The sequence below is a fragment of the Runella zeae DSM 19591 genome, from assembly GCF_000423565.1.
Taxonomy (GTDB): Bacteria; Bacteroidota; Bacteroidia; order Cytophagales; family Spirosomataceae; genus Runella; species Runella zeae.
On sequence record NZ_AUIF01000032.1, the window covers coordinates 57,672 to 115,342 of the forward strand.

Genomic DNA, 57,671 nt, shown 5'->3' on the forward strand with positions numbered 1-57,671 from the left:
CCGTGGTGACGAAGTAATCCGCGTTACTGCCCGCAAAAACGAATGGGGAGAAGTAAAAGAATTTATTTGCAATACTTGTCGTTTTGAACGTAAAAAAACCAGTGATTGGGTCATTGAAGGGCCTACTACGGTATCTCGTCATTCGGTAATTATGGCCAACAAATACCGCGCTGACCTTAAAAAGCCCGATTTTGGATTGAAAGTAGCGGCAGCTCAGTACAAACAAATTGACGACTCTCGTCCTTTTGTGACGGACAACAACACCATTCGGGAATTAAGCAAAGAAAATAACGCAAAAGCTAACCAACGTTCGTTGGCTGAGAACAACTGATATATCATTGAAGCCTGTGCTTGAGTCCTTACTCAAACACAGGTTTCTTACGACCTCACATCTATGACATTTACAATCGACGTAGCTTTTATTATCAAATCCATCATCATTTTGGTGATATTTGGTATTACGCTTTTGGTGGCGATGTACTCTACTTATGGTGAGCGCAAAGTCGCGGCTTTTATGCAAGACCGCATTGGACCTAATCGTGCCGGACCGTTTGGTTTGCTCCAACCATTGGCCGACGCTGTCAAAATGTTTTTCAAAGAAGATTTTATTCCGGCTCAGTCTAGCAAGTGGCTGTTTATCTTAGGGCCTTGTCTTTCGATGCTTACCGCTTTGATGACTAGTGCCGTGATTCCATTTGGCGACAGCATCAAATACGAAGCTGCCCCCGGCAAAATATGGGATGTGCCTGTACAGGCGATTGATGTCAACATCGGTATTTTGTATGTTTTTGGAGTAGTGTCGTTGGGAGTGTATGGTATCATGGTGGGAGGTTGGGCTTCCAACAATAAGTTTTCGTTGTTGGGTGCTATTCGTGCGGCGTCCCAAAACATCAGTTATGAAATATCCATGGGCTTGGCAATTATTGCCATTTTGATGATGACAGGCTCTCTCTCAATTCGTCATATTGTCGAACAACAACACGGCGGTAACTGGAATATCTTCTATCAGCCACTCGGTTTTATTATTTTTATTACCTGTGCCTTTGCCGAATGTAACCGTACTCCTTTCGATTTGCCTGAGTGCGAAACTGAGCTTATTGGTGGCTACCATACCGAGTATAGCTCTATGAAGTTAGGTTTTTACCTTTTTGCCGAATACATCAACATGTTTGTATCTTCTGCCATGATTTCTAGCCTTTATTTTGGGGGTTATAACTATCCGGGCATGGATTGGGTACAAGCCCAGTTAATTGGCTCATTGGGCGAAATTGCGGGTCACAATGTGGCTACTTTGATTGGATTCTTGGTATTTTTTGGTAAGTCACTGTTCTTCGTGTTCTTCTATATGTGGGTACGTTGGACACTCCCCCGTTTCCGTTATGACCAGTTGATGAATTTAGGTTGGAAAGGATTGATTCCTCTCGCTATTGTCAATATCATCCTAACAGGAGGAGCCATCTTGTTTTTAAAACCTTTGGTTATGTCTTTTCTGAAATAGATTAGGTTCTTGTTGTGATGCCTGTGAAGGCTCACAAGTCCCGGTCTAAAACTATAAAAATATGCAACTTACAAATCGTTCGAAGCAAGTTAGTAATAAACAAATGACCTTTGCGGAGCGGATTTATCTACCAGCAATCGCGACAGGTTTGGGTATTACCATCAAACATTTCTTCCAAAAGAAAGTAACGATTCAGTATCCTGAAGTTAAAAAGAACCTAGGGCCTGTATTTAGAGGTCGGCACGTTCTTAAGCGCGACGACCAAGGCCGCGAACGCTGCACGGCTTGTGGTCTGTGTGCGGTAGCTTGTCCGGCCGAAGCAATTTCGATGGTAGCAGCCGAACGCCAAAAAGGAGAAGAGAATCTTTATCGCGAAGAAAAATACGCCGCAGTGTACGAAATCAATATGCTCCGCTGTATTTTTTGTGGACTATGCGAAGAAGCGTGTCCTAAACAAGCGATTTACCTTCGCCACGATGAGTTTGTTCCGGTATTTACGGAGCGCGACCAAGTCGTTTGGGGAAAAGACCTTTTGGCCGAAAACATGAACAACCGCTACCTACGCAAAGCTTGGACCAAAGAAGAAGCCCGTGAGCAAGATATTAAGGGTATCGATGCCAAGCCCAGAACTCAATTGTAAATGGAGGGCTTGGAAACAAGTGCAGGTGATGCAAAATCTTATGTTTACCACCCGGTCAACAGATAACATTTAACAGATAACAGTAGCTCGCTACTTACTACCTCTATGAATTTTTCAAATTTATTTGCCAATCTTACTCCTTCTACGAGTATCTTTTATGCCCTATCATTTTTGACCATCTTATGTGGTTTAATGGTAGTACTTGCCAAAAACCCTATTCATAGTGTGTTGTATCTAATTGCAACATTTTTTTGTCTATCAGGTCATTATATATTGCTCAATGCCCAGTTTTTAGCGGCGGTCAATATCATCGTTTATGCTGGTGCTATCATGGTATTGTTCCTGTTTGTAATCATGTTTTTGAATCTTAAAAAAGAAGACGAGGAATCAAAAACCAACCTGGTCAAAATTGCGGCAATGATAGTAGGTGGTACTTTGTTCTTGATTTTTGTGGCTGTTTTGCGCAAAGCTCAGCTAGGTACATACAACCCCTATTCATTTGATTCTCAAATAGGAATGGTTGAAAGTCTCGGAGAGATTTTATATAGTGATTATCTGCTTCCATTCGAATTGGTCTCCATATTATTTTTGGTTGCAATGATAGGAGCTGTCATGCTTGGCCGTCGCGAGGCAGGAGATAGACACTTCTAAGCACTCATTTTCATACCTTTACAAAATCCCGTTATCCTGTTTGATTTTCAGGATAACGGGATTTGTTTTGGTAGCTATTTCTAAATTAGTATTCCTCAAAACCTAGATGTGTTCCCTTTTGGAATTAATAGGGGGCTTTTGTATTTTGGAAAAAGAAACAACCCCTTCTACCTTTTTCTAAAAATGCACAAAGAAAATACAATCTCGGAAGACCAAGGAGACATTAACTCCTCCCAACAACGCCTCCTCTATCATCAATCTCTTGATAAAGAAACGCGGTATTGGCTCGAAGAAGATGCCAAATACTTCTTTCATCAAGCTCTTTCTACGCCCGTGATGAATGTTCTTTCTAAAACAGAAGGACCTTACATATATGACCTGAACGGGAAAAAGTACCTCGATATGCATGGCAACGGGGTACATAATGCGGGTTTTAATAACCCCAAAGTAGTAGAAGCGATGATGCGTCAAATGAACGAATCATTGGCTTTTACGCCACGGCGTTATACCAATATTCCTGCTATCCAACTTGCCAAAAAATTGGCTGAGATTACTCCCGCAGGGCTTGATAGGGTGCTTTTCTGTCCCGGCGGCTCCGAAGCCATTGAAATGGCCGTAATGCTTGCCAAACAAATCACTGGCAAGTGGAAAACAATTTCGTTTTGGGATGCTTACCACGGCACAGGCTACCAAGCCTCCGCCGTGAGCGGCCAAGCTCATTTTTTAAAAGGCAACGGCCCGATGGTTCCTGGTGCCTTACACGTAGAGTTTCCTAACTACTACCGCAATCCTTGGAATTGGACGGATCAAAGGGCAATTGACGATGAATATCTGCGCCAAATCAAACTTTTACTTCGTAATGAGCCTGATATTGCGGCGATTGTGGCCGAGCCTATTTCTTCTACGCCCGTGGTGCCTTCGGCTTATTATTGGCAACAAATCCGTGAAATCTGCGACCGTGAAGGTATTTTTTTGATTTTTGATGAAATCATCGAAGGCTTTGGGCGTACTGGAAAAATGTTTGCGAGTGAGCATTATGTCACTCCTGATGTGCTCGTTTTGGGAAAATCACTGGGAGGGGGTATGCTTCCCTTTGCCGGAATTGTCTCTAAATCAAAGTATAATATCTTACAAGATAGTTCGATTGGGCATTTTACCCACGAAAAAAATCCACTCTGCTGTGCCGCAGGATTGGCCGAAATCGAATACATCGAAGAAAACAACCTCGTAGAAAACGCCGCCCAAAAAGGGGAATATTTGATGAATACCTTTCGGGAAATGCAAGAAAAATACCCCATCATTGGCAATGTAGCTGGACGAGGTTTTCATATCGGAATAGATCTCGTAAAAGACCCCCATACCAAACAACGCGCCTACGAAGAAGCCGAACGCATCATGTATCGCTGCATGGAGCGAGGATTGGCGTTCAAAATCATTGAGGGTAATGTAATTACGCTTCGTCCGTCTTTGGTGTTGAGTCAAGACCAATGCGAGTTTATCGTAAACACGATTGAAGAGGCAATCAAGGCAGAAATGAAATGACGCCTTTAGGCTGGGGAAAAGAAAGAAGCAGAATTTTTTGGGCTTTAGCCCTGACTTTTAACATCCTACTCAACTACGCCAAATTAAAGGAGACTTTCCAAGTTTTACAAACTTGGAAAGTCTAAGCCTAAACACCAGTATAACTAAAAGGTGAAATCGCTCTCAGTTCTTCTTTGATGCTATCTGATACGTCAAGGCCATCAATAAACTCCGCAATGGTATTAGAAGTAATCTTTTCATTTTTACGGGTCAATGCCTTGAGGGCTTCATAAGGCTGAGGATAAGCCTCACGGCGCAAAATCGTCTGAATCGCTTCTGCTACCACAGCCCAATTATTGTCTAAATCTGCGTAAAATGCCTGCTCATTCAGTTCAAGTTTGCCCAAACCGCGAAGCAGTGCTTTGAGCCCAATGACCGTATGCCCCAAAGGAACACCCAAATTGCGCAACACGGTAGAATCGGTAAGGTCTCTTTGAAGACGTGAAATAGGAAGCTTGGCAGCCAAATGCTCAAATACAGCGTTGGCAATTCCCAAATTCCCCTCTGAATTTTCAAAGTCAATGGGATTTACTTTATGGGGCATTGCCGAAGAGCCTACTTCTCCCGCTTTGATTTTTTGTTTGAAATATTCCATAGATACGTAAGTCCATACGTCTCTATCAAGGTCTATCAGGATAGTATTGAGCCTTTTGAAGGTATCCATCAATGCCGCCAACATATCATAATGCTCAATCTGCGTGGTGAGTTGGCTACGCGACAAACCGAGCGTTTCATTAACAAATTGGTTGCCAAAAGCCACCCAATCTATATCGGGATAAGCCACGTGGTGAGCATTGAAATTTCCAGTAGCTCCCCCAAACTTAGCCGCAAAAGGCACTACTTTCAGCATCGAAAGTTGTTTTTCGAGTCTTTCTACAAACACCCCTAGCTCTTTTCCCAAACGGGTAGGCGAAGCGGGTTGTCCATGCGTACGAGCTAGCATCGGAATATGCTTCCACTCTTCGGCAAGCGCCTTTAGTTTTGTAATCACTTCTTCAAACAAAGGAATCATCTCGGCTTGAAGCGCATCCTTCAAAGACAGCGGAATTGAAGTATTGTTGACATCTTGAGAGGTAAGGCCAAAGTGAATAAACTCCAAAAAAGGCTCTAATTGCTTGTTTTTGAGCTTTTCTTTGATAAAATATTCAACTGCTTTTACGTCATGATTAGTCACCGATTCTATTTCTTTAATCATGCGAGCATCTACTTCCGAAAACTCTCCGTAAAGGGCTCTTAAATCTGTATAGAGCGTTTTGTCAAAATCCTTGAGCTGAGCCAAAGGCAGCTCACACAAGGCAATGAAATATTCGACTTCAATCAAAATGCGGTAACGAATCAGCCCAAATTCAGAAAAATAAGGAGCTAGTTTTTCAACCTGACGACGGTAGCGGCCGTCAATGGGAGATATGGCAGTGAGCGTATTTAGTTGCATAGTATGGGTTCTAAAACACAAAGATACGCCATCCTTGGCAAAGATTTGGTAGAAAACCCGCGAAAATGCTTTTATAGATAAGAATCTCTCTTCCTTCATTTAGGAATGATTTTCGCAACTTTTATCATTCTCTATTCCAAACCTGCTATCATCCTTTAAGTCTTTATCAATGAAAAAATACGCCTTATTTCTCTGCCTTTTCTTGTACCAAATGGTGGGGGCTCAAGTCCCAGGCAGCGTAGTAGCTTATAGTCCTGCTTCATCGGGCTTGTATATTGGTTCGCCAAGTGTGTGTATTCTTCCCAATGGCGACTATCTCGCATCTCACGATTTGTTTGGCCCTAAGTCCAACGAATTTGAAAAACCTATTTCGAAAATCTACCGCTCCCAAGACAAAGGCAAAACTTGGACACACATAGCCGACATCAACGGACAGTTTTGGTCTAAACTCTTTGTGCACGAAAAAGGGCTGTATTTTATGGGAACCAGCAAACATCACGGCAATACTATCATCCGTAAATCGACCGACAACGGCAACACTTGGTCTGAACCCACCGACGCCGAAAATGGCTTACTACTTGCCGGTGAATATCACTGCGCCCCTATGCCGCTGATTGAGCATGATGGCAAACTTTGGCGCGCTATGGAAGATGCAATGGGACCTATCAAAAAATGGGGAAAACGCTACGGAGCCTTTATGATGTCGATTCCGCTGGGTGCCGACCCTATGAAAGCCACCAACTGGACAAGCAGCAATGTATTGAGACATGATTCGACGCTACTGGGTGGCAATTTTGGAGGGTGGATTGAAGGCAATGCAGTGGTAGACCCCAACGGTCAACTTTGGGACGTACTACGCGTGGATGATAAATCTACTTTAGAAGAAAAAGCCGCTTTTGTCAAGATTAGTGCAGATGGCAAAACCGCGACTTTTGACCGTGATGCTGATTTTGTAAAATTCCCGGGAGGTAGCAAAAAATTCAGTATTCGTTATGATTCCAAATCCAAACTCTATTGGACTATCACCAACTATATTCCAGACGAAATCAAAGCGGCTAACAAAGGACGAAATCCAGCGAGCATTCGCAACACACAAGCCTTGTTTAGTTCTAAAGACTTGCGCAATTGGGATTTACGTAAAATATTACTCCAGCATCCCGACATCATCAAGCATGGTTTTCAGTACGTAGATTGGCTTTTTGAAGGAAAAAACAATATCATTTTTCTTTCGCGTACGGCTTATGAAGACGGCCAAGGTGGTGCTCACAACAACCACGACGCCAATTATATGACTTTCCACCGAATCAAAAAATTTCGGAAGAGTAAACCCTGACCCTTTTACTACAGTTGGTAAAGTTTGGTCTCTCAATTTACCAACTGCTCAATCCTTTAATTTCTAAAAAAACAAATGACATCCCACTGATTGCCAACAAACATCTATTTTTCAGCCACTTAGCTTTAAGCATTTTTTGCGATATTTTTAAGCAATCGCAGTGGGGACTCGTTAAGGATGCAAAACCATTTTTAATAAAAAGCTTATAGCTTAGGGCCTAAAGCGTATTGCTAAGTAGTCACCTAGATTTTAAAATTTCATACATATCCTCTCGCTTGCAATTGAAACAACTCAGCATAGCGTCCTTGTTTTGCCATCAATGTTTCATGGCTCCCTGATTCTATCAATTGTCCATTTTCGATTACGACGATGCGGTCAGCCATGCGAACAGTCGAAAAGCGATGCGAAATCAATAAAGCCATTTTGCCTCTTGTCAGCTCCGCAAATCGCTGAAATACCTCATATTCAGCACGCGCATCTAGTGCTGCCGTAGGTTCATCCAAAATGAGCAATTCCGAATCGCGCATGTATGCCCGTGCCAAGGCGATTTTTTGCCATTCTCCACCCGATAGCTCCGTGCCACCGTTGAAATGCCGCCCCAAGACTTGTTGGAAACCATTGGGCAAACGCCCAATCAAAGCCGCCGCCAAACTCCGTTCTGATGCCGTAGCGATGCGGTCGAGGTTATTGATTTGATTGATATCTCCTACGGCGATATTGCTCTGCACGGTCATCATCAGACGAATATAATCTTGAAAAATCACCCCAATATGCCGTTGAAGTTCGGTTAAATCATATTCTCTTAAGTCTCGCCCGTCGAGCAAGATACGCCCTTCCGTAGGGTCATAAAGGCGCGTGAGAAGCTTGACAAGCGTCGTTTTTCCTGCACCATTTTCACCCACTATCGCTAGTTTTTCACCCGCATTCAGTTTAAAATTAAGATGTTGAAATACCCATTTTTGACTACTTGGATAACGAAATCCGACGTTTTCAAACACAAACCCTTCTCGAATAGGATTAGGGAAAGGCAAAGGAGCGACAGGAGAAGCTACTTCAGGTTTCAAGTCAAAAAATTGGAAGAAATCTTTGAGGTACAATGCCCCTTGCGAAATACTCGTAAAACGATTTAGAATCCCTTCCAATGAAGATTTAAGCTGCCTAAACGACCCCACTAAGAAGGTTAGACTTCCGATAGTAATCGCCCCTTTGACGGTTTCGACCCCAATGAAAGCATAAGCTCCATAGTAGCCCGCCGTCCCGACAGCCGTCAACATAGTTCCCCAAAAAGCCCGCCGTATCGCCAATTTTTTGTTTTGCTCATAATAAGCCGACGACACTTCCCGAAAACGCTCCGTCAGAAACCCAGACAAATTGAAGAGTTTTACTTCTTTGGCATTGACATTGCTCGCCCCTACATATCGCAGATAATCAAGTTCGCGGCGTTGAGGCGTCCATTGATACGATAGGGCATAGCTTTGTGAATTGAAGTAAAACTCCCCCAAAAACGCTGGAATAATACTCAATACCAAAATCAAAATGAGCCACGGGCTGAATATCGCCAAACCCGCCCCCAAAAAACCAATAGTGATAATATCTTGTACTTGCGTCAACGACTGCGACAGTAGCGCCGTTCGGCCTACGGTTTGTTGGCGGGCGCGTTCGAGTTTGTCATAAAAAACTGGTTCTTCAAACTGTGCCAAATCAAGTGTAGCGGCGTGCTGCATGATTTGGATGGAGGAACGATTGGCGTGCAAATCTCCCAAAAGCGAATCAAGCAAAGCCGTGGCTCGATTGAGCATATCGGCACTCAAGGCCAACGCCAACTCTGTACCAATGAGCAAAACCAAATGAGCCGTATCCTGAGAATGTGCATTGAGCAGCATTACCACTTCGTCGATGATGAGTTTGCCCACGTAGAGCGTCAGAAATGGAATCGCCGACCGCAGCAAACGCAAAAAAACATTGGCGGCAGTCATCCAAGGTTGGGTGTGCCAAATTTCCTTGAAAAAAGGTGGCAAATATTGAAGTGCCTGAAAACGGTCTTTGAGGGAAGGCTGAGGTTGTTTATTAGTAGGAGGCATAGAAATATTAACAGCTGATAATTAGCTAAATACCATTAGAATGGTAGAAAAACAGCGTCTATCCTAAAAAAGTGCCGAATAATAAACCCACCGCTCGCCAAATACTCTTTTACCGTAATTTTGTTCTTAAAAAGCCATGAACTCCCCCTACGAATTATTTTTCTTAAAAAATGTAGCTCATTTTCCCGACGGAACGCTGTTTGAGCTTGAAAATCAACTTTATAGTCATGCCCAAATCAGCGGAGCTAGTAATGAAAAAAGACAAGAAATCGCCGATTGGGAATATACCACTCAAGGCTACCTCCTACCCGACCGAGGCGATGGAGTACGCGATCTTGTCCCCAAAGAAAAAGTAGTGCTTTGCCCAGCCTTTTCGGAAAATATCTCTCCCCTCAAAGGAGAAATTGAAATCACCAAAGCCCGCACAAAAAGTATCCGATTTCCAGAGTACCCTACTCCCTCTCATACGCCTGTGGGGATTTTTGGCAAAAACCACATTCAGATTATCCACAATCTTCATTATCAGCGCATTGTAGCTGACGTGCTTCACAAAAATCTGGCAGTCGCCCAAATCATTGTCTTCAACAAAACCAAATTAATAGAAGTCGAAAATTACCTATCTCCTCATTTCAATCGGCACGAATATCGCTGGACAGTGAGCTGCGAATTTGGACATCTGACTTTTGGGTTTTATGAAGTTCAAATTCAGTTTACCAATGGCTGGTGTTATAGCATCGACCTCATCAAACATTACCCTGATTATCTCAAAGAGCGATTTTATCAACTTACCGCTCAACCCATGCCCTCTCGAAAGCCTGCTTCATTTACTCCTCTTCAAGAAATTGGATTTGACCTCATCAAAATGGGCATCCAAGTTCTTACCTCTACCAATATGGGCGTCGATGACGAAATCCTAAACGAAGCATTGGCTTTGACTACCGAATGGGGACCTAATTTTCAAAAACCTATCTTCGAAAGATTACATGCAAAGTATCCTTGGATTGACGAAATACTGGCTGAAAAGCTACAAAAATATTGTAAAGAAGCTGAATACTATATTTATGAATTAGGGTATAAAGAACTCAATGGCGAAATTTCGGAGGCTGAGCTAGTCCCTTTAGCCCAAGCTAAATATCCTTGGGTTGCCGCAAAACATTGGCATCGATTAAAAAACATTGCCATGTATTATGCGCGACGTTAACCAATTTTTTAGCCCTCCTTCAAGGCATTATAAATGTTAAACATTTTGCTTTAACATTTAATTGTCCTGAGACTTGTACTAAACCACTTATACAAATGAAAAAATACCTCTGGGGGCTAGGCGGCATCGCTCTTACCTGCGGATTGGCGGCTTCTTATCAAAACGACAACCCAAGTCGCGCCACCTCCAATACCCTCGACAGCGTGTATGCTACGCTTACACAAGAACAAAAACATGACCTCAAATATGCCGTTGGGGCATTGGAAGTAGCCGAAGGACTGGAAGCTAATTTGTTTGCTTCTGAGCCGATGATTACCAATCCTACCAATATCGACATCGATCACAAAGGGCGAGTATGGGTGCTTGAAGCTTACAACTATCGTCCTCACATTACTGGCAACCCTACCCACAGCGAGGGGGATCGCATCTTGATTTTGGAAGATACCAACGGCGACGGCAAAGCAGATGCAAGTAAAGTATTTTATCAAGGTCCAGAGGTCAATGCGCCCTTGGGAATCTTGGTCATGGGCAATCGCGTACTGGTTTCGCAAAGCCCTTATGTATGGTTGTTTACGGATGAAAACGGCGACGATAAAGCCGACAAAAAAGAGATTATTTTTCAAGGTATCAAAGGGGAGCAGCACGACCACGGAATGCACGCCTTTACTTTTGGCCCTGACGGAAAACTGTATTTTAATTTTGGCAACGAAGGCAATCAACTCCTCGACGGCAAAGGACAACCCGTACTTGACCAAGATGGCGCACCTATCGACCGCAAAAAATACAAACAAGGCATGGTTTTCAGGTGTGACCCTGATTTCAAAAACGTAGAAGTATTAGGGCACAATTTCCGCAACAACTACGAAGTGGCAGTGGATAGCTACGGTAGCATGTGGCAATCCGACAACGACGACGATGGCAACAAAGGCGTCCGCATCAACTATGTCATGGAATACGGCAACTATGGCTATACCGACGAAATGACCGGCGCAAGCTGGTCAGCCAATCGTACTAATATTGAGCCCGAAATTCCCCTGCGGCATTGGCATCTCAATGATCCCGGGGTAGTTCCCAACCTACTCCAAACAGGCGCAGGCTCTCCTACAGGCATGGTGATTTATGAAGGCGATATGTTGCCCAAAGTGTTTCAAAATCAAATGATTCACTGCGACGCAGGCCCCAATGTAGTAAGGGCATACCCTGTAGAAAAAAATGGCGCAGGTTATAAAGCAACTATCGTCAACGTCCTCCACGGCAAGCGCAATCAATGGTTTCGCCCGTCGGATGTGTGTGTAGCTCCTGACGGCTCTTTGTTTGCTGCTGATTGGTACGACCCCGGCGTGGGTGGCCACCAAGCGGGCGATTTGAATCGCGGCCGTATTTATAGAGTGACACCGCCCAATACGCCTTACAAAGTTCCTAATCATGATTTCAATACCCTTTCAGGGGCTTTAGAAGCCATCCAAAGTCCCAATGTATCAGTAAGATATATGGCTTGGAATAAAATCAGAAGCCTAGGCCAAAGTGCAGAAAGCGAACTCGTGAAAATGTACCAATCGGCCCCCAATCCACGTATGAAAGCACGGGCATTGTGGCTTTTGAGCAAATTACCTAATGGCAGTACTTATGTAGAAACTGCCCTTACCGACGCCAACCCTGATATTCGAATTACGGGTATCAGAGCCGCCCGTCAAATCACCGCCAAAGGGATTTTGCCACTTTCCATTCATCATCTGAATACTTTAGCCAACGACCCCGACCCGCAGGTACGCCGCGAAATAGCCCTTGCCATACGCCACATCAACGATGATTTGGCGGCGGATATTTGGGTACAATTGGCCAACCGTTACGATGGACAAGACCGCTGGTACCTCGAAGCTTTGGGAGTATCGGCCGATGGACAGTGGGATAAGTTTTTTGGTACTTGGCTCAAAATGGGAGGCACAAACGCCGCAGCTACCGCCAAAGGGCGCGATATCATTTGGCGCGCTCGTACTGCTACCTCAGTGCCTCTGTTAGCCTCGCTCGCCGCCGATTCAAAAGTGCCTTTGCAGGAGCGTTTGCGGTATTTTAGAGCGTTTGATTTCAACCCAGGCGCGGTCGAAAAATCCAACGCCCTACTCACTATTATGAAGGGCAATACCGACAACGAAATTACGAAGCTTTGCCTGCGCCACCTCGACCCTGGTTTTGTCAAAACCTCTCCTGCGGCACAGCAAGGTCTTCAAAAACTGTTAGATGCGAGTTTTGGTACAAGCGAATATCTGGAGTTGGTCCAACGATTTGAGCCTGCCACCGAAAGCAAACGCCTTCTCCAAATCGCTCTCGAAAAGCCAATGCAACGCGACGGTAGAGATGCAGTGCGTCAATTATTCAAACAAAATGAGTCTGCGTTGCTCGTGGCAGCCATCAATGGCAAGGATGCCGCTAAAGCCCAAAACGCGGTCATTTCTCTACGCGGCGTGGGAAGCAAGCAGTCGCTTGATATTTTGAAAGGAATAGCTCTAGACCCCAAACGTCCCAAAGCACTTCGCATGGAAGCTTCTCGGGCTTTGGGCGGTAGCATGGATGGCGAAGATTTGGTATTGGCTTTGTTGAAAGAAGGAAAACTCACGGGCGATTTTAAAGCCGCTGCCGTACAGGGAGTGAGCAGTGCATGGCGCAAAAATGTACGTATCGAAGCCGCCAAATATATTGATGCCGCTCCTAGCAAAACAGGTAAGAAATTGCCTCCTGTAAGCGAGCTTATTGCACTTAGCGGCAATGCTGCCAACGGTCAAAAAGTATTTGCCAACTATTGCGCTATTTGCCACCAAGTCAACGGTGAAGGGGCAGATTTTGGACCCAAACTTTCCGAAATTGGAAGCAAATTAGGAAAAGACGGTCAATACATGGCGATATTTTATCCAAGTGCAGGGGTTAGTTTTGGGTATGAAGGCTACGAAGTAAAATTCAAAGATGGAAGCACTACTATTGGGATTGTGGCTAGCAAAACAGAAACTGATTTGCTAATGAAGTTTCCAGGAGGCACTACCCAAAGTTATAAAATGAGCCAAGTAGTGTCCATGAAAAAACTTGACGAGTCGCTCATGACTGCGGGCTTACACGAAACTATGGGTCAACAAGACCTTGTCGATTTGGTGGAGTATATGTCAAGTTTAAAAAGGAAATAGTGCGTCGGAGACGCAATACCAGCTTTGACCCAAATCACAGTTTGGGGCAAGCTATTGCTCGGCCTAATGTCTCTGACTTTAGCTGACATAGGTAATTATAGAAAAAATAAAAACAATAAGGATGTCGACCAATCGAAGAAAGTTTTTAGAAAAGTTTACACAGCTCAGTGCCTTAACTACCCTGCCAGTATTAGCAAGTGAAGCGGCTCCACAAGCTGTTTTGGAAGAGAAAAATCGTTTTGTCGCAGGCCCATATCTCCAAAATTTATTGTCGGATGAAATAACAATCATGTGGATTACCCACAAAAATAGCCTTAGTTGGGTCGAATATGGCGAAGGAGCTTATCTTAGCAAAAAAGCCTTCGCGTATCAAGACGGCCTTGTCGAAGCCAACAATCGTATTAATAAAATTACGATTTCGGGACTTACGGCAGGAGCAAATCACAAATACCGGATTGTATCGACCGAAATCTTGGGTTATACTGGCTCTAAGGTGCAGTTTGGCGAAACGATCATGAGCGGAATTTACTCTTTCAAAACACCTGCTGCCAACGAGGAGGAGTTTAAAATGGTGGTTTTTAACGACATCCACGACCGCCCCCAAACCATTCCTCAACTCCTCTATCGTCATGGTTTTTCGGGAAATACCCGAGATTTTGATTTTGTCGTCTTCAACGGCGATACTTTCGAAACCACCAATAACGAAACCCAAATCATTGAGCACCTCCTCAAACCTTGCGGTGACGTATTTTCTACGGAGCGTCCTTTTGTTTTTGTACAAGGCAACCACGAAGTAAGAGGGGCTTTTTCAAGGCAATTGCCTCAGTATTTTGCCTCTCCCAACCATAAATTCTACTACGCTTTTACCCGAGGCCCTGTGAGATTTGTGGTACTAGATGCGGGCGAAGACAAAACCGACGACAATTGGGAGTATGGAGGGCTGTCGGCTTTTGACCGTTATCGCGAAATTCAAAAAAAATGGCTTGAACAAGAAGTCGAAACGCCCGAATTCAAAAAAGCTCCTTTCCGTATTGTGTTGATTCATATTTCGCCTTTTCACTCCGGCGATTGGCATGGGCCGATGCATTGCCAAAAAGTGTTTGGCCCCGTACTCAATAAAGCCAAAATAGATTTACAAATTTCAGGGCATACGCACCGCTACGCTACTCATGAGCCTGATAGCTCTCACAACTACCCTATCGTGATTGGGGGCGGCCCAGTAGAAGGCAACCGTACCCTTATCAAACTTCACGCTACTTCCAAAGAACTGAATCTGCAAATGATTAGGGATGATGGCGAAGTAGTTGGGAAGTTTAATCTCAAACGCAAAACCTAAACAGGCTCCAGCCTAAAGGATAGGGTTAGAATATAACACTTGTTGTATCACTTAATCTAACTCAATTACTTATTCTATTTTTTAAGTAAACTTTAAGCCCTATTTAATCACTTTTTAAGGATAAATTATAACATTTGTAACATTCAGACGAAAATTATTACTCAAACGAATACTTTTCGTTTTTTGTGGTGTTATCAATCTATCAAATACCCGACGTGCCGTCTTTATTGAGCGCGTCGGGTATTTTTTTGAATAATTTTTGAAAAAAATCAAAGTAAAAGGGCCTGTTTGTATGCCTTCCCAATCGGAATAGCTTGACCTTGAATCATGACTTCTTCTTTCGTAAAAACATCAATCTTATCTACCGCCACGATAAACGAACGGTGAATTCTTACAAATTGCGCTTTGGGTAGTAAGGCTTCCATTTCGTGTGTACTGATTTTGGCGCGAAACTCCCCTTGTGTTGTTACGATGCGAATGTACTCACGGGCACTTTCTACGTATAGCAGCGTATCCAGCACGATTTTGACTTTCTTACGTTCAATACTTACAAACAAAGCCGTTTCTTTGGCAAAAGATTCATTATCTAGGAGCAAAGTCGATTGGAGGTATTTTGGTACTTTGTTGACTGCCGCTACAAACCGTTCAAACGAAAAAGGCTTTAACAAATAATCTACCACATTCAATTCAAAACCTTCTACGGCATATTGGTGATAGGCCGTGGTCACAATCACCGCCGGTGGGTGCGCAAGGGTGCGCAAAAAAGCCAGTCCTTTTAGTTTGGGCAAATGTATATCCAAAAAAATAAGATCAACGGCAGTCGTTTGCAAAAACAAACTCGCCCCGATAGCCTCCCTAAAAATACCCTGACACTCCAGATAGGGAATTGCATCTATGTAATCTCGCAAGATTTTGACCGCCAAAGGTTCGTCTTCGACGATGATACACCTAATTTTTTGCATAGCTGTTGAGGTCAATCGAAAGATAGGTAAAAAACGTTTGCCCACGGTTTTCGAGCTGAAGCTGATGCTTTCCAAACAACAATTCCAACTGCCGACGAATATTTTTGATGCCAATCCCCTCTTTAGACGTAATTATTTCTTCATTTTCATCTTTAGAATTTTCGATTTCCAAGGCAAGCTCATGCCCCCGAATCGTAAGCGCAATATGAACAAAAGCCCGATGCAGGGTTTCCGAAACTCCATGTTTGAAAGCATTTTCAACCAACGGAATCATAAGCAACGGCGGAATCAATTGCTGTTGGTTGTCGGTCTGTACCGAAAACCGAATCTCCAACGAATCGTCGTAGCGCATTCGTTCCAATTCGAGATAGTCTTCGATGATTTTGATTTCTTTGTCGGCCCTCACCAATCCTCCGCCTGTTTCGTAGAGCATGTAGCGAAGCATTTCCGAAAGTCGTAACACATTGTGAGGAGCGTGCTCAGACTTGTCTCTGGTCAATGAGTAGATATTGTTGAGGGTATTGAATAGAAAATGCGGGTTGATTTGAGATTTCAGAAAACTCAATTCTGAGTTTTGTTTTTCTATCACCAACCGCTGATTTTTGAGCCTCAACTCATAAGAATCTACTATCAATTTGGCCAATGAAAAATAAACAATCCCCACCAATTGAAAGAAAAATCGCGTACTACCGCTTTTGACCGTAAATTCCATTTGGTCTAAAGGCTCAAGCCCAAATACTTTAGCTGCCACTTTGCACCAAGCCACAAAACCTAAATTGAGCAAAAGCAGCATCACAACAATCAGCAGTATATTCCATAACCACTTTCGGCGTTGGGTGCGGATAAAAGGAATCGCTTGATGAAATAAAAAGAGGTTTAACAAAGAAACAAAACTCAATGCCCACGAGAAAATGGCCACGGCAGTGAAGAAGCACTTCCACTCGCCGTTGCACCCAAAAGCCAAAGCCACAAACCAAATGGCAAAATAAGAAACAATAATCCAAAGACTAGTCTTGAGTGAGTTGCTAATCATTCCGCTGATAATCAATATTAACCATTCGTAAAATTAGGCAAATAGACCAAAGAATAGCTTTCTGGTCAACACTATTTCCACGAACGTCAACCAACAACGGTTTAACGTCAACCAAACCACATCAACGGATATTTACCCTATCCTAAAAGAGTTTACCAAGGGAGCCAAATGAAGCACTTTTGTACCAAAAACCTCAATCATGAAAACATCTTTGCTTTCTTCTACTTCCTCATTTCGCCACCGTTTTGGAGGTATTGGGTTCCTTAATTTCTGTGTCAAACTTTGGTTTGTTTTAGCGACCATAGGCCAATGGATTTTTGCTTATTACATCGCTTCATTTTATGGAAAATCGTCTTTGGCGGGAGACTTCGAAAAATGGAATAAGGTACTTCCTCATGGCTACGTGCAGGACGATTGGTTAGGAAATGCCTTTGTAGCAGCGCATATTTTTTTGGCGCTCATTATGGTCTTAGGGGGTCCTATCCAACTCATTCCCCAACTCCGAACTCAATTCCGAATGTTTCATAGGGTGTTAGGGCGTTTTTATATTTTTACGGCCGTTCTTATAGGCATTGACGGCCTTGTGATGGTATGGACAAGAGGAGCCGTAGGAGGACTTTTACAACATATTGCTATTTCGGTGCAAGCTCTCTACATCATTGCGTTTGCCGTGCTTGCACTCCGCTACGCCCTCCAACGAAACTTTGCGCTACATCGCCAATGGGCCATTCGCTTGTATCTTGTTTCGAGCGGGGTTTGGTTTTTTAGGGTGTACTTGATGGCATGGCTACTGCTCAATGGCGGCCCGGCAGGCTTCGACCCAAATACATTCGACGGCCCTTTTTTGTGGTTTTTGTCGGTATTAGTTTACGCCCTTCCAGTATCGCTATTGGTATTTGAGATGTACCTGAAAGCCCAGCAAAAAACTGCCCGCACGCTTTTCCAAATTTTTACCGCTACGCTGATTTTGATTCTAACCGTCTTAATGGGTATTGGCATTTTTGCCGCTACAATGGGGATGTGGCTTCCTAGAGTTTGACAAATCTTTTCAACTCTTCAAATAGAAACACACAATAGCTAGTATTTTTGAGGCATCAAATCTTAAGAAAAGTCACCTCTATGTATTCTTTAGCCCGCCTAAAAAAACTACTTTGGTTTGATGCTATCGCTGCCACTGTAGCAGCAACGGGGATTTTCTTCTTGAAAGACCTCATGCAGCCCTATTTGGGGCTTCCTTCTGCTTTGCTCTCAGGGATGGGCTTTACGGCGTTGGTTTTCGCTTTATATGGTTTTCATTTGTTGATGCGAAAAATAACATCCAAAAGATGGATACAAATACTTATCTACGGCAATGCTACTTATGCTATTTTTTGTTTGGTTTTGTCGCTGTATTTTCTTTTTAAAATACCATGGATAGGAATAGTGTATCTGTGGATAGACACTGCTATTGTGGGGACATTGTCTTACATCGAATGGAAGACAACTAAACACTTTTTTTAGATAAATTACAAATGGTACCCCAAAAGATACCATGGCACTACTCTTAAAATCCGATCACTAGGCTTCATTCTTTCGTTTTTTCTATTTAACAAAAAAAAAGTACCATTTTATTTGTTTTATCTGAGATAGCTTATATCTTTGCTATACACAACTTAGTGCGTTAAGTAAAATGCAAAGAAACATCCGCTGGCTCATCGTTTGGTTATTGTTTATAGCAACTGGTCTAAGCTTCCTAGACAGGCAGGTATTATCCATTGCTATTATCAAGATTCAGGAAGAATTCAAAATCACCGATGTGGAGTATGGCATGGTCAATACGAGTTTTCTCATCAGCTATGCGCTGATGTTTACGCTAGGCGGATGGCTCATCGACCGTGTAGGAGGAAAGCTCGGGTTGGCGGTTTCGGTAGGCGTCTGGTCTATCGCCAATAGCTTACACGCTATCATGAACAGTTTTGGCCAATTAATCGCCTTTCGGTTTTTTTTGGGTATGGGCGAAGGGGGCTGTTTTCCCGGAGCCGCGTGGAGTGTCTCGCGTTGGTTCGATAAAAAAGAACGTGCTTTAGCCAACGGCATCGCCATTGGTGGTTCAGCAATTGGGGCAGTAGTAGCTCCTCCCCTTACCATTTGGCTTTCAAGTCATTATGGCTGGAGAGGTGGCTTTCTTATTCCAGGATTAGTGGGGATAGTATGGGTAGTAGTTTGGCTTTTGATTCCTTGGAAAAAACACCTTCCCGACCTTCCTAAAGAAGAAGCAACGGAAAAGATTCCTTTTTTGACATTACTTCGCCAACGCTCTACGTGGATTTTTATCCTTATTCGTTTCTTATTAGATCCCGTTTTTTATTTCATGATGTTTTGGATTCCAAAGTACCTAAGCGAGGTCCGACATCTGTCCTTTGAGCGTATTGGTAATCTTTTTTGGATACCTTTTTTGGCGTTGGGGGTTTCAAACATCTTAGGGGGGTGGTTTTCGGGTCAGCTTATCGCACGGCAATTTTCTATCAATAAAGCCCGAAAAACTGTGATGGGCCTCGCAGCCATACTTACTTTGGTCGCACCCCTCATCGAATGGGTATCTTCTATTGAGATTGCTGTTGCTTGCATGTCTATTTTTATGTTAGCACACGGTTTTTGGATTACCAATTATATCACCGCTATTGCTGATATGTTTGGCCAAAATGCTACCTCTACTGTAGTGGGATTGTCTGGCACGGCTGGCGCGATTTCGGGTTTATTACTCAATCCACTCATGGGGGCTGTGATTCAAGAGTATACTTATCGCCCGCTTTGGATTGCGTCGGGGCTCTTGTATCCTTGCGCCTTTGGGTTGCTTATGGTGTTTATTCCACGGATTCAGGCTATTGAATGGAGTACATCCAAAAAGCACCCTACCTCTATTACTATCTGATTTGTAAGCTTTTACCTTTTTAAAGCATTCCAACACCCCCTTTTACTCTCTAATTTGAAACTTGAGGCGTTTTCATAAAAAGTGTAACAGAAGCCAAACTACATCTTTTTTAACTTAGTGCGTCAACCTAATTTTTATAAAACATACACATAGACAATGAAGAATAACCACGCTATAGAAACCGATACACTAGCTAGAGCAGGAGTCATAAAACGAAAGCCAACTCGTCCGCGCATTGGGGTGTTTGGAGTAGGCTATTTCAAATACTGGGGTCAGTTTGAGGGATTATTGGAAGATATGTACCAAAAACAGGCAGTGTTTATCGAAAAACTTCAAGCCTTAGACTATGTCGAAATTATCGATTTTGGTTTAGTGGATGATGTCAACAAAGCCTACGATATTGTGCCTAAGCTCAACGCCGCCAATTTGGATTTGATTTTTTGTGACATGCTTACTTACGCTACTTCTAGCACCTTCGGCGTGATTATCAAAAGTATCAACATCCCTATTGTACTGGTGGCCTTGCAACCCGACAAAGCCATGGATTATAGTAATGCTTCTACTTACCTACAACTCTACAACGACGACATCTGTGCCTTGCCCGAATTTGCAGGCGTGGCGGTCAGAATGGGAAAAAAAGTGCCGCAGATGATTATTGGAACCCTCTACGACGACCCTGCCGCCGAAGCCGAAATCGAAGAATATTGTCGTATTGCTGCCGTATTGCACGATCTCAAAACCTCCAAAATTGGACACATCGGACACCCTATCGAAGCTATGCTTGATATGCACTCAGACTCTACCATGCTCACGGCTCATTTTGGATTGCACATCGTACAGTGCGAAGCCCACGAGATTGTATCACAATATTACAATGCCACTGATTCGGAAATAAGGGCCGTCAAGGAGCGTATTTTGGCTTTTTTTGATACCCCTGACCCCGTCTCCGACCCCATTTCTGAAAAACTTCGTGATTCGGATTTGCACATTGCGGCCCAAGTGACGGTGGCTCTGGAGAAGTTTGTAAAAGCCAAAAAACTAGACGGGCTAGCCTACTATTATGACGGCCCTGATGAGAGCGATACCCGCGTCGTCATGTCTAATTTGATTGTGGGCAATTCGCTTTTGCAGGGCGCAGGTTTTCCGATGTGCGGCGAATCTGACCTCAAAACTTGCATTGCGATGCTCATCATGGAGCGATTGGGGATTGGGGGTAGTTTTGCGGAGTTTCATCCCGTCGATTTCAAAGAAGATTTTGTATTGGTAGGGCACGATGGCCCCCACAATATCGCCATTGCCGAAGGACAGCCCGTGTTGCGTAGTTTGAAAAAATACCACGGCAAACCCGGTTTTGGAGCAGGAGTTGAGTTCAAAATCAAAGAAGGCCCTATCACTATGCTCAGTATCAACTCCACCTTTGAAGGTAAGATGAAATTTATCATTGCAGAAGGTGAATCCATCGCCGGGCCTATCCCGCCCACTGGCAATACCAATACGCGCGGCTTTTTCAAACCCGATGTGCGCACTTTTTTAAAGCGCTGGATTCAAGAAGGTCCTACCCACCATTTTGCTTTGGGCGTGGGGCATCATGCCGCTACTATCCAAAAAATAGCCGATTATCTCAAAGTAGAGTCGGTCATTATTAAAGACTAACATTGCCCTTATTTTATTATTAATCAACCAATTAACACTTCTCCATAGCGTATTCCTATTGCAAAAACCCTAAAAAGTCCTAAATCATGAAAATCTGTTTATTCAACCATTTGCGCCTATGCGTCATAGGCTGCATGCTGAGTCTTTGGGTAAGCACTGCCTATTATGCAGCCGCTCAATCTACGGCTCGTTCGCTGCTCTCTGGCAAAATTACCGCTTCCGACGATGGAGGGGCATTGGTGGGAGCAACCATTACCGAAAAAGGTACGACCAATGGTACTACTTCTGATGCTTCAGGGAATTTTAAGCTCAATGTCCCAACCAATGCCGTGATTGTAGTGAGTTTTATCGGATACACGCTTCAAGAAATCCCGGTAGCTAATCGCTCTGAAATCAATATCATTTTACAGCCTAACCAGCAGCAACTTCAAGATGTAGTAGTCGTAGGTTATGGAACTCAACGAAAAAAAGACCTCACTGGCTCCATTGTCAATCTTTCAAACAAAGACTTAGTGCCAGTACCCTCTGCCACGAGCGTCGACCAAATGATGCAAGGGAAGGTAGCGGGAGTACAAATTACGCAAACCTCTGGTGCTCCCGGTGGAAACGTAAACGTAGTCATTAGGGGTATCAGCTCTATCACCGGCGGCAATTCACCCCTATATGTTGTAGATGGATACGCTATAGGTACTGGAGGTGGCGGCTCCGATCTTAGTTCTTTTGCTTCTAGTTCGTATTCAGCTAGCAACATCGCCAACAGTAGTGCCACCAACCGAATCAACCCTCTGAGTACTATCAACCCGTCAGACATTGAATCGATACAAGTACTCAAAGATGCGTCTGCGACTGCTATTTACGGCTCTCGTGGGGCTAATGGAGTCGTCATTATTACAACCAAAAGAGGCAAAATAGGTAAACCCACTATCACCTTTGAACACTCGACGGGCATCCAACAACTTGCCAAAAAACTCGACTTGCTTACCCCGCAACAGTACGCCGAATACGTAGCTGACGGGCGCGACAATGCTTGGGTTTTTGCCGGAGGAAAAGCCACTGATGCCAATAACGTGCGAAGCACTGCCACCCAAGTAAAGCCTGAGTTTAGAAATCCTTCCCAAATCCAAAATGGTACCGACTGGCAAGACGTGATTTTTCAGTCGGGATTGGTCCAAAACTATCAGCTTTCTACCAGTGGTACTAGCAGAGATGTGAGCTATTATGTATCAGGAGGATTTTTTGATCAAAAAGGAATTGTCATTGGTTCCAATTTTAAAAAGTTCACTTTACGAACCAACATTGATGCCCAACTTACCGAAAAACTCAAAATAGGGGCTTCTTTTTCGGGGGCTCACTCCTACGGAGATTTTGCAAGAGCAGAAGGTCACTTACAACATCGCGGCCTTATCTCGGCTGCGCTAGCGAGCGACCCTACCATTCCTATTTATGATGCTAGTGGCAATTATTATTCAGAGTTTTCGAGCCCTACAGGTATTCCAGTAGAGCATCCGCTCATTATCGCAGCCGAGTTTTCCGACAATCGCAACAACACCAACGTTTTTACTAACAATTATCTCCAATATGAATTGGCGCCGGGATTGGTTTTTAAATCTTCGGTAGGAGTCAATTATTCTAACAATATTACTAGACTCTGGAAATCTTCTAAGGTAGGATTGGCTACTAGCCGCACGGGTGCCGCTACTGCTGGTGTGTTTGAGATAAAAAGCCTCAACTGGCTCAATGAAAACACGTTAAACTATCGTCATAAATTTGGCACTCAACATGACTTAGACCTTTTGGTAGGTTTTACGGCTCAAAAAAACACGGACGATATAGTACAAGCAGGCGCGTCAGATTTTCCGACCGATGATGTCAAATACCTGGCTGCGGGGGCCGTTACTTCAGGTACTAATTATAAAAGCGAATGGTCGATGCTATCTTGGTTAGCAAGGGCTAATTATACCTTGGCGGGTAAGTACCTTTTTACGGCAACGATACGTCAAGATGGAAGTTCTCGCTTCGGACTCAAAAACCGCTGGGGTACTTTCCCTTCTTTTTCGGCTGCCTATCGACTATCTGATGAAGATTTTATGCGCGGAATAAAATTTGTGTCAGATCTCAAAATTAGAGCAAGCTACGGAATATCTGGCAACAACCTCATTCCCAATTACGCCAGTCAGGGCTTGCTAGGGATTTCGAGAAATGTATCCAATGGTCAAGTCATTTCGGGAGTAGTGCCTACTAGTTTGTCTAACGACGTGTTGACTTGGGAACAATCCGTCCAAACCAACTTAGGAATGGATGTATCTTTGTTTCAAAATCGGCTTTCGCTGATCGTAGATGCTTACCGAGCCCATAAGAAAAATCTACTGCTCAACGTCATTTTGCCCGCAGCTTCTGGTTTTAGTAGCTCCCTCCAAAACATCGGAGAAGTCGAAAACAAAGGTTTAGAACTTACGCTCAACTCCCAAAATATCAATAGAGGGGCTTTTCAATGGAATACAGATTTCAACATCAGTTGGAATCGCAACAAAGTGCTAGCGCTCAATGCTGAAACAGCTCGCCTCGCCACCTCCGATTATCAAGTAGCCCAAGTAGGATATCCGATTTCGAGTTTTAGATTACTTAATATCTTGGGAGTATTTCAAAACCAAGAAGAAGTCAACAACAGTCCCAAACAACATCCACGCGTCCAACCTGGCGATTATCGTTTTGAGGATGCCGACGGCAACGGCACCATTACAAGCGCCGACCGTACCATCGTAGCAACCCCCTGGCCTGACTTTACATGGGGGCTTGGCAATCAGTTTTCGTATAAAAACCTCCGTCTTAATATCAGCATAAATGGCTCACAAGGCAACGAAATTTATTTTCAAGGAGGCGAAGTATCGCTCAATGGGGCCGGTGTACAAAATCAGTTAGCTATTATGAACGACCGTTGGCGCTCAGAATCAAACCCTGGTTCAGGGCAGTTTTCACGGGCTATTCGTAATGATTATGCTTTTGGGTTTAGTGCCGGCACCACCAAATATCTTTTTGACGGCTCCTACGTACGTATCCGAAATGTTAATCTTTCTTATGCTTTTCCGCAGGCGATTGCAGCTAAACTAAAACTCCAAGCGCTCTCCCTGTATGGCGACGTCACCAATCTATACACTTTTACGAAGTATCCAGGCTATGACCCTGAAGGAAGCACCACGGGCGACAATATTGCTCGCAGTGGTATTGATTTCTTTGCATATCCTAATCCGCGCACTTACACCGTTGGACTCAAAGTAACCTTCTAATCTACGATTTGACCAGCCTTACAACTATGAAAAAGCAATTAGTAATATCATTGTTCGTCATGACGCTCTCGGCTACGTCATGCAAAGATTTTTTGGCCTTGACTCCTGAATATCAAATCAGTGATCAAACATTTTACAAAAGCCAAAATGATTTTGAAACAGCCCTTACAGGCGTCTACAGTACTTTCCGGGGGCTATTCAGCGGCAGTGCTGTTTTGTATTTGACAGAGCTTTCGACCGACAATACCGAAATACAATGGTCGTCTCCCTCAACCGACGAGATGCAAATGGACCAAAACGCCGTCACTTCTACCAATGGATTTGTGCGCTCAGTCTGGAGTACTTGCTTATATACCATTTCACGGAGCAATGCGATTCTCACCCGCATCGATGCTGTCAGTTTTGACCAAACTACCAAAGACCGTATCAAGGGAGAAGCCAAATTTTTGAGGGCTTTCAGTTATTTTTATTTGGTACGACTTTATGGCAATGTTCCTCTCATTACAGAAACCTACAGTAGTCCTTCGCAAGTAGCCGCTGCTGATATATCTCTCAAACCCAAAGACGAAATCTACAAATTAATTTTGGCGGATTTGACCGATGCAGAAACGCTACTCCCCACTACCCTCAACAGCGACAAAACCAAAGCATCGCGCCTTACAGTGAAAGCCCTCTTGGGTAAAGTACATCTTACCCTCAAAAACTACGACCTAGCCGCTGCCAAACTCAAGGAAGTGATTGATAGTAAGTCTTACAATCTAGTCGGTGATTATAAAACATTGTTTACCAACGGTAATAACAATTTGGCTGAGTCTATTTTTGAGGTGCAATTTGTAGCAGGACGTAGCCTAGGAAACAACTATTCGGCTTTGTTTACGCCCGCCATTACTAGTATGGCTATTTTCACAAACAACCTTCAAGGGTCGGGGCGTATCGTGCCTACTTTAGATTTAATCCGAGCTTACGAAAATGGGGATGCCCGAAAAGCTGCTTCGGTCAGCGATTCGGTTTTGCTCATAGGTGGCAAGAAATCTTACAGTCGCTATGGATTGAAATTTGTCGACTTCAAGGCAATCGATTTGTCGGACGGTACTATCACTTTTATGCCATTGCGATACGCCGATGTCCTATTGATGTATGCAGAAATATTGAACGAGCAAAACAAAACTACCGAAGCTTTGCCCTATTTAGCGATGATACGTCAACGCGCCAAACTCGCCAATCCAGAAGGACTTACGCAAGCTACATTACGAGTAGCTATCGAAAAAGAACGCCGTGTGGAGTTTCTTCATGAAGGGCACCGTTGGTTTGATTTGGTACGTACCGACCGCGCCAAAACCATCCTCAATGCTCATTATGAAAGCCTAAAACTTAATTTTAAAGTAGATGATTTTGAGCTTATTTTCCCAATTCCTCAAAATGAAGTTGAATTGAATCCAACTCTTATCAAACAAAACACTGGCTATTAAGCACTTACTACTCCTTAAGTGGTTTTATTTACTGCTTAGGGAGTAGCTATTTCTATTTTTTTAGCTTTCTTAATTCAGAATAAGCGACTTTGTTTCTTTCCTAAACAAACCTTCAAAACTGAGCATTATGCATCTCTTTTCACGGTTTTATTTCATAGTCAGCTACTTGCTATTGATCAGCCTCACAAGCTCAGGACAGAGCCATCTGAAAGAGATATTTCTCAATCCTCCCCAAGAAGCTCGCACGCGAGGCTACTGGATATGGGGACATGGTACCTTTGATTATACCCGCATCACAGAAGAACTAGAGGCTTTCAAAAAAATGGGAATGGCGGGTGTTGATATTTTCGACATGGGTATAGCCGATGCTCAAAACGTAATTCCTTCTGGCCCAGCCTTCATGAGCGACGAAATGCTCGACGGTATCGTTTTTGCATTACAAGAAGCAAAACGTCTAGGACTTTCAATAGGTCTTTCAGTATCTAATGGCTGGAACGCCGGCGGCGACTGGACTACTTACGATGAGATGTCGATGCACCTACTTTTCCGAAAAGACACGCTTGAAGGTCCGCAGACTATTACTCAACTCCAATTTCCCAGTGTGCCGACGAGTTTTAAGAAACCTTACGGAAAATATGAACTATTCCCAGAAATAGACGCCCAAGGTTTTCCCAAATTCTACGAAAATGTCGCTCTTTTTGCCTATCCTCTCAGCTCGAAAGGAGTCATTAGTGATCCCAAAAAGGTCATTTTTTTTGACCCTAAACAAATCAATAACAACACCGTCAACGTAAAACTACCAGCTGGTAAATGGGTATTGACAAGAGTAGTAGTAACCCCGCTTGGCCAAAAGATGTGGATGAAAAGTGATAACTCCAATGGCTACATTATGGATCATTTTTCGGAAAAAGCGACCAAACATCACTTTGAACATATCATTCAGCGACTTAAAACACGCTTAGGGCCACTGAATCAAACCGCCCTCGAACGCCTCTACCTTTGTAGCTTTGAGTCTGAAGCTACCACCGAATGGAGTCCCCGGCTTCCCGAGACATTTTTCAAGCTTCACGGCTATCGCATTGAACCCTATCTTCCGATTTTGGCAGGTCAAACAATGGTAGATGCTCAAACTTCCGCCCGTTTTATGCACGATTATCGAGTCACAATTTCTGAGATGTTTATCAATAATCATTATCGGCAGGCGCGTAAAATTTGCCATGAAAATGGACTACTTCTAGCCTCAGAGTCAGGAGGGCCAGGGCCTCCGCTCCATCTTGTCCCTACCGAAGACCTCAAGGCTTTGGGTTCAGTTGATATCATGCGGGGGGAGTTTTGGCACAAAAAAGCTGAATATTTTGATGAAAATGGTAATGATATTTTACAAGTAGTTAAAAACATTGCCAGTGCGGCACACATCTATGGCCATAAAGTGGTGGAGATGGAATCGTTTACGAGTCATTTAAAACACTGGCAAGAAAACCCTTTCGAACTCAAAAGACTAGCCGACAAAGCTTTCTGTGAAGGCATGACCAGAGTAGTGTATCATACCATGCCCCACAGTCCCAAAGAAGCGGGAGTTCCGGGGTGGAGTTATCAAGCTGGCACTCACATTTCTCCTAAAATGACTTGGTGGAATATGTCTAAGCCATTCCATGACTACCTTGCCCGTACAAGTGCACTCTTACAACAAGGGACTTTTGTAGCAGATGTGGCCTATTATTATGGCGAGAAAATGCCCAACTTTGCTTCTGGCTCCAAATATACCCGTAAAACATTGGGCGCAGGTTATGATTACGATGACCTCAACAAGGAGGTTTTATTGCAAAGCACTGTCGCCGAGGATGGCTCACTTTTGCTCCCTTCTGGTATGCGTTATAGGCTACTTGTATTGCCCGACCATCCTCATATGAGTTTGGAAGTATTACAAAAAATTGAAGAATTACTTTTGAAAGGTGCTACCATTTTGGGTAAAAAACCTCTCTCAGTGTATGGTTTAAAAGAAGTACAGTCAAGAGAAAAGGATCTTCAGGATTTGGCAAAGAAAATATGGGGTACTTCAGAAGCGCTTCAAATCAGACGTTACGGTAAAGGACAGCTGGCAATAGGATATTCAGAAAAAGAAATCCTCCAACAAAAAGGAATTCTACCCGATGTCCGATTTACTTCCTCTACTCCCACTCTCATGGATTATATTCACCGAACTACCACCAATGAAGAAATCTATTTTATCAGCAATCGCGATTCTTTAACAACGAGCCTAATAGCTGATTTTCGAGTGCATAACAAACAACCTCAACTTTGGAGTCCCGTAGATGGTAGTATAAAAACCTTGGCGGCCTTTTCTCAACAAAACGGAAGAACTCAAATACCTTTACAATTAGCACCGGGGGAATCTGTTTTTATTGTCTTTATAGGTACTATTCCCGCTTCCAAACCCGTTGTTGCTATTCAGAAAGAAGGTCAAACTTTTTTCCCATCTTCAGAAACCGTCAGCAGTGAGACACCTGTCTTCACGCCCGACCATAAGGTGGCATTTAGTCCGTGGCTAGCAGGAAATTACAAATTTATTTTTAACAATGGTCAATCGTTCGACATCTCACAACCCGCCCCTTTGTCAATCTCTTTTGATGCACCTTGGGAAGTGAGATTTCCTCATGGCTGGGGTTTTGAACCTCTCCAAACCTTCAATTCACTCATAGATTGGACCCGACATACTCATCCTGAGCTTTGTATTTTTAGCGGTACGGCTACTTACAAAAACCATTTTAAACTTGAAAAAAACACTTTTTTGCCCCACTATACTTATATTTTAGACTTGGGACAGGTGGGAGAAGTAGCAAAAGTATATCTCAATGGCGTAGAAGTTGGGGTGAGTGTTTTTCCGCCTCATCAACTCCATATCGACCCTACTATTTTAAGAATAGGTAAAAATCATCTGGTAGTCGAAGTAGCCAACACTTGGCTCAATCAGCTAGTGGGTGAAGCCCAAAAACCCTTAGCGCAACACCGTACCCGCAGCAACCTCGTTACTTCCCAATCTAGCCCTTGGGCAAAAACCAAACCCTTACCTTCTGGTTTAATAGGGCCAGTAAAAATCATTATTCAAAAAAAGTGGCTCATTCCCTAATCCCACAGCTAAACCTTTTTATATATGCGTTTATCTATTTTTTTTCTTGCGTCCTTGGTTTTTTGCTTGATAGGAGGCTTTACGTCTTCCTTTGATACCCCTAACCTCGACAATACTACTTTGAAGGGAAAACCCTTCAACAACATCACGCTGGAACTATCGCTCAAACCGTTCAAGAAAAACGATAAGACTTATATTCAGGATGTTGCGAAAGAATTGTTCACACAGTGGCATGCCTTGCTACGGCATACCGACACCGTATCGGTGATGCTCTGGACTTCTGATGGCTCTGAGATTTTGGATTATAAAGGCTCACTCACTCAGCCCCTCGAATGGGCTCGCTACATAGGCAATCCCAATACTAACCACGAAGTAGGCTCTGGGCCTAAAGCGCTTTCGCTGCACGAACGGGCTTATATCTACATGGAAAATCCACCTAAGTTTACTTATGGAGATTTAAAATACATCATCCAAACCCTCAAAGAAACAGGAAGGCGCATCACGGGCAAACCTATTTTGATTGGCGCTACTTTTGACCCCGGGCCAGAGTTTGCCAAATCTGATTTTAAGTACAAAAAGCACCCTGAAATTTTGGGGGGCAATGCCATGGGACACAAAACCATGGTAAGCTGCTACGCTACTCTCAACGCCGACCAAACTCCCTACGCGGGTTTTCCCAAGGGTATCCCTGCCAATACTCCTTTTGGGACATTTTTGGGTCGTCAAAGCCAACATTTTCTCAAGGATTTGGGCTATGACTACATTTGGTTGAGCAATGGCTTCGGCTTTGGCGTAGAAGGTTGGTCATCCACAGGAGCTACTTTCACAGGCACCGCTTTTCAGCCTGAAAAGCTACCCGACATCAAAGCCAAAATCACTAATTTCTGGAATTTATTCCGCAAAGAATGTCCTGATTTTCAGATCCAAACACGCGGCACCAATCTCTCAACTGGGGCAGATCTGGCCCGCGATGGCGTCGATTTACAGCAGATTTATGGTGGAAAATACAACATGCTTCCTCCTCCCAATTCGCCTTGGGCTGCTCTCGATGGGGACTTTGGGTTGGAAATGGTAGGCTATATGTCGCGCATGGCAGAGCTGCCCGACGAGCGGTATTTGTTTCGCTACTATACCCACGACCCGTGGTGGGTCAATAGCCCCTGGCTCGATCGCTACGGCCAAGAGCCTCACGATATATACCTGCCTATGTCGGTAGCGCGCATTAATGCCAAAGGAGAAATCAAATTGCCAACGCACCTGAATTTCTTAACGGCCGATAATTCTTATGGCGAATTACCCACCCAAGTTCCCGACGAAGTAACCCCACATATCCTAAAAGCCCGCTACGATTCGCCCACAGCACCAGGGCCGTTGGTATGGGTATATCCTTTTGAAGAATATCACCGATGGGCCTATACACAACCCAAACGAATCGAAGAGATTTATTATGGCGATTGGCTTATCCGTCAAGCGATTAACAACGGTTTTCCGCTCAATACCGTGGTTTCAACTCGTTCTTTTCAAAAAGTAATCACTAACAATCCCAGCTTTTTTAATGAATCGGTACTGGTGAGCATTGTACCAGAAGCAGGCTCCGCTTATGAAAAACAATTGATTTCGTTTGTAGAACGAGGTGGTAAAGTACTCATTTATGGTCCAGCCGACGAAGCAAGTGAAACGTTTCAGCAATTGCTCAACCTCAAAAATGCCCCTGCCTTGGAAGGAGAGTTTACATTAAAGTCTTCTATTATTACAGATATATTGAACCAAAAAGCCCCCGACAAAATCATCCATGCCGCCTTATTTTCGGGAGGAGGAGTACGTAGTACTGTGGCTAGTTCGGCAAACGATACGCGTGTTTTAGCCCAAATGACCCAAGGTAGTCACTCGCGCGACGTGGTATGGGTACGCGAAGCACCCGAATGGAACGGTGGCAAAATCGCTTATGTACGCGGCACTAATTCGAGCAAATTCACGGGCGGTAAACTCCTCACACCCGACGACCCCGAAAAACTTTTCACGGGTCCGCTGCTCCTTCGCTACGTACTCAAAGAATTTGGCTGGGATTATCGCCTTGATAAGCGTGACCCTTCGGTCAAAAATCCCGTTTTGACGATTTCACGCGGCAGCAATGGCTTCTTTTTATCGGGTTATTGTCCCAATACGACCCTTACTCACCGATTCAAGCTACCGCAAGGAGCTCCTTTATTGACAGGCTATGAAACCGAATTAGAAAAGGGCTATTCGGTCTATCATTTGCCCAAAGCTTGGCATCGCGAAAGTCGCTTTTTTGTGGAGCAAACTGACGGTATTATCTCTTGCCAAGAAATGACTTCGGGCGTAGAACACATGAAGCGTTGCGTACGTCTGACAGGTCTCAAAAATGCGACAGTTCGGATTTATCCTGACGACCATGTATCGGAAAAAGACTTGCGGGTTTATACCAATACTCGCTATCCTTGGAAAAGCGGAAGCACTCCTTTCAAACTAGGTGACAAAAAATACGGCAAACACTATGTAGTAGAAAATGTAAGCGGCGAGTTGGTCGCTTTCTGGTAATTACTTTATTCTCTAAAAGTACATAAACGCTTTCTTGGACAAGGGCAACTACAATCTAAATAGTTTGTACTTTCTTTTCTTTTGCTTTCTACAACTTTCTTAATCTCCTGAAAGACATGAAACCTATGCACATATTCTGGTTTTTAGTGATGCTATCTTTCTTTTTTATCAAATGTAAGGCTCAAAACCATGATTCGTTTAAAGCTCAATTGCTCAAAGATTTTAAAAATCCCCCTAACCAAGCTCGTCCTAAAGTTTACTGGTGGTGGCTCAATGGTTATACCGACCCCATTAGGATGAAAGAAGAGCTAATGGCTATCAAAAAAGCTGGCTTAGGCGGAGTTGATATTTTTGAAATAGGTTTACCTCCTGCCAGTGATCCACACCAAATTATTCCGGTAGGGCCCGCTTTTATGGGAGACTCTTCTTTGAAAGCTATCAAATTTGCGATTGAAGAGGCCGGAAAACTAGGCTTAGAAGTAGGACTCAATTTGGCTAGTAGCTGGAATGCAGGGGGCAGTTGGGTTTCACCAAAACATGCCGCCAAGACGCTTTATTTCTCTAAAGTCACTCTCAAAGCTAACGAAAAACAAGCCCTAAAACTTCCTTTTCCGACTATCACTCCCGACAAGCAAGGCAAACCTCGACCTATCTTGTATGATAAAAACGGTAAGCCTGCCTACTATGAAGAAGTGGCGGTATTAGCCTTACCGTCTGGTGTTAGTTCAGGATTAGATACTTCACAAATCATCAATGTCAGCCGTTTTTTTGATTCTAAAACCGAACAACTCAACTGGACTCCTCCTTCAGGTCAGTGGGATATTTATCGGTATATCTGTTCTAATTCTGGCGAACAACTCATCCGACCTACGCCGCAGTCGGTAGGGCCTATTATTGACCATTTTGATTCATCTGCCACGCGGATGCACGTCATGTATTTTATCAATCGCCTCAAGCCTCTTATTGGGGATTTTGGCAAAAGTGCGCTAAAAAACTTGTACTTGGCTAGTTATGAAGCCAAAGAGTTTACTTGGACACCTTCTCTACCTGCTACTTTTAAGCAGCTTCATGGCTATGATTTACATAAATTTTTACCCGCTATTTTCCATAAAGAATGGTATTTAGCGTCTTTAGGAGCCTCTTTTCAGCACGATTTCGACCATACACTTTCCGAATTGATGATTCATAATCATTATCGAAAAGCCAAAGAAATTTGTAATCAACATGGCCTCAAAATCATATCTGAAGCGGGAGGCCCGGGGCATTTACATCATATTCCAGTCGAAACCCTCAAAGCCCTAGGCTCGCTCGATGTACCACGCGGAGAGTTTTGGTACAATCGTACTTTTTTTGATAAAGACAGCATCATCGACTTACTGTGGCTGGTCAAAGAAATAGCAGCCGCATCTCATATTTACAAGCGAGGATTGGTAGAGGAAGAAGCTTTTACGAGCTATTGGGATTGGCAAGAAGGCCCCTCTCACCTTAAACCTCTGGCCGACAGGGCTTTTTGCGAAGGCATGAACCGTCTTGTTATACATGGTTTTACGCACAATCCCGCTGGAATGGGCTATCCAGGCATTGCTTATTTTGCAGGGACACATTACAACGACCGTCAGACATGGTGGCCTTACATCAAGCCATTCAATGATTACCTGAGTCGGATTTCTCACATTTTACAAAAAACTGACTTTGTGGCAGATGTACTTTACTATTATGGGGATGCGATTCCCAATCTTATTCCACCCAAAAACTCGACTTTTAAAGTAGGAGAAGGCTATGATTATGAAATCATTAATACAGAAGTACTCCTAAAAGAATTAACCGTTGAAAATGGGGAGTGGGTTTTGCCTAATGTAGGTAAATACAAAGTATTGAGCTTATGGAAAGGAGAAAAATTAAACCCAGAAGCCATGACAAAACTCAAAAAACTTGAAGCCCAAGGTGGAGTCATCGCCTATACCAATATCCTCGAAAAACTAATTATTCCTCCTGATTTTAGTTATCCAAACCAAGCTAAAGGCGAAATAGATTATATCCATTACTCCAAAAACGACATGGATTTTTATCTAGTCCGAAACACCACTGACCAATGGATATCGGCCAATTGTACTTTCAGACAGCCACACAAAATCCCCGAACTATGGGATGCTATCTCAGGGAATATTTATCCAATTACTATTTATAAATCTACCGATACACACACTACGCTCCCGTTATCATTACCTCCGAAGGGTACTTATTTTGTGGTTTTTTCTAAACCCGCGTCTCTTGCCAATTCCATTGAAAAAATAAGTGGCATAAGTTCGTTGCCACCCCAAATCGTTTATACTTCTGAAGGAGTACATTTCTGGGAAAATGGAGCATTTACACTTACCAAATTTGGAACCACTCAGTCTATTAACAATAAAATCAAGACCCAAACGCTCAGTGGGCCTTGGCAAGTAGCATTTCCGAAAAACTGGGGTGCTCCCCAAAAGACCACTTTTCCTCATCTGATTTCGTGGGATACTTCCTCCGATCTTGGCATCCGTTACTTTTCAGGAAGAGCTACTTATCATCACTCCTTCCCTTTTGTGAAGACAAAAGCTACTTCTTCTAAAATATATCTTGATTTAGGGACGATTGCCGAAGTAGGAGAAGTATGGCTCAATGGCAAATCGCTCGGCATTGTATGGACGTCACCTTATCGAGTAGATGTCACAAACATCATAAAATCTGGCACTAATATACTCAAGATAGAAATTGCTAATACGTGGTCTAATCGCCTCACTGGAGACGGAATAACGGGCCAAAAATATACCAAAACAAACATAACCAAAGCCAACAAAAACCTCGTACCTTGGGAACAGCTCCCTCTCAAAAAATCAGGTTTGCTAGGCCCTGTTACGATTCAAACTATCACTACCATTCGCTAATACTCAAGCAAAAGCCCTGCAACTATCACCTATGAAAAAGCTATTCATGATTTTAGCAATACTAGCTACCACACACTTACAAGCACAAAAGGTAGCTGATTCAGCTAATTATTTAGATACTATTAAACAAGAATTGGTTACCCAATGGCCCAAAAATCGTACTATCAATCTAGTATTTCATGGACACTCCGTACCCGCAGGATTTTGGCACAATCACGAAGTACATACCCTCGAATCTTATCCTCATTTGGTGCTAGAAAAACTAAAAGAAAAATACCCCTACGCTGTTATCAACGTGATTGTGACGGCGATTGGGGGCGAAAATTCGTTGAAAGGTCAGAAACGTTTTGAAACAGAAGTTCTTCCGCACAAGCCCGACGTGTTATTGATTGACTATGCGCTCAATGACCGTTTTTCTGACCTTGGCCTAGTCAAAGAAGCTTGGAAAAAAATGGTAAAAGCTGCTTTAGAAAAAGGTATCAAAGTCATCTTGCTCACTCCTTCTCCCGACCAACGCATTGATATATCGGCCATCGACAATCCACTACAACCTCACGTGGAGCATATCAGAAGCTTGGCCGCAAAATATCAAATTGGTTTGGCAGACCCTTATCTCCCTTTTCAAAATATCGTGCGTCAAGGCGATTTGAAAGCTTATATGTCGCACGTCAATCACCCCAATAAGCAAGGCCATGAGGTGATTGCTAAAGAAATTTTCAAGTGGTTTGATTAGCTGTTTTGTAGTTGTATTCGGGGCTTGCAATGACCGCAAATTTGTATTTTTCACCGTGATAATACGACTGTTCAATTTCGACTACCTTATCGTTTGAGCATACTACGGCACTATCCAATACAAAGGCTGGAATCGGTTTATCGATTTCAAAATTGGTGGTATTAGGGGCTAAAATCGACACGCCGAGTGTCTGCTGTACTTCGCTTATTTTGAGGTTGTAGGTATCTTCATACACTTTAAAATAAGAGATTTCGGTAGGCATTTTGTTGATTTTGGGGCACAATGTCAACGAAATATATTTGACTTCATCTTTCATCAAGAGGTCGTCAGCGTAGCGGAGTTGGTGGATTTTGAGTACAGGCCCATCGATGATAAAATGCCGCCCATTGATTTCGGACGAAATACCGTCTTGGAGAATCGTCTTTTCAAGTACGATGTTTTTGGGCGTAAAACCTTCGGCAATCAGGCTATCATGAAACCCGCGACGCGTCGCATAAATCGACCCCAGCGTCCGTAGCAAGTGATGGTCTTCGGTACGATTAAGCACAAACGTCCCTTTGCCTTTGATACGCCGCGCCCAGCCCTTGGATTCTATCTCCAACAATGCCTTTCGAGCCGTAGTATTGCTTATTTTGTAATGCTTGATAAGTTCGTTTTCTGATTGAATTTGATCGCCAGGAAGCAACTCTCCCGATTTGATTTTTTCGATAATTTCCTCACTGATGGCGATAAATTTTGCCTTTTCTTGAAGCATTCTGGTTCAATTTTTAAAAATAGAGCACCTTTCTAGCAGCTCCTTGGATTTGTCTTACTTAAAAGAACAAGTTAAAATTTGGATTTCAAAATCATACCCCAAAAAACCAAAATGAGCAGGCGATTCAAATCCAAAATTATTAAAAAATAGCAAGTAAATTTTGTGATATTTTAAGACTTATTGCACCTTTGTTCACAAATTCTGATTCCAATGTCCCTACAATCATTGACCGACCAAGAGCTGTTGGACTTGCTTCGTCACCAAGACCATGAGCAAGCTTTTAGGGAGCTTTATGAGCGATATTGGTATAAAATGTACCTAACAGCTTACCGAAAACTTCGCCGCCGAGAAGTAGCCGAAGAGTTGGCGCAGGAGCTTTTTATGATGTTGTGGCAAAAACGCGCCAGCATTCGTGGGACCAATCTGCCGGCTTTCTTAGGGATTTCGCTTCGCAACTTAATGATTGATTATATCAGAAAAAACATCCGCGAAGAACATTATCTGACTCAGCTTCGGCTGTTTTTTCCCGAAGAAGTATTTGCCACTACCGAAGCCGTTCAGCATAACGAACTCTCCGAGGCTATTCAAAAAGCGTTGGGTCAGTTGCCCGAAAAAACCCGCGAGATTTTTATCTTAAATCGGTTTGAGCACCTCACCATCAAAGAAATAGCCGAAAGACTCAATCTTTCTGACAAAACCATCGAGTATCACCTCTCTCGTTCTACGTCTTTTCTTCGCCAAAACCTCCGTGATTTTGTCACAAGTTTGGTATTGTTTTATCTATCTTAATCGCTCTACTATTGATTAATTAAAAAAAATCTCAAAAAAAGTCCATTTGGTCTTAGGGAATTTTTGGAGCTGTGCGTTTATGTCCTTAGTTGTCACCAAGGCGCATACCAAAATGGACTCTACCAAATACCAAGAATTATTGGCCAAATACCTCAAAGGAGAATGTACCGAAGCCGAACAGCTACTGCTAGAACAATGGTATGAGTCGTTGGATAGTGAGGTAGAACTTCCCAATCAAAATGAAAAAAAGAAACTACTTGCTCACAATTGGGAGGTTTTGGCCAGCCAAACCGTAAGAAGTGCGCCGCTCCGCAAATGGTATCAGCAGCCTTATTGGGCCGCTGCTGCCGCAATTATCATCGCCTTAGGTCTAGGGTGGCTTCTTCTCAAACCGGCACCGTCGGCTATCAGCACTTTCAAACAGCAACTTACCTCTCTCGAAACTCCTTTGGTAGAACATACCAATACCTCCTCCAAAAACGAACAGATTACCCTCGCCGATGGAAGTAGGGTGACGCTTCATCCACAGAGCCGCCTGAGTTATCCAAAAGATTTTGTGGGTACCAAACGAGAAGTAATTTTGGAAGGAGAAGCTTTTTTTGAAGTTCAGAAAAATCCGCAAAAGCCCTTCTTAGTTTATTCTAACCATTTGACTACAAAGGTATTAGGAACTAGTTTTTTGGTAAAAGCATATGCTCATGATAAGAACACCACCGTGGCTGTCAGAACAGGAAAAGTATCGGTTTATGCCACAAAATCGGTATTATCTACCGCTGAGTCAGCCAAAGATGCGAACCCCGAAGCGGTCGTACTTACCCCAAACCAACAGGTGACGTATGTAGAGACCGAAAACAAACTCGTGAAGACACTGGTAGAAAAACCCGCGATTCTTATTCCGTTGGAAGAAACTCCTTCTTTCGCATTTCAGAAAGCCCCTTTGTCAACTATCATTGCAGCTTTCGAAAAAACATACGGGATAGATATTGTATACGACGAAGCATTAATGAGCCACTGTTTGATAACAACGACTTTGGAGCAAGAAAACCTATACGATAATCTGACTATCATTTGTAAACTCCTCAATGCTTCCTACGAAGTAGTAGATACCCAAGTGGTCATCAAAGGAGCAGGTTGTCAATAAATACATTGTTTCACCCTAAAACCAAGCCCTCATGTCCTAAATTACTCCATTTTTCTTCTAGTACAATAAAAAAAGGTCGGCGATGGGTCCAAGCATCACCGACCAGCTCAAGCCCCATTTTCGTGTTCGGTTACATCCTTGTCAGATGCGCAGGGGCTGGCATGTCTTTGTCTAAATCGTTCAACAAAAACACCCAAAGGTATGAAATTACCCCCACTTTTTCACGCATACGCCCTTACAATTATGCGTATTACTCTCACTCAATTTTTGTGCGCTGTCCTGTTTATGGGAGTGGCATACGCCAAAGATGCTTTGGCACAAACTTTATTAGAAAAACCAATCAGTTTATCGGTCGAAGATAAAGAAATCAGCTACGTACTGACCAAAATCGAAAAACTCGCCGATGTCCATTTTTCTTACATTCCTCAGCATATTCAAGCCGACCGACGGGTCTCTGTTAATGTCGTAAAACAGCCTCTTTTAGCCGTGCTGGAATCTATTTTCAAAAACAAATCCATTCACTATGAAGTAGTTGGCAAAAAACAGGTATTGCTAAGTCGACAGCCCACACCTCCCATTAGCTCACCTAATACCGACACAAAAAGCAGCTTCTTGTTTGCCCAACCTACTTCCGAACAACTCGTAACGGGCACAGTCACCGACGAAAAAGGGCAAGGTCTTCCGGGGGTCAATGTACTTATTAAAAATACCACTAAAGGTACTACTACCGAAGCCAACGGAAGTTTCAAACTAAATGTACCCGACGAAAATAGCATCCTGATTTTCTCGTTTGTGGGTTATCTTAACCAAGAAATAGTGATTGGTAAACAAAGCAGCCTCAAAGTTCAGCTATTGCCTGACCAAAAGGTATTAGACGAAGTAGTAGTAGTGGGATACGGTACGGTCAAAAAAAGTGATTTGACAGGCTCCGTAACCCAAGTCAAATCAAAAGACCTCAATGCCTTTCCCACTACCAACGTATTGCAGGCGCTTTCGGGTAGGGCTGCGGGGGTACAAGTAGTTCAAAACAACGGCGCACCGGGCGGGAGTGTGAGCGTGCGTATCCGTGGCACCAATTCCATCCAGGGAAGCAACGAACCACTGTACGTAGTAGATGGCTTTCCGATTGCGGGTAGCAACCCTACTGTGCTCAACAACGCCGACATCGAAAACATCGAAATCTTAAAAGACGCTTCTGCCACGGCTATCTATGGTTCGAGAGGAGCCAATGGCGTGGTGATTATCACCACTAAACGCGGCAAAGCGGGGCAAACCAACGTGGATTTTGAAACAAGTGTTAGTTCGCAGTCACTCCGCAAAAAACTAGATTTGATGAATGCCCGCGAGTATGCCACCTTCTATAACGAACAAGCTACCAACGACGGCATTCGCCCCTATTTCACACAGGCACAAATCGACGCCTTTGGCGAGGGTTTTGATTGGCAAGACTTTGTGTTCCAAAAAGCCCCCATGAAAACCATGTCGCTCAATATCAGCGGGGGCAACGAAAAAACCCAGTTTTCGGTGTCAGGGAGTGCTTTTGGTCAGGAAGGCATCATCCGTGGAAGTGATTACAATCGCTATTCGCTCCGAACCAACATCAATCATATCATCAGCAAAAAATTCACTTTTAATCTAGCCACCACCTTGACTCGCATCATGACTCAAGCCCAAAATAGTCAGGGCGGCAACCGTGGCGGGTCGTTGATTTCGGCGGCGGTGTCTTCGCCTCCTATCCTTTCACCTTACAACGACGACGGCAGCTACCGCGTTTTTGGTACAGCTTATTCCTTTATCAGTGCTCTACTCGTGAACCCCCTCAATCCTCTCAATGAGCAAAGCAACCAAACCAAGGGCAACAGGATACTGTCCAATGCCGCTTTTATTTATAACCCGATTCCCGAATTGACAATCAAGGTTTCGGGAGGAATCGAAAACATGGATGACCGGACTGATTCTTATACCACCAACAATTACATCAATTCGCAAGGCAGTGCAGGCATCAGCACGAGTCAGTTTACCAGCTTTTTGAGTGAAAACACCGTGAGTTATCTCAAGACTATCGGACAAAAACACAACATTTCGGCTGTAGTGGGTTTTACATATCAGGATTTTTTGAGTACTTCTTTGGGCGGAAATGGAGTAGGTTTTTTGAGTAATACAAGCCAAACCTACGACTTGGGAGCCGCCAATACGCCCGGTATTCCAAGCTCTAGTTATTCCAAATCCACGCTTTTGTCTTATTTGGGGCGACTCAATTATTCCTATGACAGCAAATATTTAGCCACCGTCAGCTTTCGGGTAGATGGCTCCTCCAAATACAGCGAAGGCAACAAATGGGGGTATTTTCCGTCGGCAGCATTAGCGTGGCGCATTTCGAACGAAGAGTTTTTGAAAAACAATACTTTCATCTCTGACCTCAAACTACGCGCGAGTTGGGGACTAACGGGTAGCCAAGCCATTGGCCCTTATGCTACTCTCAACCAGCTTTTTTCGGGAAAAACCGTATTTGACGATGCGCTCTTTACTACTTACGCTCCTGGCACGGTGCTTCCTGGCAATTTAAAATGGGAAACTACCGAACAAAAAGACATTGGCCTCGACATCGGTCTCCTCAACAATCGTTTCTTAATTACGGCAGATTATTACATCAAAAACACGCGCGATTTGCTCAATACCGTTCAGTTACCTTCTTCTTTGGGGTTCACAAGCACGATTCAAAACATCGGAGAAATGCAAAATAAAGGATTTGAGCTAGGTCTCAATGCCAATATTTTGACGGGGGCGTTGAAGTGGAATGTCAATACCAACATTGCTTTTAACCGCAACAAAATCATCAAACTCTACGGCGGTCAGGATATTTTGGGGGGCTTTGTAGACATCTCGGCCATTACCGACAATCGCAACATCCTACGTGAAGGTCAGCCGTTGGGGCGTTTTTGGGGTTACATCGAAGATGGCTATGACGACAAAGGCAAAATCAAATACAAGGACATCAACGGCGACGCCACGGTGACGGTGTTAGACAAAACCTATATCGGCAATCCCAACCCTAATTTTATTTATGGGTTCAACTCCAATTGGTCGTATAGAAACATCGAACTGAGTATTTTCCTACAAGGAACCCAAGGCAATGATATCTTCAATACGAGCTCTATCAACAATACCGTCGATTTTGGTTATGGACTCAACATGCCGCGCGAAGTATATCTCAATCACTGGACACCCACTACGCCCAACGCCAAATACCCTATCGTGAGCAATACCACACGTACCAATGTCTCCAATCGTTTTGTAGAAGATGGCTCCTATTTACGCCTCAAAAACATCCAAATTGCCTACAGCCTTCCTCTCCAAAGTTGGGGTGTAAAATGGATGCGTTCGGCACAGATTTACGCCAGTGCTCAAAACTTCTTGACCTTCACCAAATATTCGTGGTGGGACCCTGAGGTAAACTCAAACGGTGGCGCGAATTCTACTGCTCAAGGTTTTGACCATAACAGTTACCCTACTTCCAAAGCCATGACGGCGGGCGTACGAGTGGGTTTTTGAGAATAGCCTCTACTTCATATTTCATCCTAAAAAGATATTCAAAATGAAAAAAAGATACTTTGTTTTTCCGAAAATAGCCACCTTGATTATTGCGTTGGTGTGCCTGCTATCTTCTTGTGAAAGTATTCTGAAAGAAGAACCAAAATCCCTTGCTGTCGAAACTTTCTACAATACGGCGGCGGAAGTAGAAGCGGCCGTTAATGCTATTTATACACCGCTACGCAGTAGCAACACCAGTGGCATGGGGGTATATATCGCTGTGTTAGAAGCGCACATTGATTATGCTTACGGACGCGGCAGTTATTCTGTTTTGAACAATTTCCAAGGACTCGACAACGTAAACATTAGCCGTACGGCGGGTGCATGGGAAGGCTTTTATCTTAGCATTCGCAATGCCAACCTAGTCATCAAAAATGCTCCTAATGGGAAGTCTATTTCCAAGGCTAATATTGACAAATACCTGGCCGAAGCAAAATTTTTACGTGCTTTCAACTATTTTCATTTGGTCAGGAACTGGGGTGGTGTGCCTATACGAACAGAGGCTAACATGACCGATATCAACGCCAAACGCAACTCCGTAGCCGAAGTCTATGACCTTATTTTGGCGGATTTGAAAGTGGCCGAAGCAGGTCTGCCTGAGCAAATATCTCAGTCGGGTCGTCCCTCCAAATGGGCGGCAAAAACCCTACTTGCCGACGTCTATTTAGAACTCAAACGCTACGCCGAAGCGCGCGATAAAGCCGAAGAAGTAATGCTTTCTAAGAAATTTTCGTTGGTGCCCGTCCAAACATCCGAAGATTTTCAAAAGATTTTTGGGCCTACCGTCGTCACCACTCCCGAAGAAGTATTTTACCTCAAATATTCTCGCCAATCAGGACAGGGAAATCTTTGGCCTTGGCTCACCAATCACCCCGGTACACGACTTCACGGGGGAGGTGGCGTATATGGACACCACAGCGACATCACCAATCCTGTTTATAAAAACTGGGATGACAAAGACCTTCGTAAAGGTCTTTGGTATAGTTGGAATATTGGTTTGGGAGCTACATCGATTTTGTCAAAAAAATTCATCGACCCTGACGCAATCGGTGGCTCAGGTGCGGGCAATGACGCCCCTTGGTATCGCTACGCCGATGTACTGCTCATCTATGCCGAGGCCGCTAGCCAAGCGGCCAACGGGCCTACAGCTACGGCATTAGAAGCCCTCAACCAAGTACACCGCCGCGCTTACGGCCTCGCTCCTACCAATGCGTCGGCGATTGATTTCAAATTGGCTGATTATACTACCAACTCCTTTCTAGACTTGGTCATCAAAGAGCGTGGCTATGAGTTTCAATATGAAGGCAAACGCTGGCTAGAACTTAAACGTACGGGCAAAGCACAGCAAATCATCTTGGCCACCAAAAACAAGACCATTGCCGACAAAGCTTATTTGTGGCCCATTGCGGTATCCGAACTAGGCTACAATACCGCTATCGACCCCGTCAAAGATCAGAATCCGGGCTATTAGGCCTATGGCGATTAGGCCCTATTCAATTTCTTCACATCCAAAACATCGAAATCATGAATTCCAACGATAATTTTGCCCCCCTTTCCTCCATGTTTAACCTCAATCGCCGTAAGTTTTTACAGTCGGCCATTGCCAGTACAAGTGCTTCTGCCTTACTTTCTCTAGAAGCCGAAGCAGCCGTTCCCGAAGCCAGTACGTTTAAAGAACCTGCCCAAAATCTTCCTATCAAAGAGGAAGTAGATGTGATGGTGTGCGGAGCAGGACCTGCGGGTGTATCAGCTGCTATCACCGCTGCAAGGGCGGGTGCCAAAACCCAACTCATCGAAATACATGGTTGTTTGGGAGGGGTATGGACGGCAGGGCTTCTGACTTATATTTTTGATTTTAATAAACCCGGCTTGACGAAAGAAATCAAAGCCAAGCTCGACGAAAGAGATGCTCGTCGCAACAAAATCGCCGATCAGTTTGTATACCATCCCGACGAAATGAAGCTGCTTTTGGAAGAAATGTGCCAAGAAGCAGGGGTGAAATTTTTGTTGCACACGCGAGTAGCGGCGGCCTATCGCGACAAAAAACGCCTCACCACCGCCATTACCGAATCAAAGTCGGGTCGAGAAGCATGGAAGGCCAAGGTGTTTATTGATGCTACTGGCGACGGTGACCTCGGTGCCCAAGCTGGCAATGCTTGGGAAATCGGGAAAGGCGGCGACACTTGCCCTTGTCAACCTCTGACGCTCAATGTATTGGCTGTAGTAAAAGACCCCGCTGCGCTCAAACAATACATATCATTTTATACCAACGAAGGTGAACGGGCCAATTGGCACGTACCTGCCGTCAATGCCTTTATGAAAGAAATCAAACGGGCTGGTATCACGCCTTCTTATGGTATGCCAACTTTGTTTTTGATTCGGGAAAATCTGGTAATGATTATGGTCAATCATGAGTATAACATCAAGGCATTTGACGCCACCGAAATCACCGACGCTACCGTACGCGCCCGCGCCGAAGTATACAATATCGTAAGAGGGCTCAACAAGCTCGGTGGACCCTGGGAGGGAATGCAAATCGTGGCTACACCTGAGCAAATAGGTATCCGTGACGGTCGACGAATTCAGGGGCGTTATACCGTTACGAAAGAAGATTTAGTAGTGGGAGCTCGCCATACCGATGCCGTCACCCGCCCTACTTTTGGGGTGGATATTCATGCTACCGACCGCAAAACCAACGAAGTAGAAACCATTTCGCGCGGAGGTATCAAGATGATTCCGTATGATATTCCTCTGCGAGCACTCATTGCCAAAGATGTAGATGGGCTTATGATGGCGGGTCGATGCATCAGCGGCGATTTCACCGCCCATGCCAGCTATCGTGTCACGGGCAATGCCGTTGCGATGGGTGAAGCCGCCGGTGCGGTAGCCGCCTTAGCCGCCAAAAACAATAAACTCCCCCACGAAATCGACTGGAGTGATGCCGCCCAATTGCTACATCAACTTGGGATGCGTAGTTAAGTGACCTCTATCCCCAAATCGGAATTTGGGGATTTGTGGGCATTGCGTCTCTGACGCACAACAATTACATTCAAATACGTCAGAGACGCAATGCCGTAAGCGTCCCGAAACATAGTTCGGGACGAGCAAAGCACGTGTGAGAGACTTGTCAAGTTTTCAAAACTTGACAAGGCTTTTCTCTCTATCCCCAAATTCCGATTTGGGGATTTTTTTGGCATGGCGTCTCCGACGCACAACAATTACATTCAAATACGTCGGAGACGCAATGCCGTAAGCGTCTCGAAACATAGTTCGGGACGAGCAAAGTCTTTCTAAAGGTTTTGAACCCTACAATCAAGAAATATCCCGATTGAGTTCTTGAAAGAAAGTCAGAATGTCATCATAGGTTTTACCATAGACGATATTTTGGATTTTGCGGTCTTGAGTAAAAGAGGAGGCATCTTTTTCTAAAACTAATCGGTATTGATGGTGTTCGGAATCGATATTCTGTTTGCTCCATTTTAGCAGTTTTCCAAAATTAGGATCTTCCAACCCTGCACCGTAGCCTACGTAGACAATGTGTTTAGATAAAGAAATTGCTTTTTCCAACTCTTGAAAAAAGGTATTGTTTGTTAAATCCTGATACGAACGAATCCCTAAAATGACAGATTCGGCGTCATCATAGTGCCCATGCAGATGAACAACGGCTTTTCGATTGTCGTTTAATACTTCTTGGATTTTATCGCTTTGGCGATTGGTAATGTGTGGATACTTTAAAATATCCTCGATAAGGTTGTCATAATTGGTGGTAAAAATCGGTGCGTTTAGTTTACCAATTTCTTCGATTAACTCTTTTCGTAAAGGCTGTAAACTACCAACGCTTTTTCGGAGCCATGTTTTGAAGTGAGTATTTGTTTCTAGTTTGCTGGTGAGTATTGCGGCGACGGAAAGCCATTCCTCTATGTCATCTCTGGATAAGTCCTTTTTTTTGCTATTTACCCAATCTTGGTCACATCCTTGGATAGGAATGGATTGACAATAATCTATTCCGTGTGTAAGCAGACCCTTCCAAGTAGCTAAGGAGGCATTTTGGGTAGTATAAGCCGATACTCCAGTACCTAGAAAAAAAACGGCTTTATTTTGTTTTAGCTTATCCACCAAGGAAAGATAGTTGGCTGTTTTGGTAAAGTTTATCATAAATAGAGGTTGTTGGGTGAATCCTTGTGCGATGCTGATGGTACCGATTTGTTGTTTGGAATACTCAATTTTCTTACGTTGGGTTTGTTGGTTTTCGTAGATTGTAGTACGCTCTAGAGGATAAATTTCATTTAATTCATGGAAAATTTTACCGTACAGCTCGGCTGTTTCAGCCCATATTTTCATTTCGTTTTCGACTACTTCTACAGTTCCTCTGCAATGGTTGTGGTCTACCAATGAGATATAATTTTGATAAAAGCTTTCTTCTTCTTCTTGGTGACAATGAGCCAAGATAGCCACCTGTAGACGCTGGATGATGGCTCCGTACATAAACGGGAACTCAATGGAAAAGTAGCGTTGTTTTTCAGTCCAGATGATTTTGTCGGCAGTTTTTACTTTAGAAAACAAAGACGGCATCAGATAACGATAGGGCCTGATTATCTTTTTGGGATAGGGATGATAATTAGAACGTAGTTCGGTCATTAGTCCGCTTTTGAGGAGATAGCTTTTGAAGAGTGCCTGCTCTTCCGTGGAGTAATCTTGCCAGATTTTTTGAAAGTCATCATCATTGAGTTTGCCATTAGTGCTTTTTAAAGGGTTCGGGTCTTTGATTGAAATTGCCTTATAAACGGCGTTTAGTACCCAATGGGTCTGGAGAATGATTTTATCTTGATACAAATCTTTGTAATAACTGACTACACCCGTTTGGGAAAAGTATTCTAAAAGTGCCAGGGGATTAGAGATTTGATGTTGATTGCAGAGCTGGTCATACTTAGTCATCGAAAGTGTAGATTGGGTTTGCTTTTTTTTTTCTAGGGCTGATTGTACCAAATGCCAAGAAAGGGGATAGTCTTGAATGGGGTATTGCTCCAGAAGAGTTTCGATTTCGGTTTCCAAAACATTCTTGAATTTGTTGACTCCCGTAGTATCATGTTTGCAATCGAAACGATACTGGCTAGTGTCCAGATAAATGCCTTTCTGTTTGTAGCGTTTTACTAGTTCTGTCAATGTGAAATCGTCGGGAAAGTGGGAGTGAAATTCATCGTTGATGACATTTTCGACCAGCAACACACGACTCCCTTTACCATAATCTGCAATAAAATCCAGCCAATAGCGAAGAGGATGCGTATCATCTTGGCTGCAATGTTTGAGTTCGGTTTTGGTGTATAGCAACACATAAATTGCGCGCTGGCCTAAGAATAAGCGGTGGGTTCCGTGAAAAATATCCTGCCCGCCAAAATCCCATACATTGACGGTGACATTGGGTAGGGCATTTTGCCAGCTATTGAGGGCAATACCGTCTGTACGGTCATGGATGTCGATATGAGTTGCTTTTCCTTCTTTCAGGTGGCTGTATAGGGTACTTTTTCCAGCACAGCCGTCTCCCAAAAACAAAAGTTTGACATTGCGGTGGGGGGTAGTACCCTGTTTGCTGTCCTTAAATCTTGCCCGTAGTTTATCGATATCAGTTATTATCTCTTGTTCTAAAGGAAGCTCAGGATTGCCTGAGAAATCAACTTTTTTAAGGTATTTTAATTCACATATTGATTCTAATTGGTCAATGTCACGGAGATGGTTGTCGCAAAGCTCTAATTCAGTCAGCTGTGAGAGTTTAGCTAGGTCTTTGACTTCAACGATACAATTATCGCTAAGGTTTAATACTTTCAGCTGTGAGAGTTTAGCTAACTCCTTAACGTCAGTAAATCCGTTGCTACAAAGATTCAATTCCTCTAATTGATATAGATTAGCTAGCTCTTTTACATCAGTAATTTTATTGGAACTAAGGTCTAACTCCTTCAATTGGAAGAGTTTAGCTAGACTTTTTACATCTGTGATTTGGTTATTACAAAGGTTTAATTCTTTTAATTGATGTAGGCTAACCAACTCTTTGATATCAGAGATTTGATTGTCAATAAGATATAAATTTACTAGCTGAGATAGTTGCCCGAGTTCTTTAATGTCAGTGACTTGATTGTGACTTATGTCTAAAGTCTTGAGTTGATATAGGTTAGCCAGCCCTTTGATGTCAGTGATTTGATTGGAATTTAGGCTTAAGCTCACTAGCTGAGATAACTGAGCTAGCTCTTTGATGTCAGTGATTTGATTGGAACTGAGGTCTAATTCCCGTAGTTGAGTTAGGTGAGTCAGGGCAGTGATATCAGTGATTTCATTGTCACTAAGGTCTAATTCATTCAGATGAAAAAGTTTCGAAAGTTCTTTGATCTCACTGATATGGTTACCACTAAGTTTTAATTTTTTCAATTTAGAGAGTTGTGCTAACCCTTTGATATTACTAATTTTATTTTCATTAAGATCTAAGTTGACAAGCTGCTTGAACTGATCCAACCCTTTGGTGTCAGTTATTTGATTGTAACCTAGCTCTAGAGTTGCTAGCTGAGCCAATTTAGCCAAAGGTTTGACGTTAGTGATTTGATTACCCCTTATGTTTAATTTTTCCAATTTAGCTAGGTGAATCAGCTCTTCAACATCAGTGATTTGATTATAACTGAGGTCTAATATTACCAGATGAGATAGATGTTTCAGATCTTCAACATCAGTGATTTGATTGTAACTGAGGTCTAAGTTAACAAGTTGCTTGAGCTTAGCCAGCTCTTTGGTGTCAGTGATTTGATTGTAACCTAGCTCTAGAGTTGCTAGCTGAGTTAGTTTAGCCAGAGGTTTTACGTTAGAGATTTGATTGTTACCTAGGTTCAAATGTACTAGCCTAGATAGCTTAGCAAGCTCAGTAATGTCAGTGATTTTATTGGAACGAAGGTGTAGTTCTTTCAATTGAGCTAATTTAGTCAACTCATTGATGCCAATAATTTGACTGTCAGGAATTACAATTCCCCAAATCTGATTAGTATGATTTGTAACATAATAAAATACCTTATAAAAATAGAATTGGTTGCGCAATGTTCTAAACTCCTCTTCATTTAAGCGGGTAAATTTTAGTCCCCATGCTTTTTCTAGTTGTAAGATTTCAATAGGTGTAGTCATATAAGGTTTTAGAGTAGAAGGTCGTTGAGTAAAAGGGGATTAAATATATAAAAGCTTTCGTTTTATTTAAAAAAATAAAAAAGACCGAGGGCAAATGCAGTCGGTCTTTTGGGTATTACATCTACTAAAATAAATGTCATTAAAGTTATTTTATAAGTTGTCCCCAAATTCCGATTTGGGGATTTTTGGCATAGCGTCTCCGACGCACACCAATTATACTCAAATGCGTCAGAGACGCAATGCCATAAACGTCCCGAAACATAGTTCGGGACGAGCAAAGTTCGACTTACTGGTAAAACCTTCTCAGAACTAGAGTCTCATTGTTTTGCAGAATGCCTTCTGGTACATATCAATCATTCCTTTTTCTAAAAGTGAGGGTAATGTTCGAGGTAAGCTTTGGATATCTGAGCGGCTACTTTTTTGGGAGGCGAGATAAAGTAAGAAGCCTAGCGCATCGGCCTGTTGGGCGCTAATCCCTAATTTTTGAAAAATCATCTCCGACTATGGGGAGCTACCCTATGGCCGAAACGCTTGAAAGACTTGCGTCATCCACCACCAATCGTAAACATCCCGAAACATAGTTCGGGACGAGTGAAAGGGACTTGACAAAGCTTTTCTCTCTATCCCCAAATTCCGATTTGGGGATTTTTTGGCATGGCGTCTCCGACGCACAGATTTTAAATGCGTCAGAGACGCAATGCCATAAACGTCCCGAAACATAGTTCGGGACGAGCCAAGTATTTCTAAATCCCAATTTGTAATCGTAGACTAGGTTGGACGCTTTTGAAGAAACCGTTAAAATAGATTTCGGGTTGTATCTTAAACATGCCATAGGTCATGACCGTCATTGAAAAATTCCAAGTGTTTTTGTCAAAAATAGGCCCATTTCTGCTTACTGAATGCCCTAAATACGCCCCAAACAGCACTTTTTCGGTATTTATATGTTTCGAGGAGGGGCGTCTAAAATCGTAAAAAGTAACGCCCAGATGCACAAAACCGTTGCTATGGGTCATAAAACGCTGGGTCTGGTCGTTGTGCTCGGTAAAAAACATGCTACGCCATCCCAAAGTATAGCCAATCGTTTTGTATTTGTTGGGAATAAACGTAAAATCTAATTGTGAGTTGGGCACCCATTGATTTCTAAACAAACCGATTCCAAACGAGGGATGAACGGCGATAAAATCCTCTTTTTTGTTTTTGACCTTGCTAAACATCCTTCCCGACAAAGGTGTATCGGTGTATTCGAACGAAAACCGCTCGTCGGTCAGGTCGTGCCCCGTGTATTTTTTTACATCCTCAAGCGCCTTCAGTAGGTGTGCATTGGCCGTCGAAGTTTCAACAAGCCCCTGAGCATCTTCTAAGTTGTTCAGCACAAAACAAAAATATACCGACTCATTGACAACCAAACTTTTAGCATTCGGATTCCCTACTTTAATTTGAATGGGAGCGGTTGCATTTTGCACAATAAGCAGCGTATCTTGGGAGGTTTTCAGCAACAAAGGTTCCGCATTTTGCGGCCTAAGCTGGAAGCGTTGTTGGGCGGAGGTATGCTCTTTCAAATCCAGTTGGTAGTGCCCGTTGCTAAGGGGTTTGTAGATGACCGTGCGCGCATTGGTCGTTTCTTCCAGACCCGTTTTTATTTTTTTAAAATCCCTGACAAACAACGCAAGGGTAGAGTCGATGTTTTGAAACTGCTGTAAACTGCGCACGTTGGGGGCATACACCACCAGCTTATTCCCTTTTTCAAACTCAAATTGATAACGACTGTGCTTTTCGAGCACCCAAGGTTTCGTTCCTGGTAAATTTTGAGCAAAAGCGTGGCTCAGGATGCCCGCTGCGAGCATCGTTGTAATGAAGGTTTTCATGGTATTTAGAGGATTTTGAGTGTTTTAATCTTTTTTTCTGAGGTACGTCATGATGCTACTTTGCGACTGATTACTGCTGTTGGTTTGCCAATTAATCACCACAAACCCTTTGGCTTTGGCCTCTTTTTCGCGGGCTTCGGCCATTTCTATTTTCTGATAATCAGCCAATTCGTTGGCATGTACAATTTTAAACAAAGGTTTGGTTTTGCTTTTGGTCATAGAAAAACGGGACGGTTTTGCCGCAGGTGGCTGACTTGCTTCGGGTAGCGGTGCTGTGGTAAGTTCGGGAGTTGCTGCATCAATCTCCGCCTTGGCAACAGTCACAGGTTCAACCGCCATAACTGGAAGTTTTGCTTCGTGGTCTGGCTCAATTTCAGAAAGAGTTGGAGTTGGCGCAAGGTGGGTCGCAGGCGATGATGCCACCCCTAATTTTTTGCGAACAATCGACCGTGCGGGCGTCACTTTCTGGCCCGTACTTTCTTTCGTTACTGTGACCAGAGGTTGTTTTGGCAACACCTCAACGTCATTGTTTACTACTTGATTATCAGCATTTTTTCCAGCAAACCAATGCATTCTCCAGCCCATTCCTCCCACCAATAACAGTAGCCCTACTGCCGCGACAATGCGGTAACGCATCCCCCCTCCTTGACGGCCCAACAACGGTTTTTCCTTTGCAACCGGATGTAGTTCGGCTTGTAATTGCTGCCAAACTCTCCCCGACCGAAAATTTTCGGGTGGACTATCGAGGCTGTCTAGCTCTTCCCTCACCCATTCGTCAAATCGTTCCGTATTGCTCATAGCCTCTTTGTTTTAAAAGTTGTTGTAACATAGCCCTTGCTTTGCTCAACTGCGACTTGGAAGTACCGACGTTGATGTTCAGTTGTTGGGCGATTTCTTCGTGTTTAAATCCTTCAACGACGTACAAATTGAACACCATTCGGTAACCTGCGGGCAATTCGAGCAGTGCGGCATAAATTGCTTCGGCATCAATCGACACATCAGGAGGCTCTATTTTATAGGCACTATCCGCTTCGCCGGTATCCGTAAATACGGGCAATGCCTTTTGTTGACGAAGGTGCATGAGGGCCTCGTTGACCATAATGCGTTTGAGCCAAGCTTCCAGACTGTGGTCATCGCGGTAGTCAAAATCGGGCAAGCCTCTAAAAAACTTCAAAAAACCATTCATCAACACTTCTTCCGCGTCTTGGCGGTGCCGAACGTAACGCATACAAAGCCGAAACAATCGCGCGGCAAAGCCCTCGTACAGCCTATTCTGCGCGAATTGGTTGTTTTCTTTGCACATTTCAACAACTTTCTGCCAGCGATACACGGATTTGCTTCGTTTGGTTTCAATGATAGAAATGCAGAAATAACCAGGCGGGTTGCCTGAAAGGTAAAAAAATAATGCTGGTGAAGTTAAGAATAACGTTAGCTTCTCGCTCGTGTTTTCTATTTATAGACTTCTATCCTAGTTGTTGACAAGGAAAGCTTGCTAATAAAAGGCACGATTTCGTGGTAACGATGATTATTTTAGCCTGAATCAACTCAAAATAGCATTATTAAATATTCGACGAGTACGCAAGGCTTTGGCGATATTGTAGTAACGCCTAATATTGACTTCTCTCACTACCCCTAAACTCCAACTGGGACTTTTTTGGCTTCTGCATTTCCGACGCACAGATTTTAAATGCGTCAGAGACGCCATACCATAAGCTTCCCGAAACATAGTTCGGCACGAGCGAGAGATCGCCTATCCCCAAATTCCGATTTGGGGATTTTTGGCATGGCGTCTCCGACGCACAGATTTTAAATGCGTCAGAGACGCAATGCCATAAGCGTCCCGAAACACAGTTCGGGACGAGTGAGGTTTGATTTATTTTCCTAATTTCCAATCATCGGTTCGGAAAGGAATAGCGGGTAAGCCTTCTTTGTTGAAGAGATTGGGGACGGGGGTGTCACGGAAAGCAAACCGCACCGCCACGGGCTGACTCACTTTGTCGGACGTTACTTCTACTTGGTTGCCTTTTACGATTTTGGCTTTGGCTTTATGAAAAACGTGGTCACTGCCTGCTATTTCAAATTCGGCTAGTTCGGTATTTCCTTTGGCAATGAGACCGCTTTCGGCCCAATCAAATGTCACCCATGCTTTGTTGCCTTCCACTTGCCACGAACGATACTGAGGACTGCGATAATTACCCGTTTTTTGTCCGTAAGTTTCGGCCAATGCCCAGCCCGCCAAGCGATTGCCTACTTCTCGTTTGTAAGCTGGGTGAATATCGTTGAGATTGTCTACCAAATCCGTCACCACAATCATTCCCGAATTGCGAATATCCATCGCGCGTGTTTGCATTTCACGCACTGCCGGGGCTTTAAATTCGGTGCTATCTCGGTAGTTGAAAGGAGCAATTTGAACATAATAAAAAGGGAAATTTTTTTGCCATGCCCCGCGCCAAGTATCTACCAAAAGGTGCATCAGTTGGTAATAAGTGGAAGGAAAATGTCGGTTTGATTCACCCTGATACCACAATGCCCCGCAATATTGAAAGGCGTAATCGGGGCTACCATGCCATTGTAGATATAGCCCGCCTGCCGTGGCCATCCTTTGCTCGGAATCATCGTTTCGGCGGAGATACGAGTATTAGGAAACATATTGACAATATGCTCAGGAATCCACGATTCGATATAAGATCCCCCCCAAGCCACATCTATCAGCCCAATCGGCACATTGAGGGATTGAGTGAGTTTTTTTCCAAAAAAATACCCCACCGCACTGAATCTCTTCAATGTGGAGGAGTCACAAATAGCCCATTTACCTTTGGTATCTGTTTGAGGGGTTTCGGCGGTGAGTTTGGGCATTTTAAAAAAACGAATGTTGGCATTATAGGCTGTCGGCAATTCGGCTTTGGCATCTTTTACGCCATGCTCTGCACTCCATTCCATATTTGACTGACCTGCGCACAGCCACACCTCCCCTACCATTACATTTTGGAGCACAATTTTATTACGACCTTCGATTGATAGCGTATGTGGGCCGCCTGCTTTGGGTGTCGTGATTGTAAGTTTCCAAACGGCGTTTTCGTTCGTAACCGTATTTATTGATTCTCCTAGCCAACTACCCGTTACTTTTACTTTTTCTCCTGGCTGCGCCCAACCCCATACGGTGACCGACGACTGTTGTTGAAGTACCATATCATTGCTAAAAATAGCGGGTAGCCATACATCCGCTATCGCTCCCAAAGGGCTCAAAAAGAGAAGAAAAACCCACAATTGTTTCATTTTGTAGAAGGTGGTTTATGGTTTATCAATTCATAAAGCCCTCTTGTTATATTCTCTCCTCATGATACTCAAAAACTACCTCTCTAAAAAAAGAAGGAAAATTTGGTAGTTTGATTTTTTATAAACAATTTTGTCGAACAATTCTGTTTATATGCCCAAAATTGACCACGAGACCAAAGAAAAAATCTTAGCCGCTGCCGAAAAAGTCTTTCATAGCAACGGCTTTAAAGGCACGCGTACCTCCCAAATTGCCGAAGAAGCGGGTATCAGCCGCACCATGCTCCATTATTATTTCAACTCCAAAAAAGCTCTTTTTCAGGAAGTTTTGAAGAATACAATTGGTACGGTATTGGGTCATACTAAAAAAGTACTCGACAAATCGCTGTCCTTAGACCAACTCATTGAGCATGTAGTAGAAGTGATTGCCGATGTATTTGAAGCCAAACCTGGCCTGCCTAGTTTTGTAGTAAACCTCCTCAATGAATCTCCCGAAATCGCTTATTTTTTGGCCTATTCTCAAAATGACACCCTACCTGTATTATTAGATGAAGTATTGAAAGAAGCTCAGAGCAAAGGAGAGGTGGATGCTCATCTTACAGGCGAAGATTTAATACTCAATATTTACGCCCTTTGTGCCATTCCTTATTTGGGGGCATCTTACATCAAAATCAAAGAAAAAAGGGACGATGAAGCCATGAGACTATTTTTAAAAGCCCGAAAAGAGAAAATCAAAAGATTTGTTTTGAAAGGCATCCAACCTTAAAACGCTTTTATCGATGACCTTTGATTGGTCATCTTTTTTTGACTTTTTATAAACAATTTTGTCGAACATTTTTGTAAAAAAAACTTACCATGTTATCCCATTTGAACCCTAAACCTATTTTAAGCAAAATGCCTTCATTATACATCAAGGGAAATATCCTACGGAAAGAAGACCGGGGATTTGAAAAAGCCCTTATGGATACTTTATTCAACAAACTCGACCCCAAAAGGCGTCCTTTTTGTATCATCACACCCCACAATGTTGCTGATATTATAGCCACTATCCGCTATGCCAAATCTATCGGCAAAACCATCAGCGTGTGCTCAGGCGGGCAAAGTTGGTCGGCCAATCATATTCGAGAAAACAATATTCTTATCAATATGGGTGGCTTTAACCATTTTCAAATCAACAAAGAAAACCTAACGGCCCAAGTAGAACCGGGAGTTGAAGGGGGGATGTTTTTAAATGCTTTGATGAATCAAAATTTGTTTTTCCCAACCGGGCATTGCAAACACACAAAGTTAGGAGGTCACTTATTGCAAGGAGGGTTGGGGTGGAATAGCCGAAAATTTGGGATAGCCTGCGAAAATGTGACAGGGCTAGATATTGTCACCGCAAACGGCGAATTGGTTCATGCCAATGCCTCACAAAATACCGATTTGTTTTGGGCAGCGCGTGGAGCAGGAGGAAGTTTTTGTGGCATAGTTGTGTGTTTTCATCTTCGTTTGTTTACTAAGCCTCTCTATAGTGGGGCTATTACGCAAGCTTATGATATGAAGCATTTAGAAGAAGTGTATCGGTGGGCATATGAGGTAGGCCCACAAGTGCCTGCGGCAGCCGAGCTACAGCTCTTAATGAGTAGGCGAGTCTTAAAATTTTTAGGTGCTGGCATCGAAGCCTCCGTGCCTATTTTTGCTGATTCCAAAGAAGAGTTAGAAGAGGCAAAGGCTTTTATGCTCCAAAGTCCCATTAAAAAGAAAGCTTTTTTGAGTACGCCTTTTGTGCCTTATCAAGTAACTACTATGTGCCGTTTTAGGGCGATTCACTATCCCGAAAATCATCATTGGTGTGTAGATAATATGTGGACATCGGCTACTATTGATGAGCTTTTGCCTTATTTAAAAGGAATCTCCAAAGCCTTACCTCCGGCCCCTTCTCATATGCTTTGGCGCAATTGGCACCCTTCAAATCGTCGGGCAGACATGGCTTTTTCGGTCGAAGACAAAATTTATTTGGGATTATATGGAGCGTGGAAATCTCCCCTACAAACCCGAAAATCTTGCACATGGGCTACTGATTGGATGCGGTGGATGTCTCATTTATCTTCCGGTATTCACCTAGCCGACGAAAACCTCCGCAACCGCCCTGCACGTTTCATGTTGGATACGCATCTACAGAAATTAAATCAAATAAGGGCCGTAAGAGATTCTTCTCAAGTTTTTAGTACGTGGCCTACTTGTCCCTACTCCTCTTATGACCCGCGTGTACTATATCCATAAAAAGAGAGAGGAACGAGATCAAAACCCCGCTCCTCTCAATTGGTAAAATACTCCAAAAAATTATTTCACTTTTACAATCACCGTAGGATTAAAAGGATACATCCCAAACTTATCGCTATAAATGGCCAAGCCTCCCGTACCTTCTACGGCCAATCGCAACACGAGTTCGCCTGTTTGGGTTGCTTTTTGAATCGCTTCATTGGGTACCGACACCACCAATTTGTAGCCATAACTTCCCGCTTCTCGCAGTTTTTTGTCTTGGGGTTGATAATGCCACGACAATACCCCACGGTGGTCGGCAGGGTCGTCGGGAATAGACAATTTTCCCGCTGCAACGCCATTGAAACTAAAGGCCACTTCGCTCGGGAACTTGGTCTCATCGGTCATAGGGTAAGCATTGGGATTGAGGCTATTGTCGAAAGTACCTCCTCCGAGCATATAGTTATCGGCGATTTTGGCTCCTTCTTTTTTGTCTTTCCCAAAAAGTTGCTTGGCCGATGCTTCCATCATAAACGACGCCCCCATGACATTGTCGAGTTTCAAATCCGTTGGCCATTTGATACGATATTCAAAATACCCTGTCCCTGCCCCATTTACTTTCAAGCCGTCCAACACATTCCATTGTTTCAAAGACCATTTGGCGTCACTAAAAGACTTAGGCTCAATGGATAGCATCCTGAGTTGATTTCCTCCAGGCGTTGGCACTTCGGTCGGCATCGGTTTTTCGATGATGTAAGTATTAAAATTGCGGCTCACGATATTGCCTTTTGCATCTAGCAAAGTCAAAGCCAAAACGGCCACGGCTTTTTCGGCGGGCATAATCACGTACACGGGCGACAATGCCTGCTGCATCCACGGCTTGTACGGAATCTTTTGAGTAAACGACTGCCAATTACGTTCTTGCCCCGTAGCATCCCAGCCATTTAGTTCTACTTTAAGGGTAAGCTCGTTCCCGACATCCGTGCGCCCCGTCATCGACGAAATCGTCAGCGGTACTTGTACTACTTCGGTGGGGCGTACACTGTGCGAAATATCCTGCCCCGTAGTCACATAGATATCAGCGTGTAAATCCTTCAAACTCATGCCCGGCACGAAGGCTTCCAAGCCCGTAAATTTCTTGGTACGGTCGTATTTCCAATAGCCGTTCCACTCGTTGATAACATCATGATGCTCCGTATAAAGCCACCCCGACACCAACGGAAACTTCCGAAACGCATTGATAGCACGGTGGTAGTCCCATGTCCAATCGACATCGCCGCTACT

38 protein-coding genes (2 of these 38 cut by a window edge) are annotated in these 57,671 nt (G+C 43.6%); 26 read left to right on the forward strand and 12 right to left on the reverse strand.

Translation table 11 applies throughout. From position 1 onward, the window contains the following. The 5 genes from G563_RS0108535 to pbfA form a co-directional block, all read left to right on the forward strand. A protein-coding gene (locus tag G563_RS0108535) for an NADH-quinone oxidoreductase subunit G (protein ID WP_028664962.1) crosses the window boundary here: on the forward strand, positions 1–331 show its 3' portion. 779 nt of this gene lie to the left of the window's left edge; only the last 331 of its 1,110 coding nucleotides appear in the window; its start codon lies off the left edge, out of view; it ends in the stop codon at positions 329–331. A gap of 63 nt (positions 332–394) precedes the next feature. Next, the gene (gene nuoH, locus G563_RS0108540; protein WP_028664963.1) at positions 395–1,498 is read left to right on the forward strand and encodes an NADH-quinone oxidoreductase subunit NuoH; all 1,104 of its coding nucleotides are present in this window, start codon (positions 395–397) and stop codon (positions 1,496–1,498) included. A 61-nt stretch (positions 1,499–1,559) separates the two neighbouring features. Further along, positions 1,560–2,138 carry a NuoI/complex I 23 kDa subunit family protein gene (locus G563_RS0108545; RefSeq protein WP_028664964.1) on the forward strand — a complete coding sequence of 193 codons (579 nt, stop codon included), beginning with the start codon at positions 1,560–1,562 and terminating at the stop codon, positions 2,136–2,138. Between the two features lie 105 nt (positions 2,139–2,243). Further along, positions 2,244–2,789, forward strand: coding sequence for an NADH-quinone oxidoreductase subunit J family protein (locus G563_RS0108550; RefSeq protein ID WP_028664965.1), 546 nt, complete (start codon positions 2,244–2,246; stop codon positions 2,787–2,789). A 183-nt stretch (positions 2,790–2,972) separates the two neighbouring features. Next, complete coding sequence (gene pbfA, locus G563_RS0108555; protein ID WP_028664966.1) at positions 2,973–4,331, forward strand: (R)-1-hydroxy-2-aminoethylphosphonate ammonia-lyase; 1,359 nt, start codon at positions 2,973–2,975, stop codon at positions 4,329–4,331. Positions 4,332–4,458: 127 nt separating this feature from the next. On the opposite strand, the gene purB is transcribed toward pbfA, so the two are convergent. Beyond that, positions 4,459–5,802, reverse strand: coding sequence for an adenylosuccinate lyase (purB, locus tag G563_RS0108565; protein ID WP_028664967.1), 1,344 nt, complete (start codon positions 5,800–5,802; stop codon positions 4,459–4,461). A gap of 169 nt (positions 5,803–5,971) precedes the next feature. Here purB and G563_RS0108570 point away from each other — a divergent pair, with 169 nt between their 5' ends. Beyond that, positions 5,972–7,135, forward strand: a complete 1,164-nt coding sequence (locus G563_RS0108570; protein WP_028664968.1) for a sialidase family protein — start codon at positions 5,972–5,974, stop codon at positions 7,133–7,135. A gap of 257 nt (positions 7,136–7,392) precedes the next feature. Here the strand turns inward: G563_RS0108570 and G563_RS0108575 are convergent, their stop codons facing one another. Beyond that, complete coding sequence (locus tag G563_RS0108575; RefSeq protein ID WP_028664969.1) at positions 7,393–9,216, reverse strand: ABC transporter ATP-binding protein; 1,824 nt, start codon at positions 9,214–9,216, stop codon at positions 7,393–7,395. 136 nt (positions 9,217–9,352) lie between these two features. Between G563_RS0108575 and G563_RS0108580 the strand changes: the two genes are divergently transcribed. From G563_RS0108580 to G563_RS0108590, 3 genes are all read left to right on the forward strand, one after another. After that, positions 9,353–10,417, forward strand: coding sequence for a hypothetical protein (locus G563_RS0108580; protein ID WP_028664970.1), 1,065 nt, complete (start codon positions 9,353–9,355; stop codon positions 10,415–10,417). 95 nt (positions 10,418–10,512) lie between these two features. Beyond that, positions 10,513–13,590 carry a PVC-type heme-binding CxxCH protein gene (locus G563_RS0108585; protein WP_028664971.1) on the forward strand — a complete coding sequence of 1,026 codons (3,078 nt, stop codon included), beginning with the start codon at positions 10,513–10,515 and terminating at the stop codon, positions 13,588–13,590. Positions 13,591–13,711: 121 nt separating this feature from the next. Beyond that, positions 13,712–14,926, forward strand: coding sequence for a purple acid phosphatase family protein (locus G563_RS0108590; RefSeq protein WP_028664972.1), 1,215 nt, complete (start codon positions 13,712–13,714; stop codon positions 14,924–14,926). Between the two features lie 269 nt (positions 14,927–15,195). Here G563_RS0108590 and G563_RS0108595 read toward each other — a convergent pair whose 3' ends face one another. Together G563_RS0108595 and G563_RS36815 are read right to left on the reverse strand one after the other, a co-directional pair. Next, on the reverse strand, positions 15,196–15,888 hold the full coding sequence (locus G563_RS0108595) for a LytR/AlgR family response regulator transcription factor (RefSeq protein WP_028664973.1): 693 nt from the start codon (positions 15,886–15,888) through the stop codon (positions 15,196–15,198). Beyond that, positions 15,875–16,921, reverse strand: a complete 1,047-nt coding sequence (locus G563_RS36815; protein ID WP_051210831.1) for a sensor histidine kinase — start codon at positions 16,919–16,921, stop codon at positions 15,875–15,877. The genes G563_RS0108595 and G563_RS36815 overlap by 14 nt, the downstream gene beginning before the upstream one ends. A 199-nt stretch (positions 16,922–17,120) precedes the next feature. Between G563_RS36815 and G563_RS0108605 the strand changes: the two genes are divergently transcribed. From G563_RS0108605 to G563_RS0108650, 10 genes are all read left to right on the forward strand, one after another. Next, complete coding sequence (locus G563_RS0108605; protein ID WP_028664974.1) at positions 17,121–17,960, forward strand: DUF2306 domain-containing protein; 840 nt, start codon at positions 17,121–17,123, stop codon at positions 17,958–17,960. A gap of 80 nt (positions 17,961–18,040) precedes the next feature. Next, complete coding sequence (locus G563_RS0108610; protein ID WP_028664975.1) at positions 18,041–18,421, forward strand: hypothetical protein; 381 nt, start codon at positions 18,041–18,043, stop codon at positions 18,419–18,421. A 169-nt stretch (positions 18,422–18,590) separates the two neighbouring features. Further along, entirely contained in the window at positions 18,591–19,832 is a 1,242-nt protein-coding gene (locus G563_RS0108615; protein ID WP_028664976.1) for an MFS transporter, read from the forward strand. Between the two features lie 156 nt (positions 19,833–19,988). Next, positions 19,989–21,485 (forward strand): L-fucose/L-arabinose isomerase family protein, encoded by a 1,497-nt coding sequence (locus G563_RS0108620; RefSeq protein WP_028664977.1) that lies wholly within the window; start codon positions 19,989–19,991, stop codon positions 21,483–21,485. Between the two features lie 86 nt (positions 21,486–21,571). Beyond that, positions 21,572–24,769: a SusC/RagA family TonB-linked outer membrane protein gene (locus G563_RS0108625; RefSeq protein WP_028664978.1), complete on the forward strand. Its 3,198-nt coding sequence runs from the start codon at positions 21,572–21,574 to the stop codon at positions 24,767–24,769. A 26-nt stretch (positions 24,770–24,795) separates the two neighbouring features. After that, entirely contained in the window at positions 24,796–26,238 is a 1,443-nt protein-coding gene (locus tag G563_RS0108630) for a RagB/SusD family nutrient uptake outer membrane protein (RefSeq protein ID WP_028664979.1), read from the forward strand. A 127-nt stretch (positions 26,239–26,365) separates the two neighbouring features. Further along, on the forward strand, positions 26,366–29,365 hold the full coding sequence (locus G563_RS0108635; protein ID WP_028664980.1) for a glycosyl hydrolase: 3,000 nt from the start codon (positions 26,366–26,368) through the stop codon (positions 29,363–29,365). A gap of 24 nt (positions 29,366–29,389) precedes the next feature. Further along, entirely contained in the window at positions 29,390–31,924 is a 2,535-nt protein-coding gene (locus G563_RS0108640; RefSeq protein WP_028664981.1) for a hypothetical protein, read from the forward strand. Positions 31,925–32,049: 125 nt separating this feature from the next. Then, entirely contained in the window at positions 32,050–34,842 is a 2,793-nt protein-coding gene (locus G563_RS0108645; RefSeq protein ID WP_169579737.1) for a glycosyl hydrolase, read from the forward strand. Between the two features lie 31 nt (positions 34,843–34,873). After that, positions 34,874–35,575, forward strand: a complete 702-nt coding sequence (locus tag G563_RS0108650; protein ID WP_028664983.1) for an SGNH/GDSL hydrolase family protein — start codon at positions 34,874–34,876, stop codon at positions 35,573–35,575. Here the strand turns inward: G563_RS0108650 and G563_RS0108655 are convergent. Then, the gene (locus G563_RS0108655; protein ID WP_028664984.1) at positions 35,559–36,329 is read right to left on the reverse strand and encodes a GntR family transcriptional regulator; all 771 of its coding nucleotides are present in this window, start codon (positions 36,327–36,329) and stop codon (positions 35,559–35,561) included. The two genes, G563_RS0108650 and G563_RS0108655, sit on opposite strands and share 17 nt — an antisense overlap. A gap of 210 nt (positions 36,330–36,539) precedes the next feature. Here G563_RS0108655 and G563_RS0108660 point away from each other — a divergent pair, with 210 nt between their 5' ends. The 5 genes from G563_RS0108660 (at position 36,540) to G563_RS0108680 (ending at position 44,829) form a co-directional block, all read left to right on the forward strand. Then, a complete protein-coding gene (locus G563_RS0108660; protein ID WP_028664985.1) occupies positions 36,540–37,118 on the forward strand; it encodes an RNA polymerase sigma factor in 579 nt (192 codons plus the stop codon). Positions 37,119–37,197: 79 nt separating this feature from the next. Further along, positions 37,198–38,259, forward strand: a complete 1,062-nt coding sequence (locus G563_RS34025) for a FecR family protein (protein ID WP_051210832.1) — start codon at positions 37,198–37,200, stop codon at positions 38,257–38,259. Positions 38,260–38,460: 201 nt separating this feature from the next. Next, a complete protein-coding gene (locus G563_RS0108670; RefSeq protein WP_229598462.1) occupies positions 38,461–41,811 on the forward strand; it encodes a SusC/RagA family TonB-linked outer membrane protein in 3,351 nt (1,116 codons plus the stop codon). A gap of 43 nt (positions 41,812–41,854) precedes the next feature. After that, positions 41,855–43,321 (forward strand): RagB/SusD family nutrient uptake outer membrane protein, encoded by a 1,467-nt coding sequence (locus G563_RS0108675; protein ID WP_051210833.1) that lies wholly within the window; start codon positions 41,855–41,857, stop codon positions 43,319–43,321. 53 nt (positions 43,322–43,374) lie between these two features. After that, positions 43,375–44,829, forward strand: coding sequence for an FAD-dependent oxidoreductase (locus tag G563_RS0108680; protein WP_084650807.1), 1,455 nt, complete (start codon positions 43,375–43,377; stop codon positions 44,827–44,829). A gap of 333 nt (positions 44,830–45,162) precedes the next feature. Here the strand turns inward: G563_RS0108680 and G563_RS36820 are convergent, their stop codons facing one another. From G563_RS36820 to G563_RS39040, 6 genes are all read right to left on the reverse strand, one after another. Next, entirely contained in the window at positions 45,163–49,005 is a 3,843-nt protein-coding gene (locus G563_RS36820) for a leucine-rich repeat domain-containing protein (protein ID WP_051210834.1), read from the reverse strand. A 743-nt stretch (positions 49,006–49,748) separates the two neighbouring features. Further along, positions 49,749–50,870 (reverse strand): hypothetical protein, encoded by a 1,122-nt coding sequence (locus tag G563_RS0108695; protein WP_037326226.1) that lies wholly within the window; start codon positions 50,868–50,870, stop codon positions 49,749–49,751. A gap of 24 nt (positions 50,871–50,894) precedes the next feature. Further along, complete coding sequence (locus tag G563_RS0108700; RefSeq protein WP_028664991.1) at positions 50,895–51,668, reverse strand: hypothetical protein; 774 nt, start codon at positions 51,666–51,668, stop codon at positions 50,895–50,897. Continuing rightward, positions 51,646–52,098, reverse strand: coding sequence for an RNA polymerase sigma factor (locus G563_RS0108705; protein ID WP_229598463.1), 453 nt, complete (start codon positions 52,096–52,098; stop codon positions 51,646–51,648). The genes G563_RS0108700 and G563_RS0108705 overlap by 23 nt, the downstream gene beginning before the upstream one ends. Before the next feature lie 645 nt (positions 52,099–52,743). Next, positions 52,744–53,397, reverse strand: coding sequence for a sialate O-acetylesterase (locus tag G563_RS39035; protein ID WP_169579739.1), 654 nt, complete (start codon positions 53,395–53,397; stop codon positions 52,744–52,746). Continuing rightward, a complete protein-coding gene (locus G563_RS39040) occupies positions 53,343–54,146 on the reverse strand; it encodes a sialate O-acetylesterase (protein WP_051210836.1) in 804 nt (267 codons plus the stop codon). The genes G563_RS39035 and G563_RS39040 overlap by 55 nt, the downstream gene beginning before the upstream one ends. 151 nt (positions 54,147–54,297) lie before the next feature. On the opposite strand from G563_RS39040, the gene G563_RS36835 reads away from it, so the two are divergent. Then, positions 54,298–54,909 carry a TetR/AcrR family transcriptional regulator gene (locus tag G563_RS36835; protein WP_051210837.1) on the forward strand — a complete coding sequence of 204 codons (612 nt, stop codon included), beginning with the start codon at positions 54,298–54,300 and terminating at the stop codon, positions 54,907–54,909. 128 nt (positions 54,910–55,037) lie between these two features. Further along, positions 55,038–56,408, forward strand: coding sequence for an FAD-binding oxidoreductase (locus tag G563_RS34045; RefSeq protein WP_063828393.1), 1,371 nt, complete (start codon positions 55,038–55,040; stop codon positions 56,406–56,408). A gap of 60 nt (positions 56,409–56,468) precedes the next feature. Here G563_RS34045 and G563_RS0108725 read toward each other — a convergent pair whose 3' ends face one another. Continuing rightward, positions 56,469–57,671 carry the end of a glycoside hydrolase family 2 protein gene (locus G563_RS0108725; protein ID WP_028664993.1) on the reverse strand. It continues 1,569 nt past the right edge of the window, so only the last 1,203 of its 2,772 coding nucleotides appear in the window; the start codon falls outside the window, past its right edge; it ends in the stop codon at positions 56,469–56,471.

Bases quoted from the DNA above. Each gene is read 5' to 3' on its own strand.
- G563_RS0108615 (WP_028664976.1), top strand. From the start codon at position 18,591: ATGCAAAGAAACATCCGCTGGCTCATCGTTTGGTTATTGTTTATAGCA.
- G563_RS0108610 (WP_028664975.1), top strand. From the start codon at position 18,041: ATGTATTCTTTAGCCCGCCTAAAAAAACTACTTTGGTTTGATGCTATC.
- G563_RS0108595 (WP_028664973.1), bottom strand. From the start codon at position 15,888: ATGCAAAAAATTAGGTGTATCATCGTCGAAGACGAACCTTTGGCGGTC.
- G563_RS0108605 (WP_028664974.1), top strand. From the start codon at position 17,121: ATGAAAACATCTTTGCTTTCTTCTACTTCCTCATTTCGCCACCGTTTT.
- G563_RS0108650 (WP_028664983.1), top strand. From the start codon at position 34,874: ATGAAAAAGCTATTCATGATTTTAGCAATACTAGCTACCACACACTTA.
- G563_RS0108640 (WP_028664981.1), top strand. From the start codon at position 29,390: ATGCGTTTATCTATTTTTTTTCTTGCGTCCTTGGTTTTTTGCTTGATA.
- G563_RS0108635 (WP_028664980.1), top strand. From the start codon at position 26,366: ATGCATCTCTTTTCACGGTTTTATTTCATAGTCAGCTACTTGCTATTG.
- G563_RS0108700 (WP_028664991.1), bottom strand. From the start codon at position 51,668: ATGAGCAATACGGAACGATTTGACGAATGGGTGAGGGAAGAGCTAGAC.
- G563_RS36835 (WP_051210837.1), top strand. From the start codon at position 54,298: ATGCCCAAAATTGACCACGAGACCAAAGAAAAAATCTTAGCCGCTGCC.
- G563_RS0108570 (WP_028664968.1), top strand. From the start codon at position 5,972: ATGAAAAAATACGCCTTATTTCTCTGCCTTTTCTTGTACCAAATGGTG.
- G563_RS0108675 (WP_051210833.1), top strand. From the start codon at position 41,855: ATGAAAAAAAGATACTTTGTTTTTCCGAAAATAGCCACCTTGATTATT.
- G563_RS0108545 (WP_028664964.1), top strand. From the start codon at position 1,560: ATGCAACTTACAAATCGTTCGAAGCAAGTTAGTAATAAACAAATGACC.
- G563_RS0108655 (WP_028664984.1), bottom strand. From the start codon at position 36,329: ATGCTTCAAGAAAAGGCAAAATTTATCGCCATCAGTGAGGAAATTATC.
- G563_RS34025 (WP_051210832.1), top strand. From the start codon at position 37,198: ATGTCCTTAGTTGTCACCAAGGCGCATACCAAAATGGACTCTACCAAA.
- G563_RS36815 (WP_051210831.1), bottom strand. From the start codon at position 16,921: ATGATTAGCAACTCACTCAAGACTAGTCTTTGGATTATTGTTTCTTAT.
- G563_RS0108575 (WP_028664969.1), bottom strand. From the start codon at position 9,216: ATGCCTCCTACTAATAAACAACCTCAGCCTTCCCTCAAAGACCGTTTT.
- G563_RS0108625 (WP_028664978.1), top strand. From the start codon at position 21,572: ATGAAAATCTGTTTATTCAACCATTTGCGCCTATGCGTCATAGGCTGC.
- purB (WP_028664967.1), bottom strand. From the start codon at position 5,802: ATGCAACTAAATACGCTCACTGCCATATCTCCCATTGACGGCCGCTAC.
- G563_RS0108705 (WP_229598463.1), bottom strand. From the start codon at position 52,098: ATGCGTTACGTTCGGCACCGCCAAGACGCGGAAGAAGTGTTGATGAAT.
- G563_RS0108630 (WP_028664979.1), top strand. From the start codon at position 24,796: ATGAAAAAGCAATTAGTAATATCATTGTTCGTCATGACGCTCTCGGCT.
- G563_RS36820 (WP_051210834.1), bottom strand. From the start codon at position 49,005: ATGACTACACCTATTGAAATCTTACAACTAGAAAAAGCATGGGGACTA.
- G563_RS0108695 (WP_037326226.1), bottom strand. From the start codon at position 50,870: ATGAAAACCTTCATTACAACGATGCTCGCAGCGGGCATCCTGAGCCAC.
- G563_RS0108580 (WP_028664970.1), top strand. From the start codon at position 9,353: ATGAACTCCCCCTACGAATTATTTTTCTTAAAAAATGTAGCTCATTTT.
- G563_RS0108660 (WP_028664985.1), top strand. From the start codon at position 36,540: ATGTCCCTACAATCATTGACCGACCAAGAGCTGTTGGACTTGCTTCGT.
- G563_RS0108645 (WP_169579737.1), top strand. From the start codon at position 32,050: ATGCACATATTCTGGTTTTTAGTGATGCTATCTTTCTTTTTTATCAAA.
- pbfA (WP_028664966.1), top strand. From the start codon at position 2,973: ATGCACAAAGAAAATACAATCTCGGAAGACCAAGGAGACATTAACTCC.
- G563_RS0108620 (WP_028664977.1), top strand. From the start codon at position 19,989: ATGAAGAATAACCACGCTATAGAAACCGATACACTAGCTAGAGCAGGA.
- G563_RS0108670 (WP_229598462.1), top strand. From the start codon at position 38,461: ATGAAATTACCCCCACTTTTTCACGCATACGCCCTTACAATTATGCGT.
- nuoH (WP_028664963.1), top strand. From the start codon at position 395: ATGACATTTACAATCGACGTAGCTTTTATTATCAAATCCATCATCATT.
- G563_RS39040 (WP_051210836.1), bottom strand. From the start codon at position 54,146: ATGAAACAATTGTGGGTTTTTCTTCTCTTTTTGAGCCCTTTGGGAGCG.
- G563_RS0108680 (WP_084650807.1), top strand. From the start codon at position 43,375: ATGAATTCCAACGATAATTTTGCCCCCCTTTCCTCCATGTTTAACCTC.
- G563_RS34045 (WP_063828393.1), top strand. From the start codon at position 55,038: ATGCCTTCATTATACATCAAGGGAAATATCCTACGGAAAGAAGACCGG.
- G563_RS0108585 (WP_028664971.1), top strand. From the start codon at position 10,513: ATGAAAAAATACCTCTGGGGGCTAGGCGGCATCGCTCTTACCTGCGGA.
- G563_RS0108550 (WP_028664965.1), top strand. From the start codon at position 2,244: ATGAATTTTTCAAATTTATTTGCCAATCTTACTCCTTCTACGAGTATC.
- G563_RS0108590 (WP_028664972.1), top strand. From the start codon at position 13,712: ATGTCGACCAATCGAAGAAAGTTTTTAGAAAAGTTTACACAGCTCAGT.